48 protein-coding genes and 1 pseudogene are annotated in these 55641 nt (G+C 72.3%); 25 read left to right on the top strand and 24 right to left on the bottom strand.

Going from position 1 to position 55641, the window contains the following annotated elements:
- From ACWDZ4_RS09710 to ACWDZ4_RS09720, 3 genes are all read right to left on the bottom strand, one after another.
- Positions 1-1220: DEAD/DEAH box helicase (locus ACWDZ4_RS09710; protein ID WP_451507868.1), on the bottom strand; the 1220-nt coding region annotated here is incomplete at its 3' end.
- Positions 1221-1537: 317 nt separating this feature from the next.
- Positions 1538-1741, bottom strand: coding sequence for a cold-shock protein (locus ACWDZ4_RS09715; protein WP_329126315.1), 204 nt, complete (start codon positions 1739-1741; stop codon positions 1538-1540).
- Positions 1742-2013: 272 nt separating this feature from the next.
- The gene (locus tag ACWDZ4_RS09720; protein WP_451507869.1) at positions 2014-2373 is read right to left on the bottom strand and encodes a MerR family transcriptional regulator; all 360 of its coding nucleotides are present in this window, start codon (positions 2371-2373) and stop codon (positions 2014-2016) included.
- A 298-nt stretch (positions 2374-2671) separates the two neighbouring features.
- Here ACWDZ4_RS09720 and ACWDZ4_RS09725 point away from each other — a divergent pair, with 298 nt between their 5' ends.
- The 3 genes from ACWDZ4_RS09725 (at position 2672) to ACWDZ4_RS09735 (ending at position 5488) form a co-directional block, all read left to right on the top strand.
- Complete coding sequence (locus ACWDZ4_RS09725; RefSeq protein ID WP_344491572.1) at positions 2672-4033, top strand: glutamine synthetase family protein; 1362 nt, start codon at positions 2672-2674, stop codon at positions 4031-4033.
- Between the two features lie 388 nt (positions 4034-4421).
- A complete protein-coding gene (locus ACWDZ4_RS09730) occupies positions 4422-4751 on the top strand; it encodes a hypothetical protein (protein WP_451507870.1) in 330 nt (109 codons plus the stop codon).
- The gene (locus ACWDZ4_RS09735; RefSeq protein ID WP_451507871.1) at positions 4748-5488 is read left to right on the top strand and encodes an SAM-dependent methyltransferase; all 741 of its coding nucleotides are present in this window, start codon (positions 4748-4750) and stop codon (positions 5486-5488) included. The genes ACWDZ4_RS09730 and ACWDZ4_RS09735 overlap by 4 nt, the downstream gene beginning before the upstream one ends.
- A gap of 18 nt (positions 5489-5506) precedes the next feature.
- Here the strand turns inward: ACWDZ4_RS09735 and ACWDZ4_RS09740 are convergent, their stop codons facing one another.
- A complete protein-coding gene (locus ACWDZ4_RS09740) occupies positions 5507-6049 on the bottom strand; it encodes a pyridoxamine 5'-phosphate oxidase family protein (RefSeq protein WP_451507872.1) in 543 nt (180 codons plus the stop codon).
- Positions 6050-6126: 77 nt separating this feature from the next.
- Positions 6127-8268, bottom strand: a complete 2142-nt coding sequence (locus ACWDZ4_RS09745) for a PIG-L family deacetylase (RefSeq protein WP_451507873.1) — start codon at positions 8266-8268, stop codon at positions 6127-6129.
- Positions 8269-8604: 336 nt separating this feature from the next.
- Here ACWDZ4_RS09745 and ACWDZ4_RS09750 point away from each other — a divergent pair, with 336 nt between their 5' ends.
- Positions 8605-11601, top strand: coding sequence for a bifunctional [glutamine synthetase] adenylyltransferase/[glutamine synthetase]-adenylyl-L-tyrosine phosphorylase (locus tag ACWDZ4_RS09750; protein ID WP_451507874.1), 2997 nt, complete (start codon positions 8605-8607; stop codon positions 11599-11601).
- 96 nt (positions 11602-11697) lie between these two features.
- On the opposite strand, the gene ACWDZ4_RS09755 is transcribed toward ACWDZ4_RS09750, so the two are convergent.
- Positions 11698-12312: a TetR/AcrR family transcriptional regulator C-terminal domain-containing protein gene (locus ACWDZ4_RS09755; protein ID WP_451507875.1), complete on the bottom strand. Its 615-nt coding sequence runs from the start codon at positions 12310-12312 to the stop codon at positions 11698-11700.
- Between the two features lie 141 nt (positions 12313-12453).
- On the opposite strand from ACWDZ4_RS09755, the gene ACWDZ4_RS09760 reads away from it, so the two are divergent.
- Both ACWDZ4_RS09760 and ACWDZ4_RS09765 read left to right on the top strand, forming a co-directional pair.
- On the top strand, positions 12454-13917 hold the full coding sequence (locus ACWDZ4_RS09760; RefSeq protein ID WP_451507876.1) for an APC family permease: 1464 nt from the start codon (positions 12454-12456) through the stop codon (positions 13915-13917).
- A 33-nt stretch (positions 13918-13950) separates the two neighbouring features.
- Positions 13951-15525 (top strand): amidohydrolase, encoded by a 1575-nt coding sequence (locus tag ACWDZ4_RS09765; protein WP_451507877.1) that lies wholly within the window; start codon positions 13951-13953, stop codon positions 15523-15525.
- 44 nt (positions 15526-15569) lie between these two features.
- Here ACWDZ4_RS09765 and ACWDZ4_RS09770 read toward each other — a convergent pair whose 3' ends face one another.
- From ACWDZ4_RS09770 to ACWDZ4_RS09780, 3 genes are all read right to left on the bottom strand, one after another.
- Positions 15570-16460, bottom strand: a complete 891-nt coding sequence (locus ACWDZ4_RS09770) for a phosphatase PAP2 family protein (protein ID WP_451507878.1) — start codon at positions 16458-16460, stop codon at positions 15570-15572.
- Between the two features lie 75 nt (positions 16461-16535).
- Positions 16536-17555 (bottom strand): LacI family DNA-binding transcriptional regulator, encoded by a 1020-nt coding sequence (locus ACWDZ4_RS09775; RefSeq protein WP_451507879.1) that lies wholly within the window; start codon positions 17553-17555, stop codon positions 16536-16538.
- 25 nt (positions 17556-17580) lie between these two features.
- Complete coding sequence (locus tag ACWDZ4_RS09780; protein ID WP_451507880.1) at positions 17581-19206, bottom strand: glycoside hydrolase family 13 protein; 1626 nt, start codon at positions 19204-19206, stop codon at positions 17581-17583.
- Positions 19207-19506: 300 nt separating this feature from the next.
- Here ACWDZ4_RS09780 and ACWDZ4_RS09785 point away from each other — a divergent pair, with 300 nt between their 5' ends.
- From ACWDZ4_RS09785 to pulA, 7 genes are all read left to right on the top strand, one after another.
- Complete coding sequence (locus ACWDZ4_RS09785; RefSeq protein WP_451507881.1) at positions 19507-20781, top strand: extracellular solute-binding protein; 1275 nt, start codon at positions 19507-19509, stop codon at positions 20779-20781.
- 19 nt (positions 20782-20800) lie between these two features.
- Positions 20801-21811 (top strand): carbohydrate ABC transporter permease, encoded by a 1011-nt coding sequence (locus ACWDZ4_RS09790; RefSeq protein ID WP_451507882.1) that lies wholly within the window; start codon positions 20801-20803, stop codon positions 21809-21811.
- A complete protein-coding gene (locus tag ACWDZ4_RS09795) occupies positions 21808-22695 on the top strand; it encodes a sugar ABC transporter permease (RefSeq protein WP_451507883.1) in 888 nt (295 codons plus the stop codon). Before ACWDZ4_RS09790 ends, ACWDZ4_RS09795 begins: the two co-directional genes overlap by 4 nt.
- Before the next feature lie 84 nt (positions 22696-22779).
- Entirely contained in the window at positions 22780-24462 is a 1683-nt protein-coding gene (locus ACWDZ4_RS09800; protein ID WP_451508034.1) for a glycoside hydrolase family 13 protein, read from the top strand.
- Positions 24447-25487 carry a LacI family DNA-binding transcriptional regulator gene (locus ACWDZ4_RS09805; RefSeq protein WP_451507884.1) on the top strand — a complete coding sequence of 347 codons (1041 nt, stop codon included), beginning with the start codon at positions 24447-24449 and terminating at the stop codon, positions 25485-25487. Before ACWDZ4_RS09800 ends, ACWDZ4_RS09805 begins: the two co-directional genes overlap by 16 nt.
- Before the next feature lie 439 nt (positions 25488-25926).
- Positions 25927-27633 carry a carbohydrate-binding module family 20 domain-containing protein gene (locus ACWDZ4_RS09810; RefSeq protein ID WP_451507885.1) on the top strand — a complete coding sequence of 569 codons (1707 nt, stop codon included), beginning with the start codon at positions 25927-25929 and terminating at the stop codon, positions 27631-27633.
- A 50-nt stretch (positions 27634-27683) separates the two neighbouring features.
- Complete coding sequence (pulA, locus tag ACWDZ4_RS09815) at positions 27684-33014, top strand: pullulanase-type alpha-1,6-glucosidase (RefSeq protein WP_451507886.1); 5331 nt, start codon at positions 27684-27686, stop codon at positions 33012-33014.
- Here pulA and ACWDZ4_RS09820 read toward each other — a convergent pair.
- Positions 33001-33171 carry a hypothetical protein gene (locus tag ACWDZ4_RS09820; protein ID WP_451507887.1) on the bottom strand — a complete coding sequence of 57 codons (171 nt, stop codon included), beginning with the start codon at positions 33169-33171 and terminating at the stop codon, positions 33001-33003. The genes pulA and ACWDZ4_RS09820 overlap by 14 nt on opposite strands.
- A gap of 50 nt (positions 33172-33221) precedes the next feature.
- Between ACWDZ4_RS09820 and ACWDZ4_RS09825 the strand changes: the two genes are divergently transcribed.
- Both ACWDZ4_RS09825 and ACWDZ4_RS09830 read left to right on the top strand, forming a co-directional pair.
- Positions 33222-33608, top strand: a complete 387-nt coding sequence (locus ACWDZ4_RS09825; protein WP_451507888.1) for a 5-carboxymethyl-2-hydroxymuconate Delta-isomerase — start codon at positions 33222-33224, stop codon at positions 33606-33608.
- Positions 33605-34291 (top strand): DUF4230 domain-containing protein, encoded by a 687-nt coding sequence (locus tag ACWDZ4_RS09830; protein WP_451507889.1) that lies wholly within the window; start codon positions 33605-33607, stop codon positions 34289-34291. Before ACWDZ4_RS09825 ends, ACWDZ4_RS09830 begins: the two co-directional genes overlap by 4 nt.
- Here ACWDZ4_RS09830 and ACWDZ4_RS09835 read toward each other — a convergent pair.
- The 3 genes from ACWDZ4_RS09835 to ACWDZ4_RS09845 form a co-directional block, all read right to left on the bottom strand.
- Positions 34270-34998: a TetR/AcrR family transcriptional regulator gene (locus tag ACWDZ4_RS09835; protein WP_451507890.1), complete on the bottom strand. Its 729-nt coding sequence runs from the start codon at positions 34996-34998 to the stop codon at positions 34270-34272. The two genes, ACWDZ4_RS09830 and ACWDZ4_RS09835, sit on opposite strands and share 22 nt — an antisense overlap.
- Before the next feature lie 94 nt (positions 34999-35092).
- Positions 35093-37042, bottom strand: a complete 1950-nt coding sequence (locus ACWDZ4_RS09840) for a hypothetical protein (protein WP_451507891.1) — start codon at positions 37040-37042, stop codon at positions 35093-35095.
- Positions 37043-37134: 92 nt separating this feature from the next.
- The gene (locus ACWDZ4_RS09845; RefSeq protein WP_451507892.1) at positions 37135-37269 is read right to left on the bottom strand and encodes a tyrosine-protein phosphatase; all 135 of its coding nucleotides are present in this window, start codon (positions 37267-37269) and stop codon (positions 37135-37137) included.
- A gap of 309 nt (positions 37270-37578) precedes the next feature.
- On the opposite strand from ACWDZ4_RS09845, the gene ACWDZ4_RS09850 reads away from it, so the two are divergent.
- On the top strand, positions 37579-37806 hold the full coding sequence (locus ACWDZ4_RS09850; RefSeq protein WP_451507893.1) for a DUF7848 domain-containing protein: 228 nt from the start codon (positions 37579-37581) through the stop codon (positions 37804-37806).
- Positions 37807-37895: 89 nt separating this feature from the next.
- Here ACWDZ4_RS09850 and ACWDZ4_RS09855 read toward each other — a convergent pair whose 3' ends face one another.
- Complete coding sequence (locus ACWDZ4_RS09855) at positions 37896-38141, bottom strand: GntR family transcriptional regulator (protein ID WP_451507894.1); 246 nt, start codon at positions 38139-38141, stop codon at positions 37896-37898.
- Positions 38142-38312: 171 nt separating this feature from the next.
- Between ACWDZ4_RS09855 and ACWDZ4_RS09860 the strand changes: the two genes are divergently transcribed.
- Complete coding sequence (locus tag ACWDZ4_RS09860) at positions 38313-38690, top strand: hypothetical protein (RefSeq protein WP_451507895.1); 378 nt, start codon at positions 38313-38315, stop codon at positions 38688-38690.
- Positions 38687-38890: a hypothetical protein gene (locus ACWDZ4_RS09865; protein ID WP_451507896.1), complete on the top strand. Its 204-nt coding sequence runs from the start codon at positions 38687-38689 to the stop codon at positions 38888-38890. The genes ACWDZ4_RS09860 and ACWDZ4_RS09865 overlap by 4 nt, the downstream gene beginning before the upstream one ends.
- A 155-nt stretch (positions 38891-39045) precedes the next feature.
- On the opposite strand, the gene ACWDZ4_RS09870 is transcribed toward ACWDZ4_RS09865, so the two are convergent.
- Positions 39046-42183: an alpha-N-acetylglucosaminidase gene (locus ACWDZ4_RS09870; protein ID WP_451507897.1), complete on the bottom strand. Its 3138-nt coding sequence runs from the start codon at positions 42181-42183 to the stop codon at positions 39046-39048.
- A gap of 132 nt (positions 42184-42315) precedes the next feature.
- On the opposite strand from ACWDZ4_RS09870, the gene ACWDZ4_RS09875 reads away from it, so the two are divergent.
- Positions 42316-42804, top strand: coding sequence for a hypothetical protein (locus tag ACWDZ4_RS09875; RefSeq protein ID WP_451507898.1), 489 nt, complete (start codon positions 42316-42318; stop codon positions 42802-42804).
- An 88-nt stretch (positions 42805-42892) separates the two neighbouring features.
- Here the strand turns inward: ACWDZ4_RS09875 and ACWDZ4_RS09880 are convergent, their stop codons facing one another.
- From ACWDZ4_RS09880 to ACWDZ4_RS09890, 3 genes are all read right to left on the bottom strand, one after another.
- On the bottom strand, positions 42893-44413 hold the full coding sequence (locus ACWDZ4_RS09880) for a DUF1996 domain-containing protein (protein ID WP_451507899.1): 1521 nt from the start codon (positions 44411-44413) through the stop codon (positions 42893-42895).
- 461 nt (positions 44414-44874) lie between these two features.
- Complete coding sequence (locus ACWDZ4_RS09885; protein WP_451507900.1) at positions 44875-45213, bottom strand: glyoxalase superfamily protein; 339 nt, start codon at positions 45211-45213, stop codon at positions 44875-44877.
- A gap of 20 nt (positions 45214-45233) precedes the next feature.
- Positions 45234-45740, bottom strand: coding sequence for a carboxymuconolactone decarboxylase family protein (locus tag ACWDZ4_RS09890; protein WP_451508035.1), 507 nt, complete (start codon positions 45738-45740; stop codon positions 45234-45236).
- A 136-nt stretch (positions 45741-45876) separates the two neighbouring features.
- On the opposite strand from ACWDZ4_RS09890, the gene ACWDZ4_RS09895 reads away from it, so the two are divergent.
- Positions 45877-46338, top strand: coding sequence for a MarR family winged helix-turn-helix transcriptional regulator (locus ACWDZ4_RS09895; protein WP_451507901.1), 462 nt, complete (start codon positions 45877-45879; stop codon positions 46336-46338).
- Between the two features lie 6 nt (positions 46339-46344).
- On the opposite strand, the gene ACWDZ4_RS09900 is transcribed toward ACWDZ4_RS09895, so the two are convergent.
- Together ACWDZ4_RS09900 and ACWDZ4_RS09905 are read right to left on the bottom strand one after the other, a co-directional pair.
- Positions 46345-47058: a LuxR C-terminal-related transcriptional regulator gene (locus ACWDZ4_RS09900; protein ID WP_451507902.1), complete on the bottom strand. Its 714-nt coding sequence runs from the start codon at positions 47056-47058 to the stop codon at positions 46345-46347.
- A pseudogene (locus ACWDZ4_RS09905) lies at positions 47046-47192 on the bottom strand (sensor histidine kinase); the annotation flags it as partial. The gene ACWDZ4_RS09900 and the pseudogene ACWDZ4_RS09905, both read right to left, overlap by 13 nt.
- Before the next feature lie 106 nt (positions 47193-47298).
- On the opposite strand from ACWDZ4_RS09905, the gene ACWDZ4_RS09910 reads away from it, so the two are divergent.
- Positions 47299-47952: a hypothetical protein gene (locus ACWDZ4_RS09910; RefSeq protein WP_451507903.1), complete on the top strand. Its 654-nt coding sequence runs from the start codon at positions 47299-47301 to the stop codon at positions 47950-47952.
- Positions 47953-48044: 92 nt separating this feature from the next.
- On the top strand, positions 48045-49538 hold the full coding sequence (locus ACWDZ4_RS09915; RefSeq protein WP_451507904.1) for a PepSY-associated TM helix domain-containing protein: 1494 nt from the start codon (positions 48045-48047) through the stop codon (positions 49536-49538).
- Between the two features lie 67 nt (positions 49539-49605).
- On the opposite strand, the gene ACWDZ4_RS09920 is transcribed toward ACWDZ4_RS09915, so the two are convergent.
- Together ACWDZ4_RS09920 and glnII are read right to left on the bottom strand one after the other, a co-directional pair.
- Positions 49606-50205 (bottom strand): winged helix-turn-helix domain-containing protein, encoded by a 600-nt coding sequence (locus tag ACWDZ4_RS09920; protein WP_451507905.1) that lies wholly within the window; start codon positions 50203-50205, stop codon positions 49606-49608.
- A 397-nt stretch (positions 50206-50602) separates the two neighbouring features.
- Positions 50603-51634, bottom strand: a complete 1032-nt coding sequence (gene glnII / locus ACWDZ4_RS09925) for a glutamine synthetase (RefSeq protein ID WP_451507906.1) — start codon at positions 51632-51634, stop codon at positions 50603-50605.
- Between the two features lie 178 nt (positions 51635-51812).
- On the opposite strand from glnII, the gene ACWDZ4_RS09930 reads away from it, so the two are divergent.
- Entirely contained in the window at positions 51813-52712 is a 900-nt protein-coding gene (locus ACWDZ4_RS09930; RefSeq protein WP_451507907.1) for a Gfo/Idh/MocA family protein, read from the top strand.
- Positions 52713-52775: 63 nt separating this feature from the next.
- Here the strand turns inward: ACWDZ4_RS09930 and pdxR are convergent, their stop codons facing one another.
- Complete coding sequence (gene pdxR / locus ACWDZ4_RS09935) at positions 52776-54254, bottom strand: MocR-like pyridoxine biosynthesis transcription factor PdxR (RefSeq protein WP_451507908.1); 1479 nt, start codon at positions 54252-54254, stop codon at positions 52776-52778.
- A 47-nt stretch (positions 54255-54301) separates the two neighbouring features.
- Here pdxR and ACWDZ4_RS09940 point away from each other — a divergent pair, with 47 nt between their 5' ends.
- Entirely contained in the window at positions 54302-54796 is a 495-nt protein-coding gene (locus ACWDZ4_RS09940) for a carboxymuconolactone decarboxylase family protein (RefSeq protein WP_451507909.1), read from the top strand.
- 56 nt (positions 54797-54852) lie between these two features.
- On the opposite strand, the gene ACWDZ4_RS09945 is transcribed toward ACWDZ4_RS09940, so the two are convergent.
- The gene (locus ACWDZ4_RS09945) at positions 54853-55215 is read right to left on the bottom strand and encodes an arsenate reductase family protein (protein ID WP_093801177.1); all 363 of its coding nucleotides are present in this window, start codon (positions 55213-55215) and stop codon (positions 54853-54855) included.
- Between the two features lie 120 nt (positions 55216-55335).
- On the opposite strand from ACWDZ4_RS09945, the gene ACWDZ4_RS09950 reads away from it, so the two are divergent.
- Positions 55336-55602: a hypothetical protein gene (locus tag ACWDZ4_RS09950; RefSeq protein ID WP_451507910.1), complete on the top strand. Its 267-nt coding sequence runs from the start codon at positions 55336-55338 to the stop codon at positions 55600-55602.
- Positions 55603-55641: the final 39 nt, after the last annotated feature.

The raw sequence follows: 55641 nt of genomic DNA on the forward strand, positions 1-55641 counted from the left end.
GTACGGCCGCCGCGGTGCAGGTAGTCCTTGTGGTCGGTCGGCGGGTCGACGTTGACGACCAGGTCGAGGTTGTCGACGTGGATGCCGCGCGCCGCCACGTTGGTCGCGACCAGTACGGTCACGTGCCCGCTCTTGAACTGGTCGAGCGTGCGCGTGCGCTGCGGCTGCGACTTCCCGCCGTGCAGCGCTGCCGCCCGTACGCCGCTGGCCAGCAGGTCCCGGGTCAGCCGGTCCACGGCGTGCTTGGTGTCCAGGAACATGATCACCTTGCCGTCGCGGGCCGCGATCTCGGTCGCCGTGGCCTGCTTGTCGGCGGGGTGGACGTGCAGCAGGTGGTGCTCCATCGTCGTGACCGCGCCCTGCGACGGGTCGACCGAGTGGACCACCGGGTCGGTCAGGTAGTTGCGCACCAGCTTGTCGACATTGCGGTCCAGGGTGGCCGAGAACAGCATCGTCTGGCCCTCGGGGGCGACCTGCTGGAGCAGTTCGGTGACCTGGGGCATGAAGCCCATGTCGGTCATCTGGTCGGCCTCGTCCAGCACCGTGATCTTCACCTTGTCCAGGCGGCAGTCACGGCGCTCGATCAGGTCCTTGAGCCGGCCCGGGGTCGCCACGACGACCTCGGCCCCGGTGCGCAGCGCGCCGGCCTGGCGGCCGATGGACATGCCGCCGACCACCGTGGCGATCCGCAGCCGCACGGCGCGGGCGTAGGGGGTGAGGGCGTCGGTGACCTGCTGGGCCAGCTCACGGGTGGGTACGAGCACCAGCGCCAGCGGCTGGCGCGACTCGGCGCGCTGCCCGGCCGTGCGGGCCAGCAGCGCCAGCCCGAAGGCCAGGGTCTTGCCCGAGCCGGTGCGCCCGCGGCCCAGGACGTCGCGTCCGGTCAGCGAGTTCGGCAGCGTGGCGGCCTGGATCGGGAACGGCACCGTCACACCCTGCGCGGTGAGCGCCGCCAGCAGGGGCGCGGGCATGTCCAGGTCGGCGAACGCCTCGACCGCGGGCAGGGCGGGCGTCGTACTGACCGGCAGGGCGAACTCGCCCTGCGGCGCGGAGGACCGGCGCTGGGCGGGCCGGCGGGAAGAGCCGGAAGATCCGGAGGAGCGGCCCGGCGCCGCCGGGCGGAAGCGCTCGCCACGGTCGCTGGTGCGGCCGGAGAAGCCGCCGTCGGCGCGGGTACGGGAGAATCGTTCACGGTCGTTCGAGCGTGCTGCGCGGTTCATCTGAACCTTTCCTCGATGGGCACGTTTCGAGGAATTCCGGGCAGCAGTGACTGCCACCAGGAATCGCAAGAACGAGCCGATAAATAAGAAGCCGAAATGAAGTCGGCCCGGAAAGGTTTGAATACCTTTCGGTCGGGCGCTTCGAAATGGCTGGAATCCGTACGGAGAAAGCACGGACGGGGGCGGGGCCGACGGGAATCGTGGCCGACCGCTCATGAGTCGGTCGCGCTGTACGGCGACCGAGTCGGGGCAACGATTCGAAGCAACGAGACGGGGCCCGCACCCTCAGGCGCGGGCCCCGACCGTGTGTGTCAGCGTCAGGCGGGAACGATGTTCTCGGCCTGCGGGCCCTTCTGGCCCTGCGTGACGTCGAAGGTCACCTTCTGGCCTTCCTGGAGCTCACGGAAGCCCTGGGTGGCGATGTTGGAGTAGTGGGCGAAGACGTCAGCGCCGCCACCCTCCTGCTCGATGAAGCCGAAGCCCTTTTCCGCGTTGAACCACTTCACGGTGCCAGCAGCCATGTCATTCTCCTTTGGAGCAGTGCCGGAGACCGCCCTGTGCGGAATCCGAGTCGCGTTGCCGCGATGATTGCCCCGTCCGGAAACAAAGCACCGGAAATACGAAAGTGCGCCTGCGGCATGGAGCCGTAGGAGCACTTGAAGTTTGGGAACCACAACTGCAACTGAGATCCACACTAGCACGGCGTCGCGGACGTGCCAGGGGGCTTTCGTCACATCCGCTGCGCCGCCATAAACTCTCCATGCGGGCCGCTTTAAATTCTGCAGCTGCCGCGCTAGATATTCTGCTCCTGCTGTTCGGCCCGGTCGGGCTTGCGCAGTTGTTCGTTCATGCGCAGGGCGTCTTCCAGCTGATCCTCGAGGATGACGATCCGGCAGGCCGCGTCGATGGGGGTGCCCTGGTCGACGAGTTCCCGGGCCCGGGCGGCGACGCGCAGCTGGTAGCGGGAGTAACGGCGGTGGCCGCCCTCGGAGCGCAGCGGGGTGATCAGCCGTGCTTCGCCGACGGCCCGCAGGAACGCGGGGGTGGTGCCGATCATCTCGGCGGCCCGGCCCATGGTGTAGGCGGGGAAGTCGTCGTCGTCGAAGCGGTCGGCCCTGGTGTTCTGGTGGGTCTCAGCGGTCACTTGCACCATCTTCTGTAGCGCTCGGAGCGGAACACTACGAGTGTGGCATGTCTGCTCCGGTGGTGACAGATATTCCGCCGCCGGGACACCGGCGTGGACCCGCCCCGGCGTGCCGCGGACACTGGGGGGAAAGCGGTAAGGAGGCGGTACCGGGCCGCAGCCGGGCGTACACCCGCACGTCGCCGGATGTCGGTCCGAGGGGCCGCAACGCGTTGGAAACCGTGTGGTGGGATGCTCAGGTGCTCCTACGTGCGCCCGAGGCGTGGGAGCAGGCGGCTTGACCGGCAAGGATGGGTAGGAAGACCAGATGGATAAGCAGCAGGAGTTCGTGCTCCGTACGCTCGAGGAACGCGACATCCGGTTCGTGCGCCTGTGGTTCACCGACGTACTCGGCTTCCTGAAGTCGGTCGCGGTGGCCCCGGCCGAACTTGAACAGGCGTTCGACGAGGGCATCGGATTCGACGGCTCCGCGATCGAGGGCTTCGCCCGCGTGTACGAGTCCGACATGATCGCCAAGCCGGACCCGGGCACCTTCCAGATCCTCCCGTGGCGGGCCGAGGCCCCCGGGACGGCCCGGATGTTCTGCGACATCCTGATGCCGGACGGCTCGCCGTCCTTCGCGGACCCGCGCTACGTGCTGAAGCGCATCCTGGCCAAGACCTCCGACCTCGGCTTCACCTTCTACACCCACCCCGAGATCGAGTTCTTCCTGCTGAAGAACAAGCCCCTGGACGGCACCCGGCCCACGCCCGCCGACAACTCGGGCTACTTCGACCACACCCCGCAGAACGTCGGCATGGACTTCCGCCGCCAGGCGATCACCATGCTGGAGTCCATGGGCATCTCGGTCGAGTTCAGCCACCACGAGGGCGCCCCGGGCCAGCAGGAGATCGACCTCCGTTACGCCGACGCGCTGTCGACCGCCGACAACATCATGACGTTCCGGCTGGTCATGAAGCAGGTGGCGCTGGAGCAGGGCGTGCAGGCCACCTTCATGCCGAAGCCGTTCAGCGAATACCCGGGCTCGGGCATGCACACCCACCTCTCCCTCTTCGAGGGCGACCGCAACGCGTTCTACGAGTCGGGCTCGGAGTACCAGCTCTCCAAGGTCGGCCGCTCCTTCATCGCGGGCCTGCTCAGGCACGCCGCCGAGATCTCCGCCGTCACCAACCAGTGGGTCAACTCCTACAAGCGCATCTGGGGCGGCTCCACCCGCACGGCCGGCTCGGGCGGCGAGGCCCCGTCGTACATCTGCTGGGGCCACAACAACCGCTCCGCGCTGATCCGCGTCCCCATGTACAAGCCGGGCAAGACCGGCTCGGCGCGCGTCGAGGTCCGGTCGATCGACTCCGGCGCCAACCCGTACCTGACGTACGCCGTCCTGCTCGCCGCCGGGCTCAAGGGCATCGAGGAGGGCTACGAGCTCCCGCCGGGTGCCGACGACGATGTCTGGGCGCTCTCCGACGCCGAGCGCCGCGCGATGGGCATCGAGCCGCTGCCGCAGAACCTCGGCGAGGCCATCGCCCTGATGGAGCGCAGCGAACTGGTCGCCGAGACGCTGGGCGAGCACGTCTTCGACTTCTTCCTCAGGAACAAGAAGCAGGAGTGGGAGGAGTACCGCTCCGAGGTCACCGCCTTCGAGCTGCGCAAGAACCTGCCGGTGCTGTAGCCGCAGGGCCGGGCCGCCGGGGCCGGAGGCGTCGTGCCGCCGGCCCCCGGTCGTCGCGGCCGGCGGCCGTCAGGGCCTCCCCGGTGTTCGTCCGGGCACAGAGCACCACCCGGCCGGTGCCGTGCGCGCTCACCAGACCCGCCGTGCGCAGCGCCGTCAGGTGCGGGGAGACGCCGCCCGGCGTGAGGCCGATGCGGCGGGCGGCGTCGGTATCCTCCTCGGCGCGCGCCGTGCCCCGCCCCGTCGCCCGCCGCCCGGGCCACGGCCGCACCCCCGGTCTCGTCGGCCTGTGCGTCGCGCCGGCCGCGCTGCTGATCCCGCTCGTCGACCGGGGGACCGGCTCCGGTTCGCCGGGGCCGGCCGGGTGCCGGCCGCGTTCAAGAGGGGCATGGACAACGTCCTCGGCGTCAGCCTGCGCCGGCGCCTGACGCCCGCCCCGCTCCTCGGCCGCATGAACGCCGCCTTCCGTTTCATGCGCAGCGGCGCGCCCGCCGTCGGCTCCGCGGTGGCGGGCGTGATCGGCGAGTACGCCGGGGTGCGCGCGGCGCTCTGGGTGGGCGGCTGCTGCCTGGCGCCGGCCTTCGTGCCGCTCTTCCTCTCCCCGGTCCGTACGCGACGGGAGCTGCCGCAGGGGGCGGCCGCTGTGCCCCGGGTGCGGGCCGGGGCGGAGAAAAGCCGGTGCGAGGGGCCCGGCGGCGATGGGAGGGTGCGCGGATGAACCGGTCACTGATCTCGCGGCTGGCCCATGCCGGTCACCCCGTCGCCGCCCCGCTCGACGACGCATCCGTACGCCGCCTTCTCGGGCGGGCCGTGGTCCGGGGGGACGAACGGCTGCTCGACCTCGGGTGCGGGCAGGCCGAATGGCTCGTACGGGCGCTGGTCGCGCATCCGGGGACGACGGCCGTGGGCGTCGACGTGTCGGCCGACGCGCTGGAGGAGGCGCGCGAGCAGGCCGACGCGCGGGGCGTCGGGGACCGGCTGGTGCTGCACGAGCGGGATGCGGGGGCGTTCGTCCCGGAGCGGGGCTTCGACGTCGTCCTGAGTGTGGGGGCCACCCACGCCTTCGGCGGGCTGGCGGGCACGCTCGCCACGGCCCGCGAGCACCTCGCGCCCGGCGGCCGGGTGCTCGTCGGCGACGCGTACTGGGAGGCCGTACCCAGCGCCGAGGCGCGGCAGATGCTCGGGGAGTACGAGGATCTGGCCACGACCGTGGACCGGGTGGCCGCGGCCGGCTGGACGCCCGTGTTCGGGCACATCAGCACCCGCCGGGAGCTGGACGACTACGAGTGGCACTGGACGGGGGCCCTGGCGGAGTGGGCCCTCGACCACCCCGGGGACCCCCTCGCCCAGGAGGCCCTCGCGGCGGCGGAGCAGCACCGGTCCGAGTGGCTGCACGTGTACCGGGACTGCTTCGGGTTCCACACGCTGGTGCTGCGGTCCACGCCGGACAGCTGAAGAAGCCGGCCGAGGAGGTCAGCCGAAGAGCCAGCGGGTCTGGCTGTAGACGCCCTTGCCGAAACCGAAGGCCGTCGACGGGGCGACGCGGAAGACCACGGCGCGGTGGCCCTCGCCCTCGCCGTGGAACGCTCCGTCGCGTACGTCGAAGTGCCAGTCCGGGCCGTATTTCGTCTCGTACGCCTCCGCCAGGCGCCGCAGGCGCGGCTCGTCGGTCTCCCGCACCGCCTCGCCCTCGACCACCAGGTCGATCCCCTCGTGCAGGGTGTTCCTGCCGGTGGTCAGGACGACGTTCCGGTTGGCGGCGAGGTTCTTCGCCTTGCGTTCCGCCGGACCCGTGCAGAAGTACAGCGCGTCGTCCTGCCAGACGGCCAGCAGCGGGGTGACGTGCGGGCGGCCGTCCGGGCGTACGGTCGTCAGCCAGAACAGCTCCGCCTGTTCCAGACGCGCCACCGCGTCGGGCCAGGAGGCCGCGGTCGCGCCCTCGTCGCTGTAGCGGGGGTCCAGCCTGCTCTCCGGTTCCGGTTCCGGTTCCGGTTCCGATTCCGGTTCCGATTCCACGGTGCTTCCTCTCGCTCGCGGTCCGCCTCCTGTTACAGAGTCCTGTCCACGGGGACGGACCGCGAGCGGGGCGGAACTCACCGGGCGTTCGTGCCCACCGGCTGCCAGCCGGAGGAGTCCCGGCCGCTCCAGTGGAGGCGGCCGTCCAGGGCCACCGCCGCCACCGAGGTGTTCCCCGCCGCGTCCGTGGCGGACGCGGGGGCTCCGCCGAAGAGGAAACCGCCGCTCCTGTTCCAGCGCGGTACGCCGGCGGGGCCGGCGGGAAGTTCGGCAACGCCGAGCCGGCCCGAGCCGTCGCGGGCTGCCAGCAGGGTGCCCGCCGCGCTCACCGGGCCGAACCCCGCCCGGCCGCCCAGGTCGGTGACGCGCGGGGCCGCCCCGGCCGCGGCGGTCACCGCGCCGGGGGCGGCCCCGGCGGTGAAGCGGGCCGTCCGGACGGCGCCGGAGTCCGGCTTGCGGAAGTACAGGCGTACGCCGTCACCGTCCGGGCGGACGGTCGGCGGCAGCGGCGTCGCCGGCAGGGCGGTGGGCACGGGGCCGCGCATCGGGGCGCCGGGCGCGTCCCGGGTCCACACGACGGTCGACGTGAGGGTCTGCGCGAAGACGTAATCGCGGCCCGCGCTGTCGGTGGCCGCCGCCGGGTCGCCGAACATCTGCCGGCCGCCCAGCGCCCGCCAGGGCGCCCAGCCGCCGTCGGACAGCTGCGTACGGGAGCTGAGCCCGTGGTCGCCGTCGCGGAGGTAGACCGTCGCCCGGCCCGCGCGGTCCACCGTCACCGCCGGGGCGCTGATGTCCAGGGACCCGGGCGCGTGGGCGGAGTGCGGCATGCCGAGGGCCTGCCAGGGGCCGAACGTGCCGCCCACGGCGCGCTGCACGGCGGTGACGACGTCCCTGCGGTAGCCGGCGGGGCCGTCGAACGAGGTGCGGGTGCCGAAGAGGGCCAGCCGGCCGTCGGGCAGCTTCTCGGAGGTGATGCCGCTGTCCAGGCCGGTCTCGCCGAGCAGCGTCGGACCGGTCCACGCGGGCCGGTCCCCCGCCCCGGTGCCCGGCTCGCGGTGCCAGACCGCGAGGCGGGTGTCCAGGACCGAGAACGCCCACAGCTCGCCCTCCCGCGCGCCGCTCCGGAGCCACGAGGTGCTGGTGTTGCGCGAGTAGCGGATGCCGTACACCCAGCCGGGCCCCGTGGGCCGCCCCGCCACCTTGCGGTCGCCGCAGCCGGCCTCCGCGTCGCAGTAGTTGTCCGGGTAGTCGGTCCAGGCGTACGTCTTCAGCGTGTGCAGCTTCTCCCGCACGGCCTCGGGGTCCAGGACGTGCGGCAGGCTGCCGTTGAGGTAGCCGAGGTAGTTCTGGACGGTGAAGTGCGGGCGGCCGCCGGTCCTGCCGTACCCGGTGAGCGCCAGCTGGGCGAACCTGGCGCCGTACATGTGGTCCTGGTGGTCGGGGAGCATCTGCGGCGTGGTCTCGCGGCCGTTCGTCGGGTCCAGCATCCGTACGAACGTCGGCCGGAAGCGCTCCAGCACCCCGGTGATCGTCCGCACGACCTGGTCCTTGGAGTACGCGAAGGTCTCCTTGACCGGGGTGTCGGACGACAGGTGCGACTCCAGGGCCTGTATCCGGCCGTCCCACAGCCCGTGCAGGCTGTGCGGCCGGTCCGCGGCGCTGGCGCCCGCCTCGTGCAGCTGGAGCCACACCAGACTGACCTTCGGGCTCGCCTTCAGCGTGTCCAGCTCGGCCCAGCCGCCGCCCGCCGTGCGGATCGCGGAGCGCTGCCAGGGGCTGGTGCGGTCGCCGGTGGCCATCTCGGCGTACGCGGCGCGTATGCCGTTCTGCCGGGCCTCGGCGTACCGCCTCTTGTCGGGGGCGGGCAGCGGGACGCCCTCGTTCTCGCCGCCGCGGAAGGAGTTGACCCCGTCCGCCTCGCCCGCCGTCAGGTACACCGAGGTCAGGCTCTGGCCGGTGCGTATCGACTGGCTGAGGTCGGGGTTCATGAAGAACAGGTCGTCGTCCGGGTGGGAGAGGATCTGCACCACGGACTCGTGCTCGCGCCGGGACGGCCCGTCGGCTTCCGTCCGGCCCGCCGCGTCCGCCGTGCCGGCGGTGTCGGCCGTGACGGTCCTGGCCGCCGTGGAACCGGAGGGCGACGCGACCGGAACGCCGGGACGCGCGAGCTGGACGCCCGTCACCGCCAGCAGCAGCGCCGCGAGAGCGACGCTGGGCATGCTGCGGCGGGGCAGGCGGAAGGGACTACGGGCCCTGGGCGGCATAGGAGCGGTGCTTTCGGTGTGCGGTGGTACGGCGTACGGACGGGTTGCGCCCAGGACGGCGCTGATCATCGCGCTGACTGTGGAGCAGAAGTGAAGAGAGTGGCACGGGGCATCCGGTTCACCGGCACCGAAAACCGGTGATGTTGTCCATGTCACTGGCCTTTTCCGTCACAGCCTTCTCCCAGGTCCACCGGGTGGGAGACCATCCCGCCGCTCCTGCGGATAGGCTCGTGAACCGGACCTTGACCGGGCGGTCGTACGGACCGCGGGACGGCCGGAGCGGGAGGCACAATGTCGGCGCCGGGACGCACGAGCAGCACCTTCACGCGGCTGCTGCGGCACGGTTTCACCGATCCGTCCGCCGCCGAGCGGCTCCTCGGCGCCCCCGAGCTCGCGGCCGTACGCGGCGACCCGGTGCTCCTCGACGCGCTCGGCGCGACCGCCGATCCCGACCTGGCGCTCCGGGGGCTCGTACGGCTGGCCGAGGCGCAGGACGACGCCGGGCGGCGGGTCCTCCTCGACACCCTCGTCACCGCCAAGCCGCTGCGGGACCGGCTGCTCGGGGTGCTCGGCGCGTCGGAGGCGCTCGGTGACCACCTGGCGCGCCATCCGCGCGACTGGCACGCGCTCGTCACGTACGAGGCGGCCGACCTGCATCCCGGGGTCGCCGAATTCGAGCAGTGCCTCGCCGTCGCCGCCGACCCGGTGTCGCTGCGGGTCGCGTACCGGCGCTGCCTGCTGTCGATCGCGGCCCGCGACGTGTGCGGTACGACCGATGTCGCGCAGACCGCCGCCGAACTGGCCGACCTGGCGACGGCGACCCTGCGCGCCGCCCTCGCCATCGCCCGTGAGGCCGCCCCGGAGGACGCCGCCGCGTGCCGGCTCGCGGTGATCGCGATGGGCAAGTGCGGCGGCCACGAGCTGAACTACGTCTCCGACGTGGACGTGATCTTCGTGGCGGAGGCGGCGGAGGGGACGCGGGGCGCCGACGAGGAGGAGGCGATCCGCGCCGCGACCCGGCTCGCCTCCCACCTGATGCGGATCTGCTCCGAGACGAACACCGAGGGCACGATCTGGCCGGTCGACGCGAACCTGCGGCCCGAGGGACGCAACGGGCCGCTGGTGCGGACGCTCTCCAGCCATCTCGCGTACTACCAGCGGTGGGCCAAGACCTGGGAGTTCCAGGCCCTGCTCAAGGCGCGGCCGGTGGCCGGCGACCCCGCGCTGGGCCGGGAGTACGTCGAGGCCGTGTCACCGCTCGTGTGGCAGGCCGCCGAGCGCGAGAACTTCGTGCCCGACGTGCAGAAGATGCGCCGCCGCGTCGTCGACAACATCCCCGCCGCGCAGGTGGACCGCGAGCTGAAGCTGGGCCCCGGCGGGCTGCGGGACGTCGAGTTCGCCGTACAGCTCCTCCAGCTGGTGCACGGGCGCAGCGACGCGACGCTGCACCACGGGTCGACGCTCGGGGCGCTGAAGGCGCTCGCGGCGGGCGGGTACGTGGGGCGGGCGGACGCCGCGCAGCTGGACGAGGCGTACCGCTTCCTGCGCGCCATGGAGCACCGCATCCAGCTGTACCGGCTGCGCCGCACCCACCTCGTGCCGCAGGACGAGGCCGGTCTGCGGCGGCTCGGGCGTTCGCTCGGGCTGCGCACCGAGCCCGTCGCGGAGCTCAACCGGGCGTGGCGGCGGCACGCGGCGGTGGTGCGCCGGCTGCACGAGAAGATCTTCTACCGGCCGCTGCTCGACGCGGTCGCCCAGCTCGCGCCCGGCGAGATCCGGCTCAGCCCCAAGGCGGCGGGACAGCGGCTCGAAGCGCTCGGTTACGCCGATCCGGCCGCCGCGCTGCGGCACCTGGAGGCGCTCGCGTCCGGGGTGACGCGCAAGGCGGCCATCCAGCGGACGCTGCTGCCGGTGCTGCTGGGCTGGTTCGCGGACTCCGCCGACCCGGACGCCGGGCTGCTCGGCTTCCGCAAGGTGTCCGACGCGCTGGGCAAGACGCCGTGGTACCTGCGGCTGCTGCGGGACGAGGGGGCGGCGGCGGAGAACCTGGCGCGGGTCCTGTCGGCCGGGCGGCTCGCCCCCGACCTGCTGCTGCGGGCGCCGGAGGCGGTGGCGCTGCTCGGCGACCCGCAGGGGCTCAAGGCCCGCGACCGGGCGCACCTGGAGCAGGAGGTGCTGGCCGCGGTCGGGCGGGCGAACGGCGCGGCGGCGGCGGTCGCGGCGGCGCGGGGGGTGCGGCGCAGGGAGCTGTTCCGTACCGCCGCCGGCGACATCATCGGGTCGTACGGAACCGAGGAGAGCCCGGCCGAGCGGGACCCCGGCGCGCTCGTCGACCGCGTCGGCAACGCCCTGACCGACCTCAACGCCGCCACGCTCGCCGGGGCGCTGCGGGCCGCCGTGCGGGAGCGGTGGGGAGACACGCTGCCGACGCGGTTCGCGGTGATCGGGATGGGGCGCTTCGGCGGCCACGAGCTGAGCTACGGATCCGACGCGGACGTTCTCTTCGTGCACGAGCCGCGCGAGGGCGCGGACGAGCAGGAGGCGGCGCGGGCCGCGAACACGGTCGTCGCCGAGATGCGGCGGCTGCTCCAACTCCCCACGTCCGACCCGCCGTTGCTGATCGACGCGGACCTGCGGCCGGAGGGCAAGAGCGGACCGATGGTGCGTACGCTCGCCTCCTACGCGGCGTACTACCGGCGGTGGTCGCTGGCCTGGGAGAGCCAGGCGCTGCTGCGCGCGGAGCCGGTGGCGGGGGACGCGGACCTCGGGCGGCGGTTCGTCGAGCTCATCGATCCGCTGCGGTATCCGCGGGCGGGGCTCGGCGAGGAGGCGGTGCGCGAGATCCGGCGGCTCAAGGCGCGCATGGAGTCCGAGCGGATGCCGCGCGGGGCGGACCCGACGCTGCACGCGAAGCTGGGCCGGGGCGGGCTCAGCGACGTCGAGTGGACGGTCCAGCTGCTCCAGATGCGGCACGGGGCGGCGGAGCCGGGCCTGCGGACCACCCGCACCCGCGAGGCGCTGGCCGCGGCCCGGGCGGCGGACCTCATCGCGGCGGACGACGCGGCGGTGCTGGACGAGGCGTGGGTACTGGCGACGCGGGTGCGCAACGCGGTGATGCTGGTCCGGGGGCGGGCGGGCGACACGTTCCCCTCGGACGCGCGCGAACTGGGCGCGGTGGCGCGGTACCTGGGATACGAGGCGGGGCACATGGGGGACATGCTCGACGACTACCGGCGCACGACGCGGCGCGCGCGGGCAGTCGTCGAGGAGCTGTTCTACGGCGGCTGAGACCTACCGCGACCAGTACGCCGAGATGTGCGTGTCCAGCGCGGCGGTCCACTGCGCCAGGTCCATGTCCGCGCAGCCGACTGTCCGACGGGCACGCTAGGCGGACGCGCCCTCCAGCAGGCGGCGGCAGTGCGCCATGAAGCCCTCCAGGGCCAGGTCGAACGCCGCGTGGGTGCGGTCGGGGCCGGCCGCCGCCAGCGCGCGGGCCAGCTCCGGCGTCGCCGTCTCGTCCGGGAGCTCCCACACCGTCTCCGGCGCCGCCATGTCCAGCGCCGAGCCCAGCACCAGGTTCTCCAGCGCGCTGATCACGACCATCACGTCCGCCACCTCGAAACCCGCGTCCAGCAGCAGCCGCGCCGCGCGCTCGTAGTGGCCGAGGACCTTCGGCGCGCGCACCGGTGAGGTCATGAGGAGCGGGATCGCCCGCGGGTGGGCGGCGAAGGCGGCGCGGTAGGAGCGGGCCCAGGCGGTCATCGCGGCGTCCCAGGGGCCGGCCTCCAGCGTCGAGGTGTCGATGGCGGAGGTGACCCGTACGCGCAGCAGCTCGACGATCCCGTCCCGGCCGTCGACATGGTGGTAGACCGACCCGGTCTGCACCCCGAGGCGCCGGGCGATCTGCGGGACGCTGAACTCGCCCTGCTCGTCGACGAGCTCCAGCGCCGTCGCGGTGATGCGCTCCCTGTCCAGCAGTGGTGTGCGCGGCCGGCCCATGTCGGTCCTCTCGTTCTCAGGTCTTCCCGGATCCCCGTCCGGAGGCTACATTGCCCGAAACCAGAAACCGAAAGCCTTTAGGTTTCGGATGTTCCGGTCGCCCCTGCCTCCCCGCCTGCCGCAGAAGGGCCTGTCCCCGCCATGTCAGCGATCCCCCAGGTCTCCCCCGGGAGAACCGGGCCGGCCACCCGGCCGCCCACCCTCCGCCGCGCCACCCTCACCACCTCGGACATCGTCTTCTTCGTCGTCTCGGCCGCCGCCCCGCTCACCGTCATGGCCGGCGTCGCCCCGCTCGCCGTCATGCTCGGCGGCGTCGGCGCCCCGGCCGGCTACCTCATGGCCGGCATCACCCTCGCCGTCTTCGCCGTCGGGTTCACCGCCATGACCCGGTACGTCCGCCACGGCGGCGGCTTCTACGCGTACATCACCCGGGGCCTCGGCCGCCCCGTCGGCATGGGCGCCGCACTGCTCGCCATGATCGGCTACAACGGCATGGAGATCGGCGTCTACGGCCTGCTCGGCAGCGCCACCCAGGACACCGCCAAGTCCCTGTGGGGCATCGACATCCCGTGGCTCCCGGTGTCCCTCGCCGGGCTCCTGCTGGTCTGGTACCTCGGCTACCGGTCCATCGACTTCGGCGCCAAGGTGCTCGGCGTACTCCTCCTCGCCGAGACCGGCATCCTCGTGCTGCTGGCCGGCGGCGTCCTGCTGGACGGCGGGGCCCACGGGCTCTCCGCCGACTCCTTCGCCCCCGGCGCCATGGTGGCGCCCGGCATGGTCGCCGTCCTCGCCATGGCCTTCGCCGCGTTCACCGGCTTCGAGTCCACCGCGATCTACCGCCGGGAGGCCCGCGATCCCGGCCGTACGATCCCGCGCGCCACCTACATCGCCGTCGCCTTCCTCGGTCTCTTCTACGCCTTCGTCGTCTGGACCGTCATCCAGGCGTACGGCTCCGAGAAGGTCGTCCAGGCCGCGACCGACGACCCCGGCGGCCTCTTCTTCACCGCCATCACCACCTATGTCGGCGGCTGGGCCGCGGACCTGATGCACGTCCTCATCGTCACCAGCGTCGTCGCCTCCCTCCTCGCCTTCCACAACGCCATCAACCGGTACGGGCTCTCCCTCGCGGAGGAGAACGTCCTGCCCGCCGCGCTCGGCAAGGTCCACCACCGCCACCGCTCTCCCCACCTCGCCGGCGCCGCGCAGACCGCCCTCGGCCTGGTCGTCGTCCTCGGCTTCGCCCTGGCCGGGGCGGACCCGTACACCGAACTGCTGCTGTGGGTGAACACCCCCGGCATGATCGGCCTGATGGCGCTGCAACTGCTGGCCGCCATCGCCGTGCCGTTCTTCTTCCGGCGCATCAGCCACACCGAGAACATCTGGCGCACCACCATCGCCCCCGCCCTGGCCGTCGTGCTGCTCGCCGCGGCCCTCTGCCTGGTGGCGGCCAACGTCGGCCTCTTCACGGGCGCGGCCCCACGCGTCAACATCCTCCTCGTCTCCCTCGTGCCCGCCGTCTTCCTCATCGGCGTCGTCCTCGCCCTGCGCCTGCGCCGCAGCAGGCCGCAGGTGTACGCCGGCTTCGCCGCAGAACCGAACGACTGAGCACTCAAGAAACACTCAAGAAAGCAGAGAGACATGCCCGCAGCCGACCTCGTCCTCACCGACGCCCGCGTCCGCACCCTCGATCCCGCCCGCCCCGAGGCCACCGCCGTGGCCGTGAAGGACGGGCTGATCGTCGCCGTCGGCGGCGAGCCGGACGTACAGGACTGGCGCGGCCCCGGCACCGAGACCGTCGGCCTGGCCGGGGCCACCCTCACCCCCGGCCTGGTCGACAGCCACAGCCACCCCGTGTGGGGCCTGGAGATGTCCACCGGACTCGACCTCTCCGCCGTACGCGACCTCGACGCGCTGCGCGCCGCCCTCGCCGGCGCCGACCGCGACGGAGGCTGGATCGTCGCCTGGGGCCTCGACCACAACGCCTTCGGCGGCCGCCCCGTCGACCGCGCCCTCATCGAGGACGCCGTGGCCGGCGCCCCCGCCTTCATCCGCCTCTACGACGGCCACTCGGCCCTGGCGAGCGGCGCCGCGCTCGACGCCGCCGGTATCACCGGGCCGCGCGCCTTCGCGCAGCGCTCGGAGATCGTCTGTGACGCCGGCGGCCGCCCCACCGGGCACCTGATCGAGCACGCCGCCATGGACCTGGTCGGCGCCAGGGTGCCCAGGCCGTCGCCCGCCGAGCGCCGCGCCCGCCTCGGCGAGCTGCTCTCCGCGATGGCCGCCACCGGCCTGACCGGCGCCCATGTGATGGACCTCGGCGACGACGCCCTGGAGCTGCTCCGCGCGGCCGAGGAGACGGACGGCCTCGCCGTACGGCTGCTCCTCGCCCCGTGGTGCATGCCGGGCGCGGACACCGCCGACCTCGACGAGCTCGTCGCCCTCCAGAAGGAAGCGGGCCGCCTCTGGCGCGTCGGCGGCGTCAAGTTCTTCATGGACGGCACGGTCGAGGGCGGCACCGCCTGGCTGGAGCACGCCGACTGCCACGGCCAGGGCACCGAAGCGTTCTGGCCGGACCCGGCGGCGTACACCGGGGCCGTGCGCCACCTCCACGCGGCAGGCGTGCGCACCGCCACCCACGCCATCGGTGACGCCGCCGTGCGCCACGTCCTGGACACCGTCGAAACCCTCGGCGCGAGCGGACGGCTGCGCCACCGCGTCGAGCACATCGAGACCGTCCCCGGGGACCAGATCGCCCGCTTCGCCGAGCTCGGCGTGATCGCCTCGATGCAGCCGCCCCACACCGCGTACACCCGCGCCGACCACACCGACGAATGGTCCAAGCGCCTCGGCGGCGAACGCGCGGCCCGCGCCTGGCGCTGCCGCGACCTGCGCGACGCCGGCGCCGTCCTGGCCCTCGGCTCGGACTGGCCCATCGCCCACTACGACGCCCGCCAGGTCCTGGCCACCGCCCGCGCCCCGCGCGGCGCCGCCGGGGCGGGCCGCGCGCTGACCGGCCTGATGGCGCTGGAGGGCTGCACCACGCACGCGGCGGTGGCGGCGGGCGAGCAGGCCGTCTCGGGCCGCATCGCCCCGGGTCTGCGGGCCGACCTGACGGCCTTCGGCCTGGACCCGGTGGCGGCCCCGGCCGACGAGGTGGCCCAGGCGCCCGTACGCCTGACCGTGACCGGCGGCAGGATCACGCACCGGGGCTGACCCGGCGCGGGCGCCGCTCCCGCGGCCGCGCCCGGAACGTTCGGCTACGCCCGGACCGGCCACGCCCGGCGGCCGGTCCGGGGCCGCGACACGTCCCCGTCGACCAGCTTCGGCAGGCGGTGCGGCAGGGCGCCGTACCAGGCGCCGCTGAGGGCGTAGCCGAAGGAGAGGCAGAGCATGCCGCCGACCGCGTCCAGCCAGAAGTGGTTGGCGGTGGCGACGATCACGACCAGGGTGGCCGTCGGGTAGAGCAGGCCGAGGACCTTCACCCAGGGGACGGTGGCCACGGCGAAGATCGTCAGGCCGCACCAGAGGGACCAGCCGATGTGCATCGAGGGCATCGCGGCGTACTGGTTCGACATGTTCTTGAAGTTGCCCGAAGCCATCGAGCCCCACGTCTGGTGCACCAGGACCGTGTCGATGAAGCCGTGCCCGTTCATCAGGCGGGGCGGCGCCAGCGGGTACAGGTAGTAACCGAGCAGGGCGATGCCCGTGGTCGCGAAGAGGACGAGGCGGGTCGCCGCGTAACGGCCGGGATGCCAGCGGAAAAGCCAGACCAGGACGCCGATCGTGACGATGAAGTGCAGCGTCGCGTAGTAGTAGTTCATCGACACGACGAGCCATGTCACCGAGTTCACGGCTCGATTGACGGTCTCCTCGACCGCTATCCCGAGGGTCTGCTCGGCCTGCCAGATCCAGTCCGCGTTGCGCAGGGCCGCGGCCTTCTGCTCCGGCACGGCGTTGCGGATCAGCGAGTACGTCCAGTAACTGACCGCGATCAGCAGGATCTCGAACCAGATCCGCGGACGGCGGGGCGAGCGCAGCCGCTTCAGGGCCGCCGGCCGTGCGGACGGCCGATGCTGCCCGTCGTCCGCGCTGGGTGAGGGGGCGGTGGCCGCCCGGCCTTCCACAGTCTTCACGGTCAGTTCACCCATGGGGAGAGAGTCTGCCAGATGAGGGCCACCCCTCCGATCATCCTCCGGTCGGGTGGTGCTCGCACGTGCTGAGCCCTACGGACGGGGCCCCGACGCCGTGGAACCACGGACGACCAGTTCGGGCATGAAGACGAACTCGCTGGGCGGGGCGGGGGTGCCGCCGACCTCTTCGAGGAGGGTGCGGACCGCGGCCTGGCCCATCGCCGTCACCGGCTGCCTGATGGTCGTCAGGGGAGGATCGGTGAACGCTATGAGCGGCGAATCGTCGAAGCCGACCACCGAGACGTCACGCGGTACGTCCAGACCCAGGCGGCGGGCGGCGCGGATCGCTCCCAGCGCCATCATGTCGCTGGCGCACACGATCGCCGTGCAGCCCCGCTCGATCAGGGCCGAGGCGGCGGCCTGGCCGCCCTCCAGGGTGTAGAGGGAGTGCTGGATGCGCTCCTCGGCCTCCTCGGGGGTGAGGCCGAGCCGCTCCTGCATGGCGGCCCGGAACCCCTCGATCTTGCGGAGTACGGGGACGAACCGCTTCGGGCCGACGGCCAGGCCGATCCCGGTGTGGCCCAGCGACGCCAGGTGCGTCACGGCCAGCCGCATCGCCGCCCGGTCGTCGGGCGAGATGAAGGGCGCCTGGACCTTCGGGGAGAAGCCGTTGACCAGGACGAAGGGGACACCCTGGGCGCGCAGCTGCTCGTAGCGCTGCATGTCGGCGGTGGTGTCCGCGTGGAGTCCGGAGACGAAGATGATGCCGGAGACGCCGCGGTCCACGAGCATCTCGGTGAGCTCGTCCTCGGTGGAGCCGCCGGGGGTCTGGGTGGCGAGGACGGGGGTGTAGCCCTGGCGGGTCAGGCCCTGGCCGATGACCTGGGCGAGCGCCGGGAAGATCGGGTTCTCGAGCTCGGGGGTTATGAGGCCGACCAGTCCCGCGCTGCGCCTGCGCAGGCGGACGGGGCGCTCGTATCCGAGGACGTCGAGCGCGGCGAGTACGGATTCGCGGGTGGCCGCGGCAACCCCCGGCTTGCCGTTGAGCACGCGGCTGACCGTCGCTTCACTGACCCCCGCCTGGGCTGCGATGTCGGCAAGCCGTGCGGTCATGGGAGTGGACTGTACCGGGCGCATGTCAGATTGCCCACCAAGCGCAGGAATCGGGCGGGAGGGTGACGGCGCCGCCGTTCACGGCGGGGGCCTCGGAGGCGGTCAGGAGGCGCCCCGGGGCGGGGAGTTCGGCGGGGCGGGCCGTGGTGTTGAGTGTGCAGACGAAGCCGGGGCGGCCGAAGACCAGCAGGCCGTCGGGGTGGCCGCCGGGGGCCTGCGGCCAGGTGATCGGTCCGTCCCCCAGGCCCGGGAGCTCGCGGCGCAGGACCAGCGCGGAGCGGTAGAGCTCCAGGGTGGAGTGCGGGTCACCGGTCTGGGCCTCGACGGTCAGGTCCTTCCAGGTGTCGGGCTGCGGCAGCCAGGACGGGGCGGCGGGCTCGGGGGAGAAGCCGTACGGCGGCGCGTCGCCCGACCAGGGCATCGGCACCCTGCATCCGTCGCGCAGGCCGTCCTGGCCGTCGCTGCGGAAGAAGGACGGGTCCTGGCGGACCGCGTCGGGCAGGCCGGTGACCTCGGGCAGACCCAGCTCCTCGCCCTGGTAGAGGTACGCCGAACCGGGCAGCGCCAGCATCAGCAGCGCGGCGGCGCGGGCCCGGCGCAGACCCAGCGCGTCGTCCCCGCCGCCGTAACGGGTGGGGTGGCGGACCACGTCGTGGTTGGACAGGACCCAGGTGGTGGGGGCCTCGACCAGGGTGGTCGCGGCGAGCGACGCCTCGATGACGGCGCGCATCGCCTGCGCGTCCCACGGACAGTTCAGGAACTGGAAGTTGAACGCCTGGTGCAGTTCGTCGGGGCGTACGTACAGGGCGAGGCGCTCGGGGGAGGGGGCCCACGCCTCGGCGACGCCGATCCGCTCGCCGTCGTACGAGTCGAGGAGCCTGCGCCAGGAGCGGTGGATGTCGTGGACGCCGTCCTGGTCGAAGAAGGGCAGGACCTGGGAGCCGATCATCTTGGCCTGCTCGCGCGCGCCGATGTCGGGCAGCCCCTCCGCCTTGATCATGCCGTGGGCGACGTCGACCCGGAAGCCGTCCACGCCCAGGCCCAGCCAGAAGCGCAGGATCGACTCGAACTCCTCGTGGACCTCGGGGTTGTGCCAGTTGAGGTCCGGCTGCTGGGGCGCGAAGAGGTGCAGGTACCAGTCGCCGTCGGGGACGCGGGTCCAGGCGGGGCCGCCGAAGACCGACTCCCAGTCGTTGGGCGGGAGTTCGCCGGCGGCGCCCCGGCCGGGGTGGAAGTGGTAGCGGTCGCGGGCCGGGCCGCCCTGCTGGTCCGCCAGGGCGGCGCGGAACCACGCGTGCTGGTCGGAGGTGTGGTTCGGGACGACGTCGACGATCACCCGCAGGCCCAGGTCGTGCGCCGCGTTGATCAGTTCCGCCGCGTCGTCGAGGGTGCCGAAGAGCGGGTCGACGGTGCGGTAGTCGGCGACGTCGTAACCGCCGTCGGCCTGCGGCGAGGCGTAGAAGGGGGTCAGCCAGACCGCGTCGGCGCCCAGGGCGGCCACATGCGGCAGGCGCTCGCGGATGCCGCGCAGATCGCCGATGCCGTCGCCGTCGCTGTCCGCGAAGGAGCGCACGTACACCTGGTAGATGACGGCGTCGCGCCACCAGCCGCGCGCCGGGGTCGTCCGGGTGGGTGCGAGCTCCTGCGTCATGAAGGTCCCTCTCGTACGGGCGGGCTGGATCGGTCACTACGAGATCAACGCGGACAGATCCTGAAAGTAACAGTCCTGCAAGTCTTTGCGGTAGTGCTTGCAGGGTCGGCCGCGGACCACTAAGTCCTCTGCCGCCTGTCTGACAAGGGGTTCGACGGCAACTGTGAGGACACGCCGATGTAACGATCGGCAGCCCTTGCGGAAAATCTTCGCAAGCTCTTTCGGTCTTCTTTCATCCTTGTTACGTTCCTCGACGACCCGGCGCCGCGACGGAGCGGTTCGGCAGTTGAAGGAGTTCAGATGCGACGTGGCATAACGGCCACCGCCCTGGTCGCGACCCTGGCGCTCGCGGCGACGGCTTGTGGTGGCGACAGCGGTGACACCGGTGGCGAGAAGGCTTCGGGCAAGCTGTCCGGCACCGTCACCTGGTGGGACACCTCCACCGTCGGCAGTGAGGACAAGGTCTTCAAGAAGCTGGCGGAAGGCTTCGAGAAGAAGCACCCGGGCGTCGACGTCCAGTACGTCAACGTCCCCTTCGGCGAGGCGCAGAACAAGTTCAAGAACGCCGCCCAGTCCGGCTCCGGCGCCCCCGACGTGATCCGCTCCGAGGTCGCCTGGACCCCCGAGTTCGCGGACCTCGGCTACCTCGCCCCGCTGGACGGCACGGCCGCGCTGAAGAACGACGAGGACTTCCTGGCGCAGGCCGCCGCGAGCACCGAGTACAAGGGCAAGACGTACGCGGTGCCGCAGGTCATCGACTCGATGGGCCTCTTCTACAACGAGAAGATCTTCAAGGACGCCGGTGTCGAGGTCCCCAGGACCATCGACGAACTGAAGACCGTCTCGAAGAAGATCAAGGACAAGACCGGCAAGACCGGCCTCTACCTGCGCGGCGACGACGCGTACTGGTTCCTGTCCTTCCTCTACGGCGAGGGCGGCGACCTGGTCGACGCCAAGACCAAGAGCGTCACGGTCGACCAGGAGCCCGGCGTCAAGGCGCTGAAGGTCGTCAAGGAGCTGGTCGACTCCGGGGCCGCCAAGACGGACGCCACCGACGGCTGGGAGAACATGCAGGCGGCGTTCAAGGACGGCAAGGTCGCGATGATGATCAACGGCCCGTGGGCCGTCTCCGACACCTACGCCGGCAAGGAGTTCAAGGACAAGGCCAACCTGGGCATCACCACGGTCCCGGCCGGCAGCAAGGGCCAGGGCGCCCCGCAGGGCGGCCACAACCTCGCCGTCTACGCGGGCTCCAAGAACCTCGAAGCCTCGTACGCCTTCAGCGAGTACATGACCTCCGCCGAGAGCCAGGAGCTGGTCGCCAAGGAGCTGAGCCTGCTCCCGACCCGTACCTCGGTCTACTCCCAGCCGGGCGCCTCCGGCAACCAGATCGTCGGCTTCTTCAAGCCCGTCGTCGACAAGGCCGTCCAGCGCCCCTGGATCCCGGAGACCGGCAGTCTCTTCGAGCCGCTCAAGGTCGAGTACACGAAGGTCCTCACCGGCCAGACCACCCCGGAGAAGGGTGCCAAGGCCACCGGTGACCAGTACCGCAAGCTCCTCAAGGGCTGGAAGTAACAGGAAGGCAGGCCGACTGATGGCTGTCCACACCAGCCAGTCGGTGGCGAAGGCCGCGGGCGACGACGTCGCCCGCGGCCCCAGCCGCGGTGCTGGCAAGACGCCGGGCAGGTTCCGGCGATCGATTTCGACCCACTGGTACGCCTGGACGATGGTCGCCCCGGTGGTGGCCGTGATCGGCGTGATCATCGGGTATCCGCTGGTCCGCGGCATCTACCTGTCGATGACCGACGCCAACGAGCGCAACGTCGAGCGCAGCATCGGCGTCAACCACCTCCCCGCCACGTACGAGTTCGTGGGGCTGGACAACTACGCCGACGCGCTCACCGGCTCCCAGTTCCTCGACACCCTCGGCTGGACACTGGTGTGGACGGTCTCCTGCGTCAGCATCACCTTCCTGCTGGGCCTGGGGCTCGCGAACATCCTCAACCGCAGGATCGCCGGCCGGTCCTTCTACCGGATGATGCTGATCCTGCCGTGGGCCATCCCCGGCTTCGTCTCCGTCTTCGCCTGGCGCTTCCTCTACAACGAGGACCGCGGCTTCCTGAACCGGATCCTGGCCGGCGGCGGCATCGACGCGGTGCCGTGGCTCAACGACCCGACGATGGCGAAGATCTCGGTCATCGCCGTCAACGTCTGGCTCGGCGTGCCGTTCATGATGGTCGCCCTCCTCGGCGGCCTCCAGTCCATCGACAGCGCCCAGTACGAGGCCGCCGAGATGGACGGCGCCGGCGCCTGGCAGCGCTTCAGGCACATCACCCTGCCGGGACTGCGCCCCGTCAGCTCCACCGTGATCCTGCTGTCCACGATCTGGACCTTCAACATGTTCCCGGTGATCTTCCTGCTCACCCGCGGCGGACCCGGCGACGCCACCCAGATCCTGGTCACCCAGGCGTACAAGTTCTCCTTCGAGATCAGCCCCCGCGACTACGCGCAGTCCTCCACCTGGGGCGTACTGATCCTGATCCTCCTGATGCTCTTCGCCGCGGTCTACCGGCGAGTGCTCCGCAAGCAGGGAGACGTCTGGTGACCACTGCCTCCAATGCCCCCGCCCCGGCCTCCGCGAACGTCCCGGTGAACGCCCCGCTCCGCGGCCGGCGCTCCCCGCTGGCCTCGGCCGGTCTGCACGTCACGCTCGTCGTGGCGTCGGTGATCGCCGTGTTCCCCGTGCTCTGGGTCCTGCTGACCTCGCTCAAGCCGGCGGCGTACGCGACCTCCACCGACTTCTTCAAGGACACGACGTTCGAGAACTACACCAACCTGCTGCGTGACACCCCGTTCCTCACCTGGTTCGGGAACTCGCTGCTCGTCGCGGGCCTGTCCACGGTCCTCGGCGTCTTCGTCGCCGCCACGACCGGCTACGCCGTGAGCCGCTTCCGGTTCCCCGGCAAGCGCGGCCTGATGTGGACCCTGCTGATCACCCAGATGTTCCCGGTCGCGGTCCTGATCGTGCCGATCTACAACATCATGTCGAGCATGGGCCTGCTCAACCGGCCGGCCGGCCTGGTGATCACCTACCTCACCATCTCCGTGCCGTTCTGCGCCTGGATGATGAAGGGCTTCTTCGACACCATCCCGCGCGAGATCGACGAGTCGGGCCAGGTCGACGGCCTCACCCCGTTCGGCACCTTCTGGCGGCTGATCCTGCCGCTCGCCAAGCCGGGCATCGCGGTGACCGCGTTCTACTCCTTCGTCACCGCCTGGGGCGAAGTGGCGTACGCCTCCGCCTTCATGGTCGGCGACGAGAACATGACCCTCGCGGGCGGCCTCCAGAAGTTCGTCAACCAGTACGGCGCCCAGTGGGGCCCGATGGCCGCCGCCTCCGTGCTCATCGCCATCCCGGCGGCGCTCGTCTTCCTCTTCGCCCAGCGCCACCTGGTGACCGGCGTGTCCGCCGGAGCCGTCAAGGGCTGACCGCCTCTCCCTTTCCTTACGCCGGCGCCGGGCCCGCACCGAGGACCCGGCGCCGCTCCCGCCTCCATGACTTCCAGGGACGACATGACCCAGCACCTCGCTGCTCCCACCACCCCCATCAACGGCGCCACCACTGGAGACCGGCGGCGCACCGGCTGGTGGCGTGACGCGGTGATCTACCAGGTCTATCCGCGCAGTTTCGCCGACGGCAACGGCGACGGCATGGGCGATCTCGAAGGGGTACGCGGCCGGCTCCCGTACCTCAAGGAGCTCGGCGTCGACGCCGTCTGGCTCAGCCCCTTCTACGCGTCGCCGCAGGCCGACGCCGGCTACGACGTCGCCGACTACCGGGCCATCGACCCGATGTTCGGCACCCTCCTCGACGCCGACGCCCTGATACGCGACGCCCACGCCCTGGGTCTGCGCATCATCGTCGACCTGGTGCCCAACCACTCCTCCGACCAGCACGAGTGGTTCAAGCGCGCGCTGAAGGAGGGCCCCGGCTCGCCGCTGCGCGACCGCTACCACTTCCGCCCCGGCAAGGGCGCGAACGGCGAACTCCCGCCCAACGACTGGGAGTCCATCTTCGGCGGCCCCGCCTGGACCCGTACGACGGACCCGGACGGCACGCCCGGCGACTGGTACCTGCACCTCTTCGCGCCCGAGCAGCCCGACTTCAACTGGGAGCACCCGGCCGTCGCCGACGAGTTCCGCTCCATCCTCCGCTTCTGGCTCGACATGGGCGTCGACGGCTTCCGCATCGACGTGGCGCACGGCCTGGTCAAGGCCGAAGGACTGCCCGACCTCGGCAGCCACGACCAGCTGAAGCTGCTCGGCAATGACGTCATGCCCTTCTTCGACCAGGACGGCGTCCACGAGATCTACCGCTCCTGGCGGCAGATCCTCGACGAGTACCCGGGCGAGCGCATCGGCGTCGCCGAGGCGTGGACGCCGACCGTGGAGCGCACGGCCAACTACGTGCGCCCCGACGAGCTGCACCAGGCGTTCAACTTCCAGTACCTGGGCACCGACTGGGACGCGGCCGCACTGCGCGAGGTCATCGACGTCTCGCTCGCCGCGATGCGACCGGTCGACGCGCCCGCCACCTGGGTGCTGTCCAACCACGACGTGACCCGGCACGCGACCCGGTTCGCCAACCCGCCGGGCCTCGGCACGCAGATCCGCACCCCCGGCGACCGCGAGCTCGGCCTGCGCCGGGCCCGCGCGGCGACGCTGCTGATGCTGGCGCTGCCCGGATCGGCGTACCTCTACCAGGGCGAGGAGCTCGGGCTGCCCGACGTCACCGACCTGCCCGACGAGGCCCGCCAGGACCCGTCGTTCTTCCGCGCGGAGGGCCAGGACGGCTTCCGCGACGGGTGCCGGGTGCCGATTCCGTGGACGGCCGGGGGGTCGTCCCACGGTTTCGGCACAGGCGGCAGCTGGCTGCCGCAACCGGCCGGCTGGGGCGAGCTGAGCGTCGAGGCGCAGACCGGCGACCCGGCGTCGACCCTGGAGCTGTACCGCTCGGCGCTGGCCGTACGCCGTGAACACCCCGGCCTGGGCGCCGGCACGGACGTGGCGTGGCTGGACGCGCCCGAGGGCGTGGTCGCCTTCGCGCGCGAGGGGTTCGTCTGCACGGTCAACACGACGGGCACGGCGGTACGCATCCCCGCCCCCGGCCGCGCGCTGCTCGCCAGCGGCGAGATGACCGTGCGCGAGGGCGATGTCGACCTGCCGGCGGACACCACGGTGTGGTGGACGGTGTGACCGTTCCCGCGCCGCCCCGGCTGGCGCACATAGCGGAGCACGCCTCCGTCAGCGAGGCCACCGTGAGCCGGGTCCTGAACGGCAAGCCGGGCGTCGCGGACACCACGCGCCAGCGGGTGCTCGCGGCGCTCGACGTCCTCGGGTACGAGCGGCCCGTGCGGCTGCGCCGGCGCAGCGCTGGCCTGATCGGGCTGGTGACGCCCGAGCTGACCAACCCGATCTTCCCGGCGTTCGCCCAGGTCGTCGAGCAGGTCCTGGCGGGGCACGGCTACACGCCGGTGCTGTGCACCCAGCTGCCGGGCGGGGCGACGGAGGACGAACTCGTCGAGCAGCTGGTGGAGCGGGGGGTCGGCGGCATCGTCTTCCTGTCCGGGCTGCACGCCGACCTGTCGGCCGACCCCGCGCGGTACGGCCGGCTGGCCGAGCGCGGGGTCCCGTACGTCCTGATCAACGGCTACAACGAGGCGATCAGCGCGCCCTTCGTGTCGCCGGACGACCACGCCGCGATGCGGATGGCCGTCGGCCACCTCGCCGAACTGGGCCACGAACGGATCGGCCTCGCGGCCGGCCCGCGGCGGTACGTCCCGTCGCGCCGCAAGCGGGAGGGGTTCGTCGACGCGCTCGCCGGCCTGTCGCGGACGTCGCGGGACGAAGCCGAATCCCTGGTCCAGCACACGCTGTTCAGCGTCGAGGGCGGCCGGGCGGCGGCGGGCGCGCTGCTCGACAAGGGGTGCACGGGCATCGTCTGCGGTAGCGACATGATGGCGCTGGGCGTGGTGCGGGCGGCGCGCGAGCGCGGGCTCGACGTGCCGGACGACGTCTCGGTGGTGGGCTTCGACGACTCGCAGCTGATCGCCTTCACCGATCCGCCGCTGACCACGGTCCGCCAGCCGGTGCAGGCGATGGCGACGGCGGCGGTCGGGGCGCTGCTGGAGGAGCTGGGCGGCAGCCCGGTCCAGCGCACGGAGTACGTGTTCCAGCCGGAGCTGGTGGTGCGGGGCTCCACGGCGCAGAAGCGCGCGTAGCGGAACGCCCCGCCGAGGGGCGGGCGGCAGGGGAGGGAACGGCGGGGGCGGGGCGGCAGGGGAGCCCCGGGCCTGCCCAGGGAGGGCCGCGGGGATTCGACGGTCCGGGGAGTCCCCTGTCGTACCCGACCCGACCCGGCCGGTCGGGCGCGTGGGGCCCGGACCTGCCGGACCCCCGGCCGGCCGGGCCGGAGTCGAGGAGAACGTAGCAGTTCCGCAATGGCTTGCGAAAGAGATTGCAAGAAGAAATCCGCCAGGTTTCCCGCAGGTGAGCGGAGTGCGTCACAAGGGTTGACCGCACTGGTGAGGGCTCGTACGGTCTGCCCCGCGGCAAGTTTTCAACTATTGCTGCAAGAACATTCAAGCCTTGAGGGCAAGGCGCGTTGCCGCGCGAGGCTGCACCGTCGCACCCGCACCTCCCCCCATGCAGGAGGAACACATGGCTCGCAGACCTTTCTCTGCCGCGCTCGCCCTCGCCCTCGCGGCCGGAGCGGGGACCCTGGTGGCCCCCGCGGGCGCCGCGCAGGCCGCCCCGCCCGGCGCCAAGGACGTCACCGCCGTCCTCTTCGAGTGGAAGTTCGACTCGGTCGCCAAGGAGTGCACGCGGAGCCTCGGACCGGCCGGTTACGGCTCCGTCCAGGTATCCCCGCCGCAGGAGCACATCCAGGGCGGCCAGTGGTGGACCTCGTACCAGCCCGTCAGCTACAAGATCGCCGGAAGGCTCGGTGACCGAGCCGCGTTCGCGAACATGGTCAACGCCTGCCACGGGGCGGGCGTGAAGGTCATCGCCGACAGCGTCATCAACCACATGGCGGCCGGCAACGGCACCGGCACCGGCGGCTCCCCGTACGAGAAGTACAACTACCCCGGCACCTACTCGGGCGCGGACCTGGACGACTGCCGCTCCCAGATCGACAACTACGGGGACCGTGGCAACGTACAGAACTGCGAGCTGGTCGGGCTCGCCGACCTGGACACGGGCGAGAGCTACGTGCGCGGCCGGATCGCGGCGTACCTGAACGACCTGCTCTCCCTGGGCGTCGACGGCTTCCGGATCGACGCGGCCAAGCACATGCCGGCCGCGGACCTCGCCGACATCAAGTCCCGGCTGAGCAACCCGGGCGTGTACTGGAAGCACGAAGCCATCCACGGCGCGGGCGAGGCGGTCTCGCCGGGCGAGTACCTGGGCTCGGGCGACGTGCAGGAGTTCCGCTACGGCCGGGGCCTCAAGCAGGTCTTCACCCACGAGAACCTCGCGAACCTCAAGAACTACGGCGAGGGCTGGGGCTTCATGGAGAGCGGCAAGTCGGCCGTCTTCGTGGACAACCACGACACCGAGCGCGGCGGCGACACCCTCAGCTACAAGGACGGCGCCGCCTACACCCTCGCCAGTGTCTTCATGCTGGCCTGGCCGTACGGCTCCCCGGACGTCCACTCCGGTTACGAGTTCTCCACCCACGACGCGGGGCCGCCGAGCGGCGGAACGGTCAACGCCTGTTACAGCGACGGGTGGAAGTGCCAGCACGACTGGACCGAGATCAAGAGCATGGTCGGCTTCCGGAACGCGGCGCGCGGTCAGGGCGTCACGAACTGGTGGGACAACGGCGGCGACCGGATCGCCTTCGGGCGCGGCGACAAGGCGTACGTCGCCGTCAACCACGAGGGCTCCTCGCTGACCCGCACCTTCCAGACCTCGCTCGCGGCCGGCACCTACTGCAACGTCCAGAACAACACCGCCGTGACGGTCGACGCCTCCGGCCGGTTCACGGCCACCCTCGGCGCCCACACCGCCGTCGCCCTGCACGTGAACGCCAGGACCTGCGCCGGCGGCGGCACCGGCCCGGCCCCGGTGACCGCCGGCGCCTCCTTCAACGTCGACGCCACGACCGCGGTCGGCCAGAACATCTACGTCACCGGCGACCAAGCCGCACTCGGCAACTGGAACACCGCCGCCGCGATCAAGCTGGACCCGGCGAGCTACCCGGTGTGGAAGCTCGACGTGTCCCTGCCCGCCGGCACGTCCTTCGCGTACAAGTACCTCCGCAAGGACGCTTCCGGCAACGTCACCTGGGAGAGCGGCGCCAACCGCACGGCGACCGTCCCCGCGAGCGGCAGGGTCACGCTGAACGACACCTGGCGCGCCTGACCCGCGCGTCCGTCTCCCGTACGTCCCCGCCCCTTTGAGGAGTTCTCGCTGTGATACGCCCGCCCCTGCGAAGAGCGGCCGTCGGCGTCGTGAGCGTGGCGCTGTGCGCCGCGCTCGCACCCGCCGTACCGGCCGCCGCCGCCGCGAAACCGCCCGCCCCGCCGTCGGACAGGGCCCTGGCCGCCGAGCCCGCGCGGCACGACCTGACCCGGGAGCAGTTCTACTTCGTACTGCCCGACCGGTTCGCGAACGGTGACACGGCCAACGACAGGGGCGGGCTCACCGGCTCACGCCTCGAAACGGGCTTCGACCCCACCGACAAGGGCTTCTACCAGGGCGGGGACCTCAAGGGCCTCACCCGGAAGCTCGACTACATCAAGGGCCTCGGCACCACCTCCATCTGGATGGCGCCGATCTTCAAGAACAGGCCCGTGCAGGGGACCGGCAAGGACGCCTCCGCCGGCTACCACGGTTACTGGATCACCGACTTCACCCAGGTCGACCCGCACTTCGGCACCAACGCCGACCTGGAGAAGCTGATCGACAAGGCCCACGCCAAGGGCATGAAGGTCTTCTTCGACGTCATCACCAACCACACCGCCGACACCGTCGACTACGCCGAGAAGGAGTACGGCTACCGCCCCAAGGGCGCGTACCCCTACCTCGACGGGAACGGCCGCCCCTTCGACGACCGGGAGGGCGTCCCGAGGACCGGCACCGACGCCTTCCCGTACACGCCCCAGCAGTCCGGGGGCAGTGAGAAGAAGGTCCCGGCCTGGCTCAACGACCCGACGATGTACCACAACCGGGGCGACTCGACCTTCGCGGGCGAGAGCTCCGAGTACGGCGACTTCTCCGGCCTCGACGACCTGTGGACCGAGCGCCCCGAGGTCGTCGACGGCATGGCGGAGATCTACCAGAAGTGGGTCCGCGACTTCGACATCGACGGCTTCCGCATCGACACCGTCAAACACGTCGACCTGGACTTCTGGACCCAGTGGGCCACCGCCCTCGACGCGTACGCGAAGAAGCGGGGCCGCGACGACTTCTTCATGTTCGGCGAGGTCTACTCCGCCGACACCCAGGTCACCTCGCCCTACGTGACGCGCGGCCGCCTCGACTCCACCCTCGACTTCCCGCTCCAGGACGCCACCCGCGCGTACGCCTCCCAGGGCGCGGCGGCCGGCAGGCTGGCCAAGGTCTTCGCCGAGGACTACCGCTACACCACCGGCAGGGCCAACGCCTACGAGCAGGTCACCTTCACCGGCAACCACGACATGGGCCGCATCGGAACCTTCCTCAGGCAGGACAATCCGAAGGCCGACGACGCCGAGCTGCTCGAGCGCGCCCGCCTCGCCAACGAGCTGATGTTCCTCTCGCGCGGCAACCCCGTCGTCTACTACGGCGACGAGCAGGGCTTCACCGGCGCGGGCGGCGACAAGGACGCCCGCCAGACCCTCTTCGCGTCGAAGACCGCCGACTACCTCGACGACGACCAGCTCGGCACGGACCGTACGCACGCCTCCGACGCGTACGACACCACGCACCCCCTCTACCGGTCGATCGCCGCACTGTCGAAGCTGACGAAGGACCACCCCGCGCTGCGCGACGGCGTACAGCAGGAGCTGCACGCGGAGGGTCCCGTCCACGCCTTCTCCCGCACGGACGCCGAGCGCGGCACCGAGTACCTCGTCGCCACCAACAACGGCGCCGGGCCCAAGACCGTCGAGCTGACCGCCGGCACGGCGAACGCCGACTTCCGCGCCCTGTACGGCACTTCGGAGACGGTACGCAGTGACGCCGGCCGGAAGCTGACCGTCACCGTGCCCGCGCTGTCGTCCGTGGTGCTCCGCGCGGCCGAAACCCTCCCCGCCCCGGCGGCCAAGCCGGGACTCACCCTGGAGGCCCCGGCGGCAGGTGCCACCGGCACCGTCGAGATCACCGCGGACGTCGACGGCGGACAGCTCAACCGCGTCGTCTTCGCCGCCCAGACCGGCAACGGCACGTGGCGCACGCTCGGCTCCGCCGACCACGCCCCGTACAAGGTCACCCAGCACCTGGGCGATGACGTGAAGGCCGGAACCGCCCTCCGCTACAAGGCGGTTGTGGTGGACAGGGCCGGACGCACCGCGAGTGCCCTCGCCTCGACGACGGCCGGACAGGCCCCCGCGCCCGACCGGCCGACGGCCGTCGAGCGCGACCACGCCGTCGTCCACTACCAGCGCCCCGACGGCGACTACGACGGCTGGCAGCTGAAGTCCGGAGACAAGGCCGCCGCCTTCACCGGCCGCGACGCGTACGGCGCCTTCGCCTGGATCAAGCTCGCCGGGGGCGCCTCGTCCTCCTCCCTCCCGTACACCGTCGAGAAGAACGGCACGGCGGACGGGCCGCAGCGCACCGTCGACCTCGGCAGGACCGGTGAGGTCTGGATCGAGCAGGGCAAGGACGGCCAGGCCACGAAGGCCCCCGACGGCGCGTACCCGCCCCAGGACACGACGAAGGCCGTACTCCACTACCAGCGCGCCGACGGGAACTACGACGGCTGGGGCCTGCACACCTGGACCGGTGCCAAGGAGCCCACCGACTGGTCCAAGCCGCTGATGCCGGTGAGGAAGGACGCGTACGGTGTGACCTTCGAGGTCCCGCTCGCCGCAGGCGCCACCTCCCTCTCCTACATCCTGCACAAGGGCGACGAGAAGGATCTCCCGAGCGACCAGTCCCTCGACCTCGCCACCTCCGGCCACGAGGTGTGGATGCTGGCCGGGCAGCCCACGTACCTGCTGCCGCAGGCCGCCGGGGCGGCCTCGCTCGACCTGGCCGAGGCCGAGGCGCAGTGGATCGACGAGGACACGGTCGTCTGGAAGGTCAAGGCCACCGACGCCACCAGCCAGCAACTCGTGTACGCCCGTGACGGCTCCCTCTCCGTCGTCGACGGGGCGCTCTCCGACGAGGGCCGCTGGCTGCGCCTTTCCCCCTCCGCCCTCACCGACGCGCAGAAGGCGAAGTACCCGCACCTCGAGGACTACCCCGCCTTCACCGTCGACCCGCGTGACCGGGACCGGGTCCGCGAGGCCCTGCGCGGCCAGATCGTCGCCACCCAGCGGGCCGCGAACGGCGCCCTGCTCGCCGCCACGGGTGTCCAGCTGCCGGGCGTACTCGACGACACGTACAGCACCTCCGCCACCAAGGCGTCCCTCGGCCCCGTCTTCCACAAGGGCCGCCCGACCCTCTCCCTCTGGGCCCCCACCGCCCAGCGCGTCGCTCTCGAACTCGACGGCAAGGCCGTCCCGATGCGGCGCGACGACCGCAGCGGCGTCTGGTCCGTCACCGGCGCCAAGTCCTGGGCGGGCAAGCCGTACCGGTACGTCGTGAAGGTCTGGGCGCCCAGCGTCCAGAAGGTCGTCACCAACAAGGTCACCGACCCGTACGCGACCGCGCTCACCGCGGACTCCGCCCGCAGCCTCGTCGTCGACCTCACCGACCCGAAGCTGGCACCCCAGGGCTGGTCGACGCTCAAGAAGCCGGCCGCGACGCCGCTGCGCGACGCGCAGATCCAGGAGCTGCACGTCAGGGACTTCTCCATCGCCGACCGCACCGCGACCCACCCGGGCGAGTACCTCGCCTTCACCGACCGCGGCTCGAAGGGCATGACCCACCTCGGCAAGCTGGCCAAGGCCGGCACGTCGTACGTCCACCTCCTGCCCGTCTTCGACATCGGCACCATTCCCGAGAAGAGGACCGACCAGCAGCGCCCCGCCTGCGACCTCGCCGTGTACGCGCCCGACTCCGAGGAGCAGCAGGCGTGCGTGGCGAAGGCGGCGGCGAAGGACGCGTACAACTGGGGCTACGACCCGCTGCACTACACCGTCCCCGAGGGCTCGTACGCCAGTGACCCCGACGGCACCCGGCGCACGGTGGAGTTCCGGCAGATGGTCAAGGGCCTGAACGACTCCGGCCTGCGCACGGTCATGGACGTCGTCTACAACCACACCGTCGCGTCCGGCCAGGCCGACAAGTCCGTACTCGACAAGATCGTCCCCGGCTACTACCAGCGGCTGCTGGCCGACGGCAGCGTGGCCACCTCCACCTGCTGCGCCAACACCGCGCCCGAGAACGCCATGATGGGCAAGCTGGTCGTGGACTCCGTCGTCACCTGGGCGAAGGACTACAAGGTCGACGGCTTCCGCTTCGACCTCATGGGCCACCACCCGAAGGCCAACATCCTGGCCGTCCGCAAGGCGCTGGACGAGCTGACGCCCGCCCGCGACGGCGTCGACGGCAAGAAGATCGTGCTGTACGGCGAGGGCTGGAACTTCGGCGAGATCGCCGACGACGTCCGCTTCGAACAGGCCACCCAGAAGAACATGGCCGGCACGGGCATCGCGACCTTCTCCGACCGCGCGCGCGACGCCGTGCGCGGCGGCGGGCCCTTCGACGAGGACCCGGGCGTGCAGGGCTTCGCGTCCGGCCTCTACACCGACCCCAACCCGTCCGCCGCCAACGGCACCGAGGCCGAGCAGAAGGCCCGCCTCCTCCACTACCAGGACCTGATCAAGGTGGGCCTGACCGGCAACCTGGCGTCGTACACCTTCACCGACACCTCCGGCCGTACGGTCAGGGGCTCCGAGGTCGACTACAACGGCGCCCCGGCCGGCTATGCCTCCGCTCCCGGCGACGCCCTCGCCTACGCCGACGCCCACGACAACGAGACGCTGTACGACGCACTGGCCTTCAAGCTGCCGCGCGGGACTTCGGCGGCCGACCGGGCCCGGATGCAGGTACTGGCGATGGCGACGGCCGCGCTCTCGCAGGGCCCGGCGCTGTCCCAGGCGGGGACGGACCTGCTCCGCTCCAAGTCGCTCGACCGCAATTCCTACGACAGCGGGGACTGGTTCAACGCGATCCACTGGGACTGCGGGGAGGGCAACGGCTTCGGGCGCGGCCTGCCGCCGGCGGCCGACAACAAGGACAAGTGGCCCTACGCGAAGCCCCTGCTGACCGGGACCGCCCTGTCACCGGACTGCCGGGACATCGAGGGAGCATCGGCGGCGTACGCGGACCTGCTGAAGATCCGTACGACGGAGAAGACCTTCAGCCTCGCCTCGGCGGACCAGGTGCAGGCGGCGGTCTCCTTCCCCCTCTCCGGCAAGGAGGAGACACCCGGCGTCATCACCCTGCGCGCCGGCGACCTGGTCGTGGTCTTCAACGCGACCCCGTCGGAGCAGCGGCAGAAGGCCCCCGGCCTCGCGGACACGGCGTACGCCCTGCACCCGGTGCAGGCGGCGGGCGCGGACGCGGCGGTCAAGAAGGCGGCGTACGAGAGGAGCACCGGCACGTTCACCGTTCCCGCCCGCACGGTCGCCGTCTTCACCCGAGACTGACACACGGGGCAGGCCCCGGACCCCGGACGCCCTCCGGGACCCGGGGCCTGCCCCGCTGCAGCCGCCGCGCCGTCTCGGCCGGCCCCACCCCGCCCTCCTTCATCCGCAGCCGGAAGTGCTCCTCGTCCGCGATGCGGAACGTCACTTGTGCCGTCATGCGTTCACCGTAAAGGTGGCCGGAACGGCCCCCCGACCTGGAGTGTGCTCATGCCGCAGATCACCGTCGACTACTCCGAGCCGCTGGCGGACGCCTTCGACCGCCGGGGCTTCGCCCTGGCCCTGCACCCCCTGGTCGTCGACGCCGTCGGCACCCGGCTCGGCGCCTGCAAGACGCGGTTCTGCCGCGTCGACGACACCGTGGTGGGCGACGCGGACACCGGTCACGCCCTCGTGCACATCGGCATCGCCCTGCTGCCGGGCCGCACGCCGCAGGTGAAGGAGGAGCTCACGGCCGCCGTGCTGGAGCTGGCCGCCCAGTACGTCAAGCCGGCCGACGGGACGGAGCTGCACCTCTCGGCCGAAGTACGTGACCTGGAAGCGTCGTACCGCAAACGCCGAGTGACCGCGGGCTCCGGGGGAATCCGTACCGTATGACTCTCACCGGACAGCAGCTCAACAGGCCCCCGCGCCGCACCGGGCTCCCCCGGTGGGCCAAGGCGACGGGCCTCCTCGCGGTACTGGTGGCGCTGCTGCTCGCCGGCAGCAGGCTCAGTCTGCTGCCGGGCCTCGACGACGTCTTCGGGGAGGAGACCCACGACCGTTCGGGTCCGGCGCTCCTGAAGTCCATCCAGGACATGAGCCGTTACGAGGCGGCGTCCGGCAACTTCCAGGTCGTCGTCGACCTGGAGAAGGACGCCAAGTTCCTCCCCGACGCCCTGCGCGGCACCCGCACGCTGTACGTCGGCGCGGGCACCGTCGGCGCGTACGTCGACCTCGGCGAGGTGGGGGAGGGGCAGGTCACCGTGGACGAGGACCGCACCGCCGCCACCCTGCGGCTGCCGCACGCGCGGCTCGGCAAGCCCGCGCTGGACGCGGAACGTTCGTACGCCGTGTCCAAGGAGCGCGGTCTGTTCGACCGGCTCGGGGACTTCTTCTCCGACAACCCGGCCGACGAGCGGGCCGTCAACCGTCTCGCAGCCCGTCACATCGGGGAGGCCGCCGAGGAGAGCGAACTGACCGCGCGCGCCGAGAAGAACACCACCAGCATGCTCCAGGGCCTGCTGCACTCACTCGGCTTCAAGGACGTCACCGTCCACTACGGCGACGGCGGACGCTGACCGGGCACGCTCTTCGGCGCCTGCGCCAGGGAGCCCAGCCGCGCGAGCAGATCCCCGAAGGGCCCGTCGGCCGGCTCCCGTGCGAGGATGCGCAGCACGATCCGCGCCATCTCCTCGTCGTACGCCGCGCTCACGGCGGCCAGCGCCGCGAAGTCGTGCACCAGCTGCAACTCCAGCTCGGCGCGCGGGATCCGCCGCCCGTCCAGCCAGATCAGCGCCGTCGACTCGGCGAGCGACACCCACGACCGCACGACCATCGCCAGCCTCGCCGGCGGGTCGGTGACCCCCAGGTGCACGAGGATCTGCTCGTACGCCACCTGGCGCACCTCGTCGATCATGGCGTTCGTCGTCGACGAACCGGCCGCGGGCCCGCCCCGCATCAGCGCGGAGAACCCGGGCCCGTGGTCGTCGACGAAATCGAAGAAGCGCCCCATGACCCGCAACAGCCGTGCGCCCAGCGGCCCTTCGCGCGGTTCGGCGAACCGGGCGGCGAGCTCGTCGGCCGCCCGGCGCAACGCGGCCTCGTACAGGTTCTGCTTGCCGGGGAAGTAGTGGTAGACGAGCGGCCGCGAGATGCCGGCGGCGGCCGCTATCTCGTCGATCGACACGTCGTCGGGCGAACGACGGCTGAACAGCTCCAGCGCGACGCCGATCAGCTGCTGTCTGCGTTCCTCGACGCCCATTCTTCGGCGCACCCCGGTCGTCATACGAGCAGCGTAACCGTCGTTGCCCGCCGGGGATCCCGGGGCCGGGGCCGGGGCCGGAACCGGGGCCGGAACCGGGACCGGCTCGGCGCAGACCTCAGCGCAGGGCCCCCACCCGGGCGCCGCTCTCCACCTGCCCGTCCAGGTCCGCCTGCGCGCCCGCCTCCGCCCGTACGGCGAGGAGGTTGCCCGGCGCGGTACCCTCCACCCCGCCCGAGGTGGTGACCGAGGTGAACTGCTCGCTGCCGGCCGCGAGCACGTACCAGTTGCCGCCCCGCGACTTCCACAGCACACCCGCCAGCACCTGCGGATCACGCACCCCGCACGCGGGCGAGTGCTCGGCGCGCGCGACGATCGCGCCCGGCGCCCCCTTCTTCGCGGACGGCGCCTGGAACTGCGCGAGCACCCTGCTGCCCGGGCCCCGCCACGTCTCCGCGCGGGTGCAGAGCCACTGGGCGGTGCCGTTGCCCTCGGGCAGGGGCTGCTCGGCGTACGCCCACGAGTTCACGCTGCGCACACCGTGCGAACGCACCGCGGGCAGCAGGCAGGCCGTGCGGGCCCAGCGCGCCCGCTCGCGCGCGCCCGCCACGTCGCGCGGCGCGGACGGCGGGCCCGACGTCAGCCGGGCCGGGGCGAGTTCGCCGAGGTCGGTCATCAGCCGGGGACCCACGTCGTCGCGCAGTTCGAGCGCGTCCCAGGAACGGCAGTCGCGGGCCTGCGCGGGACTCGCGAGCGGGTCCGTCACACCGTCCCGGGTACGGCCCAGGGGCGCCGGCGCCCCGGTCGGGTCGAGCAGGTCCCGTACGGACGCCTTGCGCACCCAGGGAGCCGTCAGATAGCGGACGTTGCCGTCGGTGCGGCCCACCACCAGGGCGTTCGCCGCGGCCGCGTCCGCGCCGTCCACGCGCGCGAAGTCGAGCGCCGCGCCCGCCGTGCCGCTCCGCGGCTCGGCGTACCGGACGACGCGCAGGCCGTCGTACAGCAGCACCACCCTGGCCTGGTCGACGTCGCCCGCGAAGAGCAGCTGCGGCGAACCCATCGGCGGGCCCACCGGCGTGGCGGGCGTCGCGGAGGTCCGCACGGACGGGCCCGGCCTGGCCCAGACGGCGAGGGCGCGGCGCAGCAGGGCGTTGTCTTCGGTGAGGTTGCCGCGGGACGGCCAGACGGAGAAGTCGGTACGGGAGGACCGCTTCCACACCGCGGGGCCGACCCGGACCGTCTTCGCCGGGTCGAGGGCCCGCTCGGCGGCCGGGTTGCGGGCGTACGGGGGCGCGGCCGCGCCGTCGGGCCCCCAGCCCTCGCCCGGCAGCCCGAGCAGCGTCCCGCAGACCACGACGGCGGCGGTCGCGGCGAGCGCCGCCTTCGTGTGCTGCCTGCGCCGCATCAGGTCGGTGGGCCTGGCCTGGAGGGAGCACGGGTCGAACTCGGCGGACCTCAGCAGCTCCTCCGCCCGCGCGCCGCCCGCGATTCCGGTACCCTCCGCGAGGCCGTCCGCCTCGGCCAGTGCCGCGTCCGGGTCGGCGGCCCCGGCGGCGGCGAGCGCCTGCACCACCTCCGCGTCCCGCAGGTGCTCCAGGCCGCGCAGTACGTACGCGGCCCGGCCGGGACCGCTGAGCGCCGAGAGCCGCTGGTCCAGGGCGAGTTCGTCGGCGCCGCCGGAGCGCGGGAACAGTCGGAGCCCCCACACCTGCGGCAGCAGCGGCGGCAGCTGGGCCCGCCTGGGCCAGGCCCTGCGGCGCAGCGGCAGCCCGGCCTCCAGGGCCTGGCGCAGCACCCGCTGCCGTACGTACGCGTACCCCGGGTCGGGGCGGGCGCCCTCGCGGCGCGGCAGCGGGAGGCCGGACACACCCGGGGTACGGCTGCGCGGCAGTGAGCGCTGCACGAGCGAATGGGCGGTCAGGACGCGGCGGTTGCGGCCGAGGCGCGGCGGCAGCACGAGGTACGCCAGCCGTACGAGCCGCGGATAGTGCTCGACGAGCGCGGCCTCGGCCTGCTCGACATCGATGGGGCCGGGGGCAGGGGGAGTGATGACATCCTGTGGGCGCACGTTCAGCAAAACGAGCGAATCGTCCGATGGTCACCTCACTGGGCGCCGCACCGCCACGTGCCCCGGCTCTGGCCCCCGCCCTGCCGCGGGGCTCAGCCCGCGACCAGACGCTCGCGGATGCGCGCGACGCTCTCGCCGGACACGCCGAGCCCCTCCCGTACGTACCCCTCGACCGAGCCGTGGCGCGCGTGCGCCTCGTCGAGCGCCGCCGCCAGGTACTCGGGCACGACCCCGATGACGGCGAGGGCGGTCTCCGGGTCGCCGCCGGCAACTGCCCGACCGTATGGGTGGACGAGATGTCGGCCGACCTGGTCATGCAGGGATGGAAGGCCGACGAGGACACCGAGCGAGCCGAGAACGTATCCCAGTGCCCCAGTGACTTTGCCGCTGAGGCTGGACCCGGACCCTGCCCCCGTGCAGGGATGCGCGGGTTGCATCGAGCTTGCCGGCGTGCGTGACCGGGCTCGCGCGGGTGGCGACATGACCACCGTGACTGACTGCAACGTCTACCTTCGCCGGCACCCGGAGGGGCACTGATGACCCGTACCGTCATGCGCTGCGTGGACCACAGCATCAGCCGTGTGCCGGACGGCGGAATCACCGCGCAGCTCTTCTGTACGGCCGTGGGGTGCGGTGAGGACTCCGGCCCCCAGGGCGGTGCGGACGACGCCCAGGACTGGGCTCTACAACACACGGGCCGGACCGGGCACGACCTGTTCCGGCGCGAGTACACCGACCATGCCCGGGTGGTCCGCCACGAGTAGCCCTCGGCCCGCTGGACAGCGGCGAGAGGGACAGTCCAGCGGTTCGACCTGCCCCGCCCGTGCGCTGCCCCCGTGGCGTGCGGGCGGGGCTACTCGTTGGCAGGGGGGCTCTGGCCCTGCACGAAAGAACCCATGCCGGGCGTCGTGGTGATCAGCCCCTCTTCCCGAAGGGCAGCGGTTGCTTTGCGAACCGTGGTCCTGGTCACGCCGAATTCGCGCTCCAACTGCACTTCAGAGACCAAATGCTGCGCCGGGTACTCGCCCGAGGCGATGCGCGCTCGCACAGCGTCGGCGATCTGCTGCCACTTCGGGCGGGTGGAATCGAACCCAGTCATCCCCGGACCGTACACACGACCGCACACACGTACATAGGCAGCTATTTCCATGTCTAGGTATAGACAGGGGTATACAGGGCGGCTGCCGTCGGACATGAAAACGCCCCGACAGCCGCTTAGGACCGGTTGCCGGGGCTCCGCCGAACAGCTTGCTTGGGAGTGGAACGACTTGTGCGTGATCGTATCGCCCGAGCCCTCGCATGGGCCCTTTCGGTCCTTACTCCCCGCCGCCCCGGACGCCACTCCGCCACATTCCTCGCCGAGCTGCCCGAGCCGACCACCGAGCCCGCCCCCCCCGTTGACCCGTGGTCGAAGCCATGGCCGACGCCGACCCCCGAGCACATCCGGACCCTCTTCACCCCGCTGCGGGGTGAAGACGTGATGCTTACCCGCCCGCACGTCCTCGCCGAAACCACGATGGAACTCGGCGTGATCGGGGAACGGCGACGGGCTGCCGCACTCGCAACGCTCGGCGTGGACTACCCGTACACGTACGAGGGTGCTCCCTTCCCCCGGTCCGCGTTCGTCGCTGCGGCGGTGACTGCATGACCCGCGAAGCACTCACCAACGAACTGCCTGCCGTGAATGTGGCGCTCTGCATCAAGTGCCACAAGCTCACCGACGCTCCCGTCCCCATCCGCTGGATACGGAGCAGCAGCGGCCCCGGAACGACCCTCTACGCGTGCCCGGACCACGCGGCGGAACTCGCCCCCGGCCCCATGCCCGGAGAGCTGAAGCGGGGCGCGTAGCCCCTGGCGGAGAGCAAGACGCCCCGCCCGGACCGTGCGCCGGACGGGGCTCCCCGTAGAACACGTACTTTGGAACATTGAGAAGGGGCGGGGAGGGGAAAGCGTCGCAGGCAACCCGCACCGCACCCCCGCACCCCCGCACCGCACCCCCGCCGTCAGGACACGCGCCACCCGCTGAACTCCGCCGTGCCCCGCGCCCCGCTCCCCCCATGCGTCGCGCTCATGAACATCCCCGCGTCCTGAACCCCCGCCGCCCCCGCCACCGGCACCGTCGCGACCGTCCGCCACGTCGTCCCGCCGTCCGTCGAGCACGCCCCCGTGAACGCCCCGCCCGTCCGCGAGAGCCGCAGCAGCACCGGTGCCTCGACGCCGGTGACGCGCCGGTAGGTGTCCACCGTGCCGTCGCCGTTCGTGTCGTACGACAGCACCACACCGTTCGCCGGGGTGACCGCGAGGTTGAGGAAGCCCCGCGACCCCGGGGTGTCCAGGCTGTTGCGGACGACGATGCCGGCGCGCGCCCACGCGCCCGTCACCTCCTGCGCGTCCACCCGCACGGTGACGCCGCCGCCGTCGCGCAGTGCCCCCTGCCGGTACAGCGCGCCGAATTCCGCGGTCGCCTTCCACAGGTCCTGGCCCGCCCCGTTGATCGCGTACCGGTCCTGGTCCGCCAGCTGCCCGAAGACCGCGCCGCTGTTCGTGTACGTCCGCCAGCCCTCGGCCAACGGCCCGGCGACGTACAGGCTGCCCTCCTGGACGGCGGTGACCCGGGCCTCGCCCTGCGGGCCGTACACCGTGCTCAGTTCGTACGGCATCGGTTCGAGCGGGCCGGTCAGCGGCCTCGCGGGGGCCTTCACGCGCCAGGAGGCGCTCCCCCTGCCCGCCGCCGGAACGGATGCCAGCGTCACCGGACCCACGGGCTCCGCCGTCACGCCGCCGGGCGCGAAGCCGAGCGCGAAGTCGACGCGGCCGGTCGCCCGCAGTCCGTTGACGTTGCGGAAGGCGGCGGTGACCAGAGCCGAGCCGCCGGGCGGGAAGGCGGCGGGCTCGGCGGTGACGGTGACCGCGCCCTGGTAGGGCGCGCGGGCGAGCACGTCGTGGACGCGCCGGGCCGTGCGGTACGGATCGTTCGGCGCACGCAGCGGATAGGCCGTGCGCTCGCGCGTCCACGGCTCCTCGACGGCGTACCAGTCGAAGGACTTCGGCGCGCGGTCCGCCGCGAGCGCGTCCTCCAGCTCCTCCAGGTACGCCTGCCACTGCGGGAGGTGGAAGTCGCCGATGAGCCCCTGCCAGTCGCGGTTCGCGTAGTTGGCGAGGCGCCCGCCGTCCGCGGTGGGCCGGCCGGCCCAGGTGGTGACGAGGACGCGCGCGGTGTGCTCCAGCCGCTCGGCCTCGGCGGGCGAGGACGCCAGGCGCTTCGCGTCCTCGATCCACGGCCCGAGCAGGAACGCGCGGTGCGAGCCCGACATGTCCTCGCTCAGCCGCATCAGTTTGAGCCAGAGGGCGGACAGGGCGCGGAAGGCGGGCAGGTCCTTTCGCGCGTACGCCGCCTTGAGCTGCGGGAGCAGCTGCCAGGAGCGGTTGGCGAGGGCCTGGCGACCCAGGTCGGTGAGGTCGTAGCGGTAGGCGTCCGAGCGGCGCAGCGGTTCGCGTACGCCGAGCAGCGCACCGAACGCCTTGTCGAAGTCCGCCGGGTCGAAGGCGGGCGTATGGGTGGCGTAGTGGGTACCGGAGGCGGCGGACAGACTCGGGCGGGAGGCGAAGACGGAATCGTGCGGGCGGCCGTCGCGGCTGGTGATGCGGTACGCCGTCTCGCGCAGCGCGGCGAAGGCGGCGCGGGCGTCCGCGTCCCGGCCGCCGTAGCGCAGATCGGCGTACCCCTCGAACCACTCCTCGCGGTCCACCGCCTCCCTGCGCCACGCCAGCTCGGAGAACAGCTCCAGCGCGGCCGGGTCGCGCTCGGCGGCCTCCGGCATGTAGGCGGTGCCGACGAGGGCGGAGCCGGGCCGGTCGCGCCAGACGGTGAAGCGTTCGGTCCACAGGTGGGTCTTGGCGCCGATCGTCGTGCGGCCGCCGAAGTTGGGGATGGTGCCGAAGGCGTACGGCGCGCCGCCCCAGTCCTTCTCGCGGTCGGTGACGGTGTCCAGGTCGGAGAGGCCGTCCACGACCAGGAGGTGTCTCTTGTCGAGCGCGTCGAGCAGGTCGCGGCGCGGGTTCGCCTGCCAGCCGAGGATCACCCAGGTGGCGCCGGGGCGGGAGGCCCGGAGGGCCGTCTCGACGGCGCGGGCGGCCTCGGGGACGGGTACGTCGCCCGCCGAGCCGCCCTCGTGGAGGAGGTCCATCTTGAAGTGCCGGACCGGGCCGAAGAGTTCGTGCTGGTGGCGGTAGAAGGAGGCGGCGACCTCGCGGAAGACGCCGGTGCGCGGGTCGAGCCAGTCGGGGCGGCGCAGGCCCGCCCAGTCGCCCTGGGGGACGGTGCGGGCGCCGGGGTTGCGGGCGTCGAAACCGTCGGGGACGGTGCCGAAGTAGCCGGGGAGGACCGGCTCCATGCCGAGCTCGCGCATGCGGTCGGCGATGCGGCGGCCGAGGTCTGCGCGTCGCGCGATGAGTTCGGGGGAGAGCGGGCCGCCGTACGCGCTCATGTTCTGCAGGAGCCACCACGGCTGGTGGGAGGGCGCGGGCAGCCAGGCGCGGGCTTCGGCGTCGGAGTAGCCGAAGTCCTGGAGGAGGCGGTGGTAGACGGCCTCCTGACCGGTCGTGACGAGCACTTCGCTGCAGCCGTGCAGCGCGAGTACGTCGATCATCCGCTCCCAGCGGGGCCAGTCGGCGTACGGCGCGGTGTAGCCGTCGTGGGTGTCGTTGAACGCGAAGCGGTGCGGGACGGTGGCCGACCGCTCCAGGGGCTCGCGGGGCGCGGGAAGCCGCCGGGGGAGGTCGAGCTGGGTGCCCGACCAGGAGATGTGCGCCCCGCAGGCGTACTTGAGGTACCAGTGGACGCCGGTGAGCAGGGCGGCGGGGCTGGTGCCCGCGACCTCGACGCGGCCGGTGGCGCCGTCGACGCCAAAGCGCTCGGGGCGGCCGTCGCCCGTCGGGAGGGAGCTGAGGCGGAACTGCCCGGCGTGGTCGGGCAGCAGCCGTTCCAGGGCGGCGCGCGCCGGGGCGGCGGGGTCGGGAGTGGCGGCGGCGTCGGGGCTGTCCGCGGCCATGGCCGGGGTGGGGCCGCCGACCGCGGCGGCGACGCCGATCGCTCCGGCGGTGCCCAGCAGCGTGCGTCGTGACAGACGGTGGTCGGGCATCGGGGCGCTCCTCCGGTGGGACGACAGGCGCGTACGGAGCGCACGTTAATGACGGCGTGGGAGTGCAGCAATGGGGCATGCGATGTGTTCGTATCCGCCCCACCGTGTGGCCCAACGCGGCACGATGGGCGGATGCGCTACCAAGGCCGACGTACAGCAACTGCCGCATCGAATCCGGTGGTTCCCGCTGCCCTGGCCGCCCTGGCCGCCCTGGCCGCCCTGGCCGTGCTCGCCACGGGCTGTGGTGCGGACGGGGACGGGAAGCCTGTGCCGGACACGGCGAAGGGCAGCCTCGAACAGCTCGCGGCGCGGGTGCAGTGCGAGCCGGACGTCCGGACGGACGCGGCGGAGCTGCGCCAGGCGAACTGCGAGACCGGCGACGGCCGCTATGTGCTCGCCACCTTCGCGACCGACCGGGGGCAGCGCGAGTGGATCAATGAGGCGAAGGACTACGGCGGTGCGTACCTGGTCGGCAGGAAGTGGGTCGCGGTGGGCGACCGGGAGGTGGTCACAGCGCTGCGCGGCCGGCTCGGGGGGACGGTGGAGACTTCCTCGCACCACTCGGGGGAGAGCGGCGGTGGGGGGAACGAGGAGGAGCACTCCGGTCACCACGGGAGCTGACCGCGCAGGTTCTCGGGGGTGGTCTCTTCAGTGGCCGGGCGGGCTCACACCGGGCCCGCCCGGCCACTGTCCTTGCGTGCTGTGCGCACTACGCGCACTTACGGCCTTCGTTCACGCAGGACACCACCTTCTCCATCAGCCGGCTGTCGAAGACGTTGATGAAGTCCCCGTGGTCGGTGACCGGCTTGTGGAGCTGCTCGGGGAAGGAGTCGACCGCGAACCCGGGGCCCGGCGGAACGTCGTACACGATCCGCTGCACCAGCTGCGGGATGGCACGGAATCCGTCGGGGCAGCCACCGTTCTCTTCCGCGAATGCGACGTGTGTACGGTGATTGGCGCTGTCGGTGTTCTTTCCGTCCCAGCAGCTCTGGAAGCTGAAGGTGCGGACGACCTGGCTGCCTTCCGGGCAGACCGGGTATTTGTCCTTGAGCCGGCGGTCCTCGAATCCGGTGCAGCTCCAGGAAGCATTGGCATTGGCGTCACCATTGGTGAACGCCTTGGCGTCGCCGGTGATGATGCGCAGGAAGCGCGGCATCGCGGTGACCTTGCCGACGGGACTTCCGACGAATTTCAGCGATACCTGCGTGGGCGTCCGGATCTCTCCGACATTGCTGTCCTTGCCTCCGCCGTCGGCATTGGCGTCGTTCTCGTTCCGGCCGTTCTGGAGGCGCAGGACGGGCCAGTAGTACGTCGACCTGTCGCCCTGGTTCCGGCAGGTGGTGGCACCGCGGGCCAGGTCGTCGTCGCTCGCGAAGGCGTCATTGGCCTGGTTGCCGACATAGTCGTGCATGTGGTGGGCGCCGTTGCTCACACCCGGGGCGACAATGACGTTGTCCGGATTGAACGTCCCGTTCTCGTTCCGTCCGCAGTCGGTGGTGAACTCGCCGCGGGAGGCGCCGCGCCGCTTGCGCGGCTTCTGGACGTTCGGCTGGACGGACTGGATGTCGACGAAGTCGGAGGCGCTGGGGCCGTTGCCGGCCTGCCCGCCGGTGCCGTTGCCGGTGTCACCCTGGCCGCCCTGGTCACTGCTCTGGCCACCGCTTTGGTCACCGCTTTGGTCACTGCCCTGATCGCCGTCCCGGCCGTCGTCACCCTGCCCGTCCCCGCCGTTCCCCGCGCTGTCGCCGGCGCGCAGTGTGCAGGGTGCGAGGCTTTCGAGCCCCTGGGGGCGTTCGGCCGTACGGTCGACGGCGGTGGCGATCCGGTCGACGGAAGCCAGCCGCTTGTCCCTCAGCGGCCGGAGAATGGCGTTTTCGGCAAGACCCGGGTCCCGGGCGATCCGCTCCTTGGAATCGGCGAATCGCCTGTACGCGTCCGTGATCTGGGAATCGAGAACCGCGAGCTCCCGGTCGACTTCCCGGCGCGCGGAATCGGGTACCTCGGGCAGGTCGTTCGCCACCTCCGGACAGTCGATGGTCGACAACTGCTGACCGGCGTTCTGAATCCGGCCGGACCGGCCCGGCCCCGGACCGGACGGCCCGGATTCGCCTTCTCCCGCGGATGCGGAGACATTGACCGCGAGCAGTCCACCCCCGCCCAGGATCAGAGCGGCCGATGCGGCGATCGCCCGGTTCGTCAGTGTGGAACGTTTTCTTGATGCGCGTCGCATGGAACTCCTCTGCTTCGTCGCCGGGTGAAGGTAAGGGGGGTCCCGGCAGGGGAGAAGCGCTCCCTTCCCGTACGGGCCCTCTCCGCGTTCCGTTCAGATCTCTTCCGCATGCGTGGAGGTCTTCACCCGCGAAGCGGGACGGATACCGCGTACGGGGCGACGCGAGGCGCCGTGTCGCGCGGGCGTGCGACACGGCAGGATGCGGGGGAGGGGAGGGGAGGGGGGAGAGCCGGCAGCGCGCCCTGTTCCTGCGCCTTCAGGTATTCATCCAGGAGGACTTGGGCGACCGCGACCTCTCACCGGACACCGTGGCCGCACTCCGCGGAATGGGCGCGAGGTCCAGCAGGAATCCACTGCGACGGGGTGCGGGGAACCGGGGCCGGATCGGGGAAACGCACGGCGCGCCACGGGGAGGCGCGCCGCGCCCCCGGCCCCCGGCGGGCGGGGGCCGGGGGCGGGCCTCAGTCGGACGGCGTACCCACCCGGAGCCGGTTGCCGTCGGGGTCCCGCAGCTCGACCTCGCGCGCCCACGGTTGGTCCTGCGCCACTGCGCCGAACTCCGCGGCGACGGCGTCCACGTCACGCACTCGCAGATACACCAGCGTGTCGGGGAGTGCGTCCCTCTGGTGCTCCGACAGGAACAGCCGCACGGGACCGCGTGCGACTTCCACGAAGGCGGGGAAACCCGGCTCGTAGCGGTGCTCCCACTGTTTCTCGAAGCCGAGGCGGGCGTACCAGGCGACCGCCGGCTCCGCGTCTTTGACGTGCAGGACCGGAATGGCTTCCTCGGTGAAGGTCATGAGGACATCCTGCCGCTCCGTCACTCCTTCCAGGCGAACGGCGTGAGCTGTTCGTCCAGGGGGGCGTCGGTCAGCCGGTTGGCCAGGGTCGACATCGTGTAGGCCCCGATGCCCAGGACGACCTCCAGCGCGTTCCGCGGGGTGTGACCGTGGGCCAGGAAGGTCTGGAGCGTGCCGTCGGAGACCGCGCCCGAGGTGGCGACGGCCTCCAGTGTGAACTGCCGTACCGCTTCCAGCCGTTCGTCGCTCAGCGGCTGCCGCGGCTGCCGCTGCTGCTCGCGCAGCGACTCGATCAGGCCGGTGCCGGCCCCCAGCGCGGTGAGCTTCGCCGTGTGCATCGCGACGCAGACGTGACAGCCGTTGCGGGTCGCGATGGTCATGATCACGACCTCGCGCGACAGCGGCTCCAGGGTCGTCGACTCGAAGGCCGCGCTGATCTTCAGGAAGCCGTCGAGCAGCTCCGGGGACGCCGCCATGCGGGCCACGGGGGCGGGCAGGTGGCCCAGGCGCTTCGCCGTCGCCTCCATGGAGCGGCGGGAGGCGGCGGGGGCCGTCCCGGTGGTGTGGTCGGGAAAGGGGGGCCGGGGCGCGGTCAAGGGGTCTCCTCGGATAAAATCGTCAACATGATTGACGAAAAGGTAAACGGCATTGACGAGTTGTGCAATGGCTGAGGGGTACGAGCTTCCGCTGCTGCTGTTCGCCGGATTCCGGTCGTTCATCGACGAGTTGCACGCCGAACTGGCCGCACAGGGCCACCCCGACGTCCGCCCCGCGCACGGCTTCGCCCTCCAGGCCGTCGGCCGCGACGGCGTGACGGCCGGTGAACTGGGCCGGCGGCTCGGGGTCTCCAAACAGGCCGCGGGCAAGACCGTCGAGCGGCTGGAACGGCTCGGTTACGTCGAGCGGGCCGACGACCCGGACGACGGGCGGCGCAAGCTGGTGAGGCTCACGCCGCGCGGGTCCGACGTACTCGCGCGGTCGGCCGTCATCTTCGGCCGGCTGCGCGCCCGGTGGGTCGAGGCCCTCGGTGCGCGGCGGGTGGACGCACTGGAGGCGGACCTGCGGGCCATGACCCCCGGGGGCGGCGGTCTGCGGCTGGACGCGGCCGGCTGGTTCGGGTCCTAGCCGCCCTCAGCTTCCGCCGACGCGCCCGGTCCCGCTTCCGCCGACGCGCCCGGTCCCGGCCCTGGCCCCGTTCCCGCCCCGGTCCAGACAGGCCAGTACGGCCGGCACCCGCCGGTTGTCGTCGTCCGACACCGGCAGGCCGAGCTTGCCGAAGATGTTCGACGTGTGCTTGGCGATCGCCCGCTCGGTGACGACGAGCCGGTCCGCGATGGCCGCGTTCGACCTGCCCTGCGCCATCAGCTCCATGACCTCCCGCTCCCGCGGCGTCAGACCACCCATCGGCTTGTCCTGGGTGCGGCGGGAGAGGAGCTGGGAGATCACCTGGGGGTCCATCGCCGTACCGCCGGCCGCCACCCGCCGTACCGCGTCGACGAATTGCCCGGCGTCGAAGACCCGGTCCTTGAGCAGGTACCCGATACCGCCGTTGCCGTCGGCCAGCAGTTCGCGGGCGTACAGCTGTTCCACGTGCTGGGAGAGCACCGGCACCGGCAGGCCCGGCCGTGCCCGGCGGGCCTCCAGCGCGCACTGGAGGCCCTCGTCGGTGTGGGACGGCGGAAGCCGGACGTCGACGACCGCGACGTCCGGCTCCAGCTCGGCCAGCGCCCGGGACAGTTCGGGCCCGGTCTCCACGGCGGCCAGGACCTCGAAACCGAAGGCTTCGAGCATGCGGACCAGGCCGTCGCGGAGCAGGAAGAGGTCTTCGGCCAGGACGACTCGCAAGGGATCTCCATGGTGACCATGGTGGGACCGCCCGCGGGACTGCTGACGGCCAGGACGCCGTCGAATGTACCGAGCCGGCGTTCGACGCCGCTCAGTCCGGAGCCCGCCCCGACGGCCGCCCCGCCGTGCCCGTTGGGCCGGGGGTGTACCTGCCACCACCCCCGGCCCCTCCTCGCCGCACCGTTGTGTCCTGCACCCATGCCCCCACGGGGGCTCCCGGAGTGGCAGCATGTGCGGATCATGACGGACGCCCGGTCGCCCCTGCGCGCACTGCGAGCCGCACTCTTCGCGGCGGTGTGCGTCATCGCGGCGGCTGTGGGCCATTCCTCCATGTCCGGGCACGGAGTTCCGGTTCCGGGACTGCTCGCGGCCTTCGCGGTGACGGGCGGGCTCGCCTGGGCCGCGGGTCACCGGCGGCGCGGGGTATTCGCCGTCGGCGGCGGCCTCCTCGCCGTACAGGGGGTACTGCACCTCGTCTTCGGTACGGCGCAGGGGCCGGGCGCCGGTCACCACCGGATGTCCGTCACGCACCAGCAGGTCATGGACCCCGAAGCCATGGCGGCCGCGGCCTCCGCCCCCGCCCAGGGCTCCTCCTCGCTCGCGATGACCGCCGCCCACCTCGCCGCGGCCCTCGTCTGCGGTCTGTGGCTGGCGCGCGGCGAGGCGGCCTTCTTCCGGCTCGCGCGCGCCGTCGACGCGTCGGCCTTCACCCCGCTGCGGCTGCTGCTGGCCGTCGTACGGGCCCCCGGACTGCCGGAGCCGGTACGTCCCCCGAGCTCCCGCGCCCCTCGCCGTCACGGCCTCGGCGTCGTCCTCGCGCACACGCTGTCGCGGCGCGGGCCGCCACGGGTCCGGAGCACCCGCGCCACGGCCCCCGCACTTCCCACTGTCTGACCGGTGTCCGACTGCTGTCCGACCGCGTGACCGGGGGGCCGCTTCCCACGCCCCGTGACCCAGGTCACCCGTCGACAACTCCGAGGACAGTCATGGCCATTGACGACCCCGTACAACTCGCACAGCTCGCACCACCCGCGCAGGAAGCGGATGCGGATGCGGGTGCGGAAGCCGGCCCGGCGCCCGCCGCCGGCGAACGCGGAACCACCTGGAGCGCCCTGCGCCCCCTCGTCCTGCGCGTCCACTTCTACGCGGGCCTGCTGATAGCCCCGCTCCTGCTGATCGCCGCCACCAGCGGACTCCTCTACGCGCTCTCCTTCCAGGCGGAGAAGTTCCTCTACAGCCAGGAGCTGGAAACCACGGTCGGCGAACGCTCACTGCCGCTCGGCGACCAGCTCGCCGCCGCCCGCGCCGCCCACCCCAAGGGCACGGTGACCGCCGTCTGGCCCTCCGCCGAGGACGGCGCGACGACCAGGGTGCTGATGACGACACCCGAGGTCGAGGAGGGCAAGTCGCTCGCCGTCTTCGTCGATCCGTACACCGCGGAAGTACGGGGCGAGCTGACCAGTTACGGCTCCTCCGGCGCCCTGCCGCTGCGTATCTGGCTCGACGAGCTCCACCGCGACCTGCACCTCGGAGACCTCGGCCGCCACTACGGCGAACTCGCCGCGAGCTGGCTGTGGGTGGTCGCGCTGGGCGGCCTGTTCCTGTGGCTGGGCCGCAGGCGCGCGGCGAAGCGCGACCTGATCGTCCCCGAGCGCGGGGCGAAGGGCCGCCCCAGGACGCTGTCCCGGCACGGCGCCCTCGGCACGGTGGCGGTGCTCGGACTCGTCCTGCTCTCGGCGACCGGCCTCACCTGGTCGCGTTACGCGGGCGAGAACATCGGCGCCGTACAGGACCAGCTCGGCGGCGCGACCCCGGTCGTCTCCGCGGCGCTCGCCGAGGGCGGCGGTGACGGCGGCGGGGAACACGAAGGCCACGAGGGCCACGGCGGCGCGGGTTCCCCCGAGGGCACGGCCGGCACGGACATCGGCATCGACCACGCGCTCGCGGCCGCCCGCCAGGCCGGGATCGGGGGGAAGCTCTCGGTGATCCTGCCGAGCGAGGGCAGCGGTTACGTCGTCAAGGAGACCGACACGCAGTTCCCGGTCCACCTGGACTCGGTCGCCGTCGACCCCGCCGACGGCCTGGTCATCGACGAACTGCGCTTCGCCGACTACCCGCTGCTCGCCCAGCTCACCCGGTTCGGCATCGACGCCCACACCGGTGTCTTCCTCGGCCTGGTCAACCAACTGGCCCTGGCGGCCCTCGCGTCGTCCCTGATCCTGCTCATCGTCTGGGGCTACCGGATGTGGTGGCTGCGCAGGCCGACGAAGGAACGCAGGCTGTCCGGGGGCCGCCCGGTGCCGCGCGGCGCCTGGCGGAAGGCGCCGGTCACGGCACTGCTGCCGCTGGCGGCGCTCACCGTGCTGGCGGGCTGGTTCGTACCGCTGCTGGGCATCAGCCTGCTGGCGTTCCTGGCGGTCGATCTGCTGCTGGGCGCGGTGGCCCGCTTCCGCGCCCGTACGGCCCGTACGGGGACCTGAGGGCCGGGGCTGCCCGTACCCGCTGTCGCGGGGCGGGCAGCCCCACCGCCGTACCCCTTCGGGCTCCTCAGGGCGTGAACTTGTACCCCACCCGCCGCACCGTCTGGATCCTGCCGCGGTGCTCGGCGCCCAGCTTGCGGCGCAGCCGGGCGATGTGGACGTCGACGGTCCTGCCGTCGCCCACATGCCCGTAGCCCCACACCGTGGACACCAACTGGTCGCGCGTGTGCACCCGGTGGGGATGCGCCACCAGGTGGGCGAGCAGTTCGAATTCGAGATACGTGAGATCCAGCGTCCGCCCGTCCACGGCAGCGGTGCGTCGGGCACCGTCGATCCGCACGGGCCCGCGCCCCCGGGCCCCGTCCTCCACCTCTTCCGCGACGGGCGCGAGGGCGGGCTGCTGATCGGCCGGTACGAGCACGAGGTACCCGACCATCGCCGGCCGGCCCGGCAGTGCGGGCAGCGCGTGCTCGGGGGCGGGCAGCCACGTGGCGCCCGGCGGCAGGAAGTCGCCCATGTCGGGAGCCCCGTCGGGAGCCCCGTCGGGAGCCCTGCCGAGCGCCCTGCCGGTACGCGCCCCCTCGTCCCGGTCGACGGCCCGCAGCCGGTGGCGGCCGATGACGGCGGAGGGCTGGGAAGCGGCGGAGAAGGTACGGGTGTTCGCCATGAGAGGTCGGCTTCTTTCGCGCGGAGGAGTCGTCGAGGACGTACTGCGTCGTCACTGCGTCGTACTGCGCGCGGACCGAAGACCGGTGTGAACGGCTTTAGAGGGCCCGCGCGTTCCTCGCGCGGCAACACACCCGGTCGAAGTCGTGATGCTGACGGGAAGGCCAGAACGGTTCCAGGTCGCTGCGACGCGCTGTCGCGGTGTCCTGGTGGCCGGTCATGCGCCCCATTGAAGCAGATGTCCGCCGTCGCCAGCAGCCTCCTTCCCCCGTCTCCGTACGACGGGTTCCCCGCCTCCGTACGACGAGGCGCCTCCGGCACACCCGGCCTGGGCACGCGCAGGGGGCGCCCACCGGATCGGCGGGCGCCCCCTGCGGCAAGAGGCCGGGAGCGGAGAATCAGACCTGGCCGGCCTTCTCCATCGCGGTGCAGCAGGTGTCGACGATCAGGCGCGTCACGACGTACGGGTCGACGTTGGCGTTCGGACGGCGGTCCTCGATGTAGCCCTTGCGGTCCTGGCCGACCTGCCACGGGATACGGACCGAGGCGCCGCGGTCGGAGACGCCGTAGCTGTACTCGTTCCACGGGGCGGTCTCGTGCAGACCGGTGAGGCGGTCGTCGATGCCCGCGCCGTAGTTCTTGACGTGGTCCATCGGCTTCGAGCCCTCGCCCAGCGACTCGCACGCGGTGATGATCGCGTCGTAACCCTCGCGCATCGCCTTCGTCGAGAAGTTGGTGTGCGCGCCCGCGCCGTTCCAGTCGCCCTTGACCGGCTTCGGGTCGAGGGTCGCGGACACGTTGAAGTCCTCGGCGGTGCGGTACAGCAGCCAGCGGGCGACCCACAGCTGGTCGGCGACCTCCAGCGGCGCCAGCGGGCCGACCTGGAACTCCCACTGGCCGGGCATGACCTCGGCGTTGATGCCGGAGATGCCGAGGCCGGCGGCCAGGCAGTGGTCGAGGTGGGTCTCGACGATCTCGCGGCCGAAGATCTCATCGGCGCCGACACCGCAGTAGTAGCCGCCCTGCGCGGCCGGGAAGCCGCCCACCGGGAAACCGAGCGGACGCGCACCGTCGAAGAAGGTGTACTCCTGCTCGATGCCGAAGATCGGCTCCTGGTCGGCGAACCGCTCCGCGACCGGACGCAGCAGCGCACGCGTGTTGGACTCGTGCGGCGTCATGTCGATGTTCAGGACCTCGCACATGACGAGGATGTCGTCACCGCCGCGGATCGGGTCCGGGCAGGAGAACACCGGCTTCAGCACGCGGTCGGACGCGTGACCCACGGCCTGGTTCGTGCTGGATCCGTCGAAACCCCAGACGGGCAGCTCGGTGACGTCCGCGGCGGAGCCCGCCATTATCTTCGTCTTCGAGCGGAGCTTGGCGGTCGGCTCGGTGCCGTCGATCCAGATGTACTCGGCCTTGAAGGTCACGGACGCCATCCTTTGTGGTGCTGCGGTGTGCTGCTGCGGGGCTGCGGCTGATGAGGGCAGCTTCGCAAGCGCTGATTTCCCGTCCGTTGCCCGATTGTGAACCCCGTGTTACTCAGGTTTCCTGCGGATCACACGTGCGTGCCGTTCGTGATCCGGCCCCGCGGGCACACTGGCGGGCATGACCGAATCGTTGAGCAAGCCGCGCGTCGGGCTCCTCGGCACCGGCCCCTGGGCGGCCGGCACCCACGGCCCCGCGCTCGCCGCGCACCCCGGCGTCGTGTTCGCGGGCGTGTGGGGCCGCAGGCCCGAGGCGGCCGCCGCGCTCGCCGCCGCCCACGCCACCACGGCGTACGACGACGTCGACGCCCTCCTCGCCGCGTGCGACGCCGTGGCGATCGCCCTGCCGCCCGACGTCCAGGCCCCGCTGGCGGTACGGGCCGCGGCCGCCGGATGCCACGTGCTGCTGGACAAGCCGGTCGCGACGACGGTGGCGGGGGCGCGGGAGGTCGCCGGGGCGACGGAGAAGGCGGGCGTGTCGTCGGTGGTGTTCTTCACCCTGCGCTTCGCGGCGGGAACGGCGCGGTGGACCGCCGAACAGGCCGCGGCGGGCGGCTGGTTCACCGCACACGCGCGGTGGCTCGGCGCGTTGTTCTCCCCCGGCGCGGACAGCCCGTACGCCGCCTCGCCGTGGCGGGGCGAGAAGGGCGCGCTGTGGGACGTGGGACCGCACGCCCTGTCCGTACTGCTGCCGGTGCTCGGCGACGTCACGTCGGTGACCGCGGCGCCGGGCCCCGGAGACACCGTCCACCTCGTACTGCGCCACACCTCGGGCGCGTCGAGCACGGTGACGCTCAGCCTGAGCGCCCCGGCGGGCGCGGCGGGAGCGGCGGTCGAACTGCGGGGCACGGCGGGCGTGGCCGCACTGCCGGCAGGGGGCAGTGCGGCCGGGGCCTTCCGGGCGGCCGTCGACGCGCTGCTGCACTCCGTACGGACGGGAGAGGCGCATCCGTGCGACGCGGCCTTCGGACTGCGCGTCACGGAGATCCTGGCCGACGCGGAGGCGCGACTGGGACACTGAGGCGGAGCGGTGCCCGGCGCAGCAGGCTGAGCGGCAACTCCCTTGTCAGATGGTTCAGACGTATCAGGCGGGCGGCAGCGCCCGGCACAGCGCGTCCAGCGCCCCCGCGTACAGGTGCTCGGGCGGCGTCGAGTAACCCACGACCAGCCCGTCGCGCCCGCCACCGGCCCCGGCACCGCCCCCAGCGCTGTCCCCGCAACCGCCTCCCGCACCCGCCCCGCATTCGCTCCCGCTCCCCGGATGCCGGTAGCCGGAAAGCCCCTCCACCGCCAGCCCCTGCCACGCCGCCGCCTTCACCACCGCCCGCTCGGTGCCGGGCGGCAGTTCGAGCACGGCGTGCAGCCCCGCCGCGATCCCCGTCACGCGCACGTGCGGCGCACGCTCGGCCAGCACCGCGACCAGCCGGTCGCGCCTGCGCCGGTGACGCTGTCGCATCCTGCGCACATGACGGTCGTACGCGCCCGACGCGACGAAGTCCGCCAGCGTCAGCTGCTCCGTCGCGCTCGACCACTGCTCGCGCTCGCCCTTCGCCGCCGCGACGTCGTCCACGAGCCGTTCCGGCAGCACCATCCAGCCGATCCGCAGGGTGGGGGAGAGGCTCTTGCTGACCGACCCGATCAGCACCACGTGGTCCGGATCGAGCCCCTGCACCGCGCCCACCGGCTGCCGGTCGTAACGGAACTCACCGTCGTAGTCGTCCTCCAGGACCAGCCCGCCCGTCGCCCGCGCCCAGTCCACGACGGCCGCGCGCCGCTCCGGACGCAGCGGCCCGCCCGTCGGGAACTGGTGCGCGGGAGTGAGCAGTACGGCCCCCGGCCCGGCCGGTCCGGCCAGCCCGTCCACCCTGGCCCCGCCGTCGTCGACCCCGACCGGCACGGTACGCACCCCCTCGCCGGCCAGCAGCGCGCGGTGGAACGGCAGCCCGTACTCCTCCACCGCCCATGTCCCGCCCACCACCTGCGCCAGCAGCCGCAGCGCGTGCGCGGCCCCCGAGCACAGCACGATCCGCCCGGTGTCCGCCCGTACCCCGCGCACCCGCGCCAGATACTCCGCCAGCGCCTGCCGCAGCTCCGCTCTGCCCCGTGGATCACCGGGCCCGAAGGCGTCGTGGGGCGCGGCGGTCAGCGCCCGGCGGGCCGAAGCGAGCCAGGCGCTGCGCGGGAACACGGAAGGGTCCGGTCTCCCCTGGACCAGGTCGTACGCCGGGCGGGTGGTCCGCGCCGGAGTGCGGGCCCGCCGCACGGGCGCGGCCGGCTCCGCCCGCTGCGCGACCCGGGTGCCGGACCCCTGCCTGGCCGTCAGCCAGCCCTCCGCCACCAGTTCGGCATAGGCGTCGGCGACGGTATTGCGGGCGAGCCCGAGGTCGGCGGCGAGGGAACGGTACGGCGGCAACCGCGTCCCCGGAACGAGCCGCCCGCTGCGCACCGCTTCACGCAGCGCCCGCATGAGCACGGCACGCCGGCTGCCGGGACCCGCCTTCTCCAGCTCCAGGTGCAGATCACTGCCGAGCCCCTCCGCGGAATTGACCCATGGTCTCGCCACTCGAATGCACCCCTTCTCCGGTCGCCTGCGCTCGTAGATTCGTATCCATGACGACGACAGAGATCAACCGGAACCCCTCCGCCCCTTCCTCCGCCCGCCTCAACTTCGCCAAGGCGGCGCCCAAGGCGTTCAGAGCGGTGATCGGCCTCGACGCCGCCGCCCGCGAGGGCCTCGACCCGACGCTCGTGGAGCTGGTGCAGATCCGCTCCTCGCACCTCAACCACTGCGCGTACTGCCTGCACATGCACACCTCCGACGCGCGCAAGGCGGGCGAGAGCGAGGAGCGGCTGCACATGGTCGCGGTGTGGAAGGAGGCCGCGCACTTCTTCACCGCGAAGGAGCAGGCCGCCCTGGCCCTCACGGACGCGGTGACGCTGATCGCGGACGGCGGGCTGCCGGACGACGTGTACGCACGGGCGTCCGCCCACTTCGACGACAAGGAACTGGCCCAGCTCCTGGCCCTGATCCTCACGATCAACACCTGGAACCGCATCGCACTGGCGACGGCGAAGATCGCGGGCGAGGACGAACGCGTCTCCTGACCCGGCCGGCGGTGAGGTCCCGGTGAGGTCCCGTACCCGTACGCCGGCCCGGGACCTCACCGCCGCGACATGGCGTCCCGTACCGCCTCGTCCGTACGGGCCACCACGGCCGTACCGTCCTCGGCCGTGATGATCGGCCGCTGGATCAGCTTCGGATGCTCCGAGAGCGCCGCGATCCACCGGTCCCGCGAACCGGCGTCCCGCGCCCACTCCCCGAGCCCCAGCTCCTTCGCAGCGGCCTCCTGCGTGCGCGTGATGTCCCACGGCTCCAGCCCGAGCCGCTCCAGCACCGCACGGATCTCGTCCTGCGTCGGTACGTCCTCGAGGTAGCGGCGCACCGTGTACTGCGCCCCCTCCTCGTCCAGCAGCCGCACCGCGCCGCGGCATTTCGAGCAGGCGGGATTGATCCAGATCTCCATGGCCCCCACCGTATCTTCCAGCACTCGCCAAACAAGGTCTGGCCAGGGCCGATTGTCAGTGCCGGACAGTAAAATGGAGGCAGTCAGAGAGGGTTCCCGAGCGCCCCCAGGAGGACGCCCATGGCCGCAGCCGCACTGCTTCCGCTCGCTCCGCAAGCCCTGTCGAAGACCCCACTGCCGGCCGGGCGGCCGCGCGCGTGGTACGAGACCCACAACCGCCGCCTCAAGGCGATGCGCCTCGCCATCGCGCTGCTCGACACGGGTGTGTACCACCCGGCGCAGGCGTCCGACGACGAGATACGCACCATGGCGGAGCTCGTCGGGATCCACCCGCCGTCGGACACGACCTGCCGGATGGTGCGCGCTCTGATCCGCTACGGCCGCTGACCCGGGAACGACCGAGGGCCGTCACCCCCGCGCGACGCG

Source organism: Streptomyces sp. NPDC003016 (assembly GCF_053591455.1).

Bases quoted from the DNA above. Each gene is read 5' to 3' on its own strand.
- ACWDZ4_RS09800 (WP_451508034.1), top strand. From the start codon at position 22,780: ATGACCCAGCACCTCGCTGCTCCCACCACCCCCATCAACGGCGCCACC.
- ACWDZ4_RS09850 (WP_451507893.1), top strand. From the start codon at position 37,579: ATGACCCGTACCGTCATGCGCTGCGTGGACCACAGCATCAGCCGTGTG.
- ACWDZ4_RS09735 (WP_451507871.1), top strand. From the start codon at position 4,748: ATGAACCGGTCACTGATCTCGCGGCTGGCCCATGCCGGTCACCCCGTC.
- ACWDZ4_RS09885 (WP_451507900.1), bottom strand. From the start codon at position 45,213: ATGACCTTCACCGAGGAAGCCATTCCGGTCCTGCACGTCAAAGACGCG.
- ACWDZ4_RS09870 (WP_451507897.1), bottom strand. From the start codon at position 42,183: ATGCCCGACCACCGTCTGTCACGACGCACGCTGCTGGGCACCGCCGGA.
- ACWDZ4_RS09745 (WP_451507873.1), bottom strand. From the start codon at position 8,268: ATGCCCAGCGTCGCTCTCGCGGCGCTGCTGCTGGCGGTGACGGGCGTC.
- ACWDZ4_RS09915 (WP_451507904.1), top strand. From the start codon at position 48,045: ATGGCCATTGACGACCCCGTACAACTCGCACAGCTCGCACCACCCGCG.
- ACWDZ4_RS09760 (WP_451507876.1), top strand. From the start codon at position 12,454: ATGTCAGCGATCCCCCAGGTCTCCCCCGGGAGAACCGGGCCGGCCACC.
- ACWDZ4_RS09930 (WP_451507907.1), top strand. From the start codon at position 51,813: ATGACCGAATCGTTGAGCAAGCCGCGCGTCGGGCTCCTCGGCACCGGC.
- ACWDZ4_RS09785 (WP_451507881.1), top strand. From the start codon at position 19,507: ATGCGACGTGGCATAACGGCCACCGCCCTGGTCGCGACCCTGGCGCTC.
- ACWDZ4_RS09830 (WP_451507889.1), top strand. From the start codon at position 33,605: ATGACTCTCACCGGACAGCAGCTCAACAGGCCCCCGCGCCGCACCGGG.
- ACWDZ4_RS09920 (WP_451507905.1), bottom strand. From the start codon at position 50,205: ATGGCGAACACCCGTACCTTCTCCGCCGCTTCCCAGCCCTCCGCCGTC.
- ACWDZ4_RS09715 (WP_329126315.1), bottom strand. From the start codon at position 1,741: ATGGCTGCTGGCACCGTGAAGTGGTTCAACGCGGAAAAGGGCTTCGGC.
- ACWDZ4_RS09725 (WP_344491572.1), top strand. From the start codon at position 2,672: ATGGATAAGCAGCAGGAGTTCGTGCTCCGTACGCTCGAGGAACGCGAC.
- ACWDZ4_RS09940 (WP_451507909.1), top strand. From the start codon at position 54,302: ATGACGACGACAGAGATCAACCGGAACCCCTCCGCCCCTTCCTCCGCC.
- ACWDZ4_RS09910 (WP_451507903.1), top strand. From the start codon at position 47,299: ATGACGGACGCCCGGTCGCCCCTGCGCGCACTGCGAGCCGCACTCTTC.
- ACWDZ4_RS09820 (WP_451507887.1), bottom strand. From the start codon at position 33,171: ATGACGGCACAAGTGACGTTCCGCATCGCGGACGAGGAGCACTTCCGG.
- ACWDZ4_RS09945 (WP_093801177.1), bottom strand. From the start codon at position 55,215: ATGGAGATCTGGATCAATCCCGCCTGCTCGAAATGCCGCGGCGCGGTG.
- ACWDZ4_RS09895 (WP_451507901.1), top strand. From the start codon at position 45,877: ATGGCTGAGGGGTACGAGCTTCCGCTGCTGCTGTTCGCCGGATTCCGG.
- ACWDZ4_RS09790 (WP_451507882.1), top strand. From the start codon at position 20,801: ATGGCTGTCCACACCAGCCAGTCGGTGGCGAAGGCCGCGGGCGACGAC.
- ACWDZ4_RS09950 (WP_451507910.1), top strand. From the start codon at position 55,336: ATGGCCGCAGCCGCACTGCTTCCGCTCGCTCCGCAAGCCCTGTCGAAG.
- ACWDZ4_RS09780 (WP_451507880.1), bottom strand. From the start codon at position 19,206: ATGACGCAGGAGCTCGCACCCACCCGGACGACCCCGGCGCGCGGCTGG.
- ACWDZ4_RS09750 (WP_451507874.1), top strand. From the start codon at position 8,605: ATGTCGGCGCCGGGACGCACGAGCAGCACCTTCACGCGGCTGCTGCGG.
- ACWDZ4_RS09770 (WP_451507878.1), bottom strand. From the start codon at position 16,460: ATGGGTGAACTGACCGTGAAGACTGTGGAAGGCCGGGCGGCCACCGCC.
- ACWDZ4_RS09880 (WP_451507899.1), bottom strand. From the start codon at position 44,413: ATGCGACGCGCATCAAGAAAACGTTCCACACTGACGAACCGGGCGATC.
- ACWDZ4_RS09835 (WP_451507890.1), bottom strand. From the start codon at position 34,998: ATGACGACCGGGGTGCGCCGAAGAATGGGCGTCGAGGAACGCAGACAG.
- ACWDZ4_RS09855 (WP_451507894.1), bottom strand. From the start codon at position 38,141: ATGACTGGGTTCGATTCCACCCGCCCGAAGTGGCAGCAGATCGCCGAC.
- ACWDZ4_RS09810 (WP_451507885.1), top strand. From the start codon at position 25,927: ATGGCTCGCAGACCTTTCTCTGCCGCGCTCGCCCTCGCCCTCGCGGCC.
- ACWDZ4_RS09755 (WP_451507875.1), bottom strand. From the start codon at position 12,312: ATGGGCCGGCCGCGCACACCACTGCTGGACAGGGAGCGCATCACCGCG.
- ACWDZ4_RS09865 (WP_451507896.1), top strand. From the start codon at position 38,687: ATGACCCGCGAAGCACTCACCAACGAACTGCCTGCCGTGAATGTGGCG.
- ACWDZ4_RS09775 (WP_451507879.1), bottom strand. From the start codon at position 17,555: ATGACCGCACGGCTTGCCGACATCGCAGCCCAGGCGGGGGTCAGTGAA.
- ACWDZ4_RS09720 (WP_451507869.1), bottom strand. From the start codon at position 2,373: ATGGTGCAAGTGACCGCTGAGACCCACCAGAACACCAGGGCCGACCGC.
- ACWDZ4_RS09825 (WP_451507888.1), top strand. From the start codon at position 33,222: ATGCCGCAGATCACCGTCGACTACTCCGAGCCGCTGGCGGACGCCTTC.
- ACWDZ4_RS09730 (WP_451507870.1), top strand. From the start codon at position 4,422: ATGGACAACGTCCTCGGCGTCAGCCTGCGCCGGCGCCTGACGCCCGCC.
- ACWDZ4_RS09890 (WP_451508035.1), bottom strand. From the start codon at position 45,740: ATGGAGGCGACGGCGAAGCGCCTGGGCCACCTGCCCGCCCCCGTGGCC.
- ACWDZ4_RS09875 (WP_451507898.1), top strand. From the start codon at position 42,316: ATGCGCTACCAAGGCCGACGTACAGCAACTGCCGCATCGAATCCGGTG.
- ACWDZ4_RS09765 (WP_451507877.1), top strand. From the start codon at position 13,951: ATGCCCGCAGCCGACCTCGTCCTCACCGACGCCCGCGTCCGCACCCTC.